Annotated in this window: 52 protein-coding genes and 2 tRNA genes (1 of these 54 running past the window's edge); 30 read left to right on the top strand and 24 right to left on the bottom strand. The window is 70.4% G+C overall.

Going from position 1 to position 56408, the window contains the following annotated elements; all coding sequences use genetic code 11:
- Positions 1 to 487: the 5' portion of an ABC transporter permease gene (locus tag DI269_RS25590; RefSeq protein WP_112141306.1), read on the bottom strand. Its footprint begins 185 nt before the window's first position; the window shows 487 of its 672 coding nt (coding positions 1-487); it begins with the start codon at positions 485 to 487; its stop codon lies off the left edge, out of view.
- A 2-nt stretch (positions 488 to 489) separates the two neighbouring features.
- On the bottom strand, positions 490 to 1311 hold the full coding sequence (locus DI269_RS25585; protein ID WP_112141304.1) for an ABC transporter ATP-binding protein: 822 nt from the start codon (positions 1309 to 1311) through the stop codon (positions 490 to 492).
- A gap of 244 nt (positions 1312 to 1555) precedes the next feature.
- On the opposite strand from DI269_RS25585, the gene DI269_RS25580 reads away from it, so the two are divergent.
- The 3 genes from DI269_RS25580 (at position 1556) to DI269_RS25570 (ending at position 5093) form a co-directional block, all read left to right on the top strand.
- Positions 1556 to 2908, top strand: coding sequence for a dihydrolipoyl dehydrogenase family protein (locus tag DI269_RS25580; protein WP_112141302.1), 1353 nt, complete (start codon positions 1556 to 1558; stop codon positions 2906 to 2908).
- Positions 2909 to 3004: 96 nt separating this feature from the next.
- A complete protein-coding gene (locus DI269_RS25575) occupies positions 3005 to 3931 on the top strand; it encodes a LysR family transcriptional regulator (RefSeq protein ID WP_157975207.1) in 927 nt (308 codons plus the stop codon).
- A gap of 76 nt (positions 3932 to 4007) precedes the next feature.
- On the top strand, positions 4008 to 5093 hold the full coding sequence (locus tag DI269_RS25570; RefSeq protein WP_112141298.1) for an epoxide hydrolase family protein: 1086 nt from the start codon (positions 4008 to 4010) through the stop codon (positions 5091 to 5093).
- Between the two features lie 56 nt (positions 5094 to 5149).
- Here the strand turns inward: DI269_RS25570 and DI269_RS25565 are convergent, their stop codons facing one another.
- From DI269_RS25565 to DI269_RS25555, 3 genes are all read right to left on the bottom strand, one after another.
- Positions 5150 to 6733: a TROVE domain-containing protein gene (locus DI269_RS25565; RefSeq protein WP_112141296.1), complete on the bottom strand. Its 1584-nt coding sequence runs from the start codon at positions 6731 to 6733 to the stop codon at positions 5150 to 5152.
- 601 nt (positions 6734 to 7334) lie between these two features.
- On the bottom strand, positions 7335 to 7925 hold the full coding sequence (locus tag DI269_RS25560; protein WP_112141294.1) for a hypothetical protein: 591 nt from the start codon (positions 7923 to 7925) through the stop codon (positions 7335 to 7337).
- Between the two features lie 221 nt (positions 7926 to 8146).
- Complete coding sequence (locus tag DI269_RS25555; RefSeq protein WP_112141292.1) at positions 8147 to 8401, bottom strand: phage holin family protein; 255 nt, start codon at positions 8399 to 8401, stop codon at positions 8147 to 8149.
- 107 nt (positions 8402 to 8508) lie between these two features.
- Between DI269_RS25555 and DI269_RS25550 the strand changes: the two genes are divergently transcribed.
- Positions 8509 to 8781 carry a hypothetical protein gene (locus tag DI269_RS25550; RefSeq protein ID WP_112141290.1) on the top strand — a complete coding sequence of 91 codons (273 nt, stop codon included), beginning with the start codon at positions 8509 to 8511 and terminating at the stop codon, positions 8779 to 8781.
- A 54-nt stretch (positions 8782 to 8835) separates the two neighbouring features.
- Here the strand turns inward: DI269_RS25550 and DI269_RS25545 are convergent.
- Positions 8836 to 8908, bottom strand: a tRNA-Asn gene (locus DI269_RS25545).
- A gap of 224 nt (positions 8909 to 9132) precedes the next feature.
- Here DI269_RS25545 and DI269_RS25540 point away from each other — a divergent pair.
- Positions 9133 to 9465 carry a YtxH domain-containing protein gene (locus DI269_RS25540; RefSeq protein ID WP_112141288.1) on the top strand — a complete coding sequence of 111 codons (333 nt, stop codon included), beginning with the start codon at positions 9133 to 9135 and terminating at the stop codon, positions 9463 to 9465.
- 77 nt (positions 9466 to 9542) lie between these two features.
- On the opposite strand, the gene DI269_RS25535 is transcribed toward DI269_RS25540, so the two are convergent.
- Together DI269_RS25535 and DI269_RS25530 are read right to left on the bottom strand one after the other, a co-directional pair.
- A complete protein-coding gene (locus DI269_RS25535; RefSeq protein ID WP_112141286.1) occupies positions 9543 to 12014 on the bottom strand; it encodes a glycoside hydrolase family 3 C-terminal domain-containing protein in 2472 nt (823 codons plus the stop codon).
- A 41-nt stretch (positions 12015 to 12055) separates the two neighbouring features.
- Positions 12056 to 13300 carry an MFS transporter gene (locus tag DI269_RS25530; protein WP_112141284.1) on the bottom strand — a complete coding sequence of 415 codons (1245 nt, stop codon included), beginning with the start codon at positions 13298 to 13300 and terminating at the stop codon, positions 12056 to 12058.
- A 150-nt stretch (positions 13301 to 13450) separates the two neighbouring features.
- Between DI269_RS25530 and DI269_RS25525 the strand changes: the two genes are divergently transcribed.
- The 4 genes from DI269_RS25525 to DI269_RS25510 all read left to right on the top strand — a co-directional run bounded on the left by DI269_RS25525 (position 13451) and on the right by DI269_RS25510 (position 17163).
- Positions 13451 to 14056 (top strand): TetR/AcrR family transcriptional regulator, encoded by a 606-nt coding sequence (locus DI269_RS25525; RefSeq protein ID WP_112141282.1) that lies wholly within the window; start codon positions 13451 to 13453, stop codon positions 14054 to 14056.
- Positions 14053 to 14943 carry a putative RNA methyltransferase gene (locus tag DI269_RS25520; protein WP_112141279.1) on the top strand — a complete coding sequence of 297 codons (891 nt, stop codon included), beginning with the start codon at positions 14053 to 14055 and terminating at the stop codon, positions 14941 to 14943. Before DI269_RS25525 ends, DI269_RS25520 begins: the two co-directional genes overlap by 4 nt.
- Positions 14944 to 15090: 147 nt before the next feature.
- A complete protein-coding gene (locus tag DI269_RS25515; protein ID WP_112141277.1) occupies positions 15091 to 15927 on the top strand; it encodes a glutaminyl-peptide cyclotransferase in 837 nt (278 codons plus the stop codon).
- A 66-nt stretch (positions 15928 to 15993) separates the two neighbouring features.
- Positions 15994 to 17163 (top strand): hypothetical protein, encoded by a 1170-nt coding sequence (locus tag DI269_RS25510; protein ID WP_112141275.1) that lies wholly within the window; start codon positions 15994 to 15996, stop codon positions 17161 to 17163.
- A 48-nt stretch (positions 17164 to 17211) separates the two neighbouring features.
- Here DI269_RS25510 and DI269_RS25505 read toward each other — a convergent pair whose 3' ends face one another.
- On the bottom strand, positions 17212 to 18144 hold the full coding sequence (locus DI269_RS25505; RefSeq protein WP_112141273.1) for a carbohydrate kinase family protein: 933 nt from the start codon (positions 18142 to 18144) through the stop codon (positions 17212 to 17214).
- Between the two features lie 61 nt (positions 18145 to 18205).
- Entirely contained in the window at positions 18206 to 19312 is a 1107-nt protein-coding gene (locus tag DI269_RS25500; RefSeq protein ID WP_112141271.1) for a hypothetical protein, read from the bottom strand.
- A gap of 270 nt (positions 19313 to 19582) precedes the next feature.
- Between DI269_RS25500 and DI269_RS25495 the strand changes: the two genes are divergently transcribed.
- Complete coding sequence (locus DI269_RS25495; RefSeq protein ID WP_112141269.1) at positions 19583 to 20842, top strand: ABC transporter substrate-binding protein; 1260 nt, start codon at positions 19583 to 19585, stop codon at positions 20840 to 20842.
- A gap of 72 nt (positions 20843 to 20914) precedes the next feature.
- Here DI269_RS25495 and DI269_RS25490 read toward each other — a convergent pair whose 3' ends face one another.
- From DI269_RS25490 to DI269_RS25475, 4 genes are read right to left on the bottom strand one after another with little or no spacing between them, the layout of a single operon-like run.
- Positions 20915 to 21748, bottom strand: a complete 834-nt coding sequence (locus DI269_RS25490) for an ABC transporter ATP-binding protein (RefSeq protein ID WP_112141267.1) — start codon at positions 21746 to 21748, stop codon at positions 20915 to 20917.
- 8 nt (positions 21749 to 21756) lie between these two features.
- On the bottom strand, positions 21757 to 22617 hold the full coding sequence (locus tag DI269_RS25485) for an ABC transporter ATP-binding protein (RefSeq protein WP_112141265.1): 861 nt from the start codon (positions 22615 to 22617) through the stop codon (positions 21757 to 21759).
- Positions 22607 to 23650: a branched-chain amino acid ABC transporter permease gene (locus DI269_RS25480; protein WP_112141263.1), complete on the bottom strand. Its 1044-nt coding sequence runs from the start codon at positions 23648 to 23650 to the stop codon at positions 22607 to 22609. The genes DI269_RS25485 and DI269_RS25480 overlap by 11 nt, the downstream gene beginning before the upstream one ends.
- An 11-nt stretch (positions 23651 to 23661) precedes the next feature.
- Complete coding sequence (locus DI269_RS25475; RefSeq protein WP_198667746.1) at positions 23662 to 24996, bottom strand: branched-chain amino acid ABC transporter permease; 1335 nt, start codon at positions 24994 to 24996, stop codon at positions 23662 to 23664.
- 380 nt (positions 24997 to 25376) lie between these two features.
- Here DI269_RS25475 and DI269_RS25470 point away from each other — a divergent pair.
- The 5 genes from DI269_RS25470 to DI269_RS25450 all read left to right on the top strand — a co-directional run bounded on the left by DI269_RS25470 (position 25377) and on the right by DI269_RS25450 (position 28692).
- A tRNA-Ile gene (locus tag DI269_RS25470) sits at positions 25377 to 25450 on the top strand.
- Between the two features lie 131 nt (positions 25451 to 25581).
- Complete coding sequence (locus DI269_RS25465) at positions 25582 to 26808, top strand: hypothetical protein (RefSeq protein WP_157975206.1); 1227 nt, start codon at positions 25582 to 25584, stop codon at positions 26806 to 26808.
- Complete coding sequence (locus DI269_RS25460) at positions 26808 to 27977, top strand: hypothetical protein (protein WP_112141258.1); 1170 nt, start codon at positions 26808 to 26810, stop codon at positions 27975 to 27977. The genes DI269_RS25465 and DI269_RS25460 overlap by 1 nt, the downstream gene beginning before the upstream one ends.
- Before the next feature lie 29 nt (positions 27978 to 28006).
- Complete coding sequence (locus DI269_RS25455; RefSeq protein ID WP_112141256.1) at positions 28007 to 28297, top strand: YbaB/EbfC family nucleoid-associated protein; 291 nt, start codon at positions 28007 to 28009, stop codon at positions 28295 to 28297.
- On the top strand, positions 28294 to 28692 hold the full coding sequence (locus tag DI269_RS25450) for a YbaB/EbfC family nucleoid-associated protein (RefSeq protein WP_112141254.1): 399 nt from the start codon (positions 28294 to 28296) through the stop codon (positions 28690 to 28692). Before DI269_RS25455 ends, DI269_RS25450 begins: the two co-directional genes overlap by 4 nt.
- On the opposite strand, the gene DI269_RS25445 is transcribed toward DI269_RS25450, so the two are convergent.
- A complete protein-coding gene (locus DI269_RS25445; RefSeq protein ID WP_112141252.1) occupies positions 28671 to 29135 on the bottom strand; it encodes a GNAT family N-acetyltransferase in 465 nt (154 codons plus the stop codon). The two genes, DI269_RS25450 and DI269_RS25445, sit on opposite strands and share 22 nt — an antisense overlap.
- Positions 29136 to 29186: 51 nt before the next feature.
- Positions 29187 to 29918, bottom strand: a complete 732-nt coding sequence (locus DI269_RS25440; RefSeq protein ID WP_112141249.1) for an SDR family oxidoreductase — start codon at positions 29916 to 29918, stop codon at positions 29187 to 29189.
- Positions 29919 to 30020: 102 nt separating this feature from the next.
- On the opposite strand from DI269_RS25440, the gene DI269_RS25435 reads away from it, so the two are divergent.
- Positions 30021 to 30860, top strand: coding sequence for a helix-turn-helix transcriptional regulator (locus tag DI269_RS25435; RefSeq protein ID WP_112141247.1), 840 nt, complete (start codon positions 30021 to 30023; stop codon positions 30858 to 30860).
- A gap of 186 nt (positions 30861 to 31046) precedes the next feature.
- Positions 31047 to 32237 (top strand): MFS transporter, encoded by a 1191-nt coding sequence (locus DI269_RS25430; protein WP_112141245.1) that lies wholly within the window; start codon positions 31047 to 31049, stop codon positions 32235 to 32237.
- Between the two features lie 53 nt (positions 32238 to 32290).
- Here DI269_RS25430 and DI269_RS25425 read toward each other — a convergent pair whose 3' ends face one another.
- Positions 32291 to 33271 carry a zinc-binding dehydrogenase gene (locus tag DI269_RS25425; protein ID WP_112141243.1) on the bottom strand — a complete coding sequence of 327 codons (981 nt, stop codon included), beginning with the start codon at positions 33269 to 33271 and terminating at the stop codon, positions 32291 to 32293.
- Between the two features lie 83 nt (positions 33272 to 33354).
- The gene (locus DI269_RS25420) at positions 33355 to 36969 is read right to left on the bottom strand and encodes an AfsR/SARP family transcriptional regulator (protein ID WP_157975205.1); all 3615 of its coding nucleotides are present in this window, start codon (positions 36967 to 36969) and stop codon (positions 33355 to 33357) included.
- A gap of 232 nt (positions 36970 to 37201) precedes the next feature.
- Between DI269_RS25420 and DI269_RS25415 the strand changes: the two genes are divergently transcribed.
- The gene (locus DI269_RS25415) at positions 37202 to 38017 is read left to right on the top strand and encodes a putative hydro-lyase (protein WP_112141239.1); all 816 of its coding nucleotides are present in this window, start codon (positions 37202 to 37204) and stop codon (positions 38015 to 38017) included.
- A 12-nt stretch (positions 38018 to 38029) separates the two neighbouring features.
- Here DI269_RS25415 and DI269_RS25410 read toward each other — a convergent pair whose 3' ends face one another.
- Positions 38030 to 38704 carry a winged helix-turn-helix transcriptional regulator gene (locus DI269_RS25410; RefSeq protein ID WP_112141237.1) on the bottom strand — a complete coding sequence of 225 codons (675 nt, stop codon included), beginning with the start codon at positions 38702 to 38704 and terminating at the stop codon, positions 38030 to 38032.
- Between the two features lie 209 nt (positions 38705 to 38913).
- Here DI269_RS25410 and DI269_RS25405 point away from each other — a divergent pair, with 209 nt between their 5' ends.
- From DI269_RS25405 to DI269_RS25395, 3 genes are all read left to right on the top strand, one after another.
- The gene (locus DI269_RS25405) at positions 38914 to 39525 is read left to right on the top strand and encodes a carbonic anhydrase (protein WP_157975204.1); all 612 of its coding nucleotides are present in this window, start codon (positions 38914 to 38916) and stop codon (positions 39523 to 39525) included.
- Positions 39526 to 39551: 26 nt separating this feature from the next.
- Entirely contained in the window at positions 39552 to 39842 is a 291-nt protein-coding gene (locus tag DI269_RS25400; protein ID WP_112141233.1) for a 4a-hydroxytetrahydrobiopterin dehydratase, read from the top strand.
- A 93-nt stretch (positions 39843 to 39935) separates the two neighbouring features.
- The gene (locus tag DI269_RS25395; protein ID WP_112141231.1) at positions 39936 to 40280 is read left to right on the top strand and encodes a DUF1707 domain-containing protein; all 345 of its coding nucleotides are present in this window, start codon (positions 39936 to 39938) and stop codon (positions 40278 to 40280) included.
- 65 nt (positions 40281 to 40345) lie between these two features.
- On the opposite strand, the gene DI269_RS25390 is transcribed toward DI269_RS25395, so the two are convergent.
- On the bottom strand, positions 40346 to 41599 hold the full coding sequence (locus DI269_RS25390; protein ID WP_112141230.1) for a pyridoxal phosphate-dependent aminotransferase: 1254 nt from the start codon (positions 41597 to 41599) through the stop codon (positions 40346 to 40348).
- Between the two features lie 102 nt (positions 41600 to 41701).
- On the opposite strand from DI269_RS25390, the gene DI269_RS25385 reads away from it, so the two are divergent.
- Positions 41702 to 42622: a LysR family transcriptional regulator gene (locus tag DI269_RS25385; protein WP_112141228.1), complete on the top strand. Its 921-nt coding sequence runs from the start codon at positions 41702 to 41704 to the stop codon at positions 42620 to 42622.
- Positions 42623 to 42784: 162 nt separating this feature from the next.
- Here DI269_RS25385 and DI269_RS25380 read toward each other — a convergent pair whose 3' ends face one another.
- Entirely contained in the window at positions 42785 to 44050 is a 1266-nt protein-coding gene (locus DI269_RS25380; protein ID WP_112141226.1) for a YibE/F family protein, read from the bottom strand.
- Positions 44051 to 44189: 139 nt separating this feature from the next.
- Positions 44190 to 44972, bottom strand: a complete 783-nt coding sequence (locus DI269_RS25375) for a maleylpyruvate isomerase family mycothiol-dependent enzyme (RefSeq protein ID WP_112141224.1) — start codon at positions 44970 to 44972, stop codon at positions 44190 to 44192.
- 159 nt (positions 44973 to 45131) lie between these two features.
- Here DI269_RS25375 and DI269_RS25370 point away from each other — a divergent pair, with 159 nt between their 5' ends.
- Positions 45132 to 45701 carry a thiamine phosphate synthase gene (locus DI269_RS25370; RefSeq protein ID WP_112141221.1) on the top strand — a complete coding sequence of 190 codons (570 nt, stop codon included), beginning with the start codon at positions 45132 to 45134 and terminating at the stop codon, positions 45699 to 45701.
- Here the strand turns inward: DI269_RS25370 and DI269_RS25365 are convergent.
- A complete protein-coding gene (locus DI269_RS25365) occupies positions 45698 to 47044 on the bottom strand; it encodes a GH1 family beta-glucosidase (protein ID WP_112141219.1) in 1347 nt (448 codons plus the stop codon). The two genes, DI269_RS25370 and DI269_RS25365, sit on opposite strands and share 4 nt — an antisense overlap.
- 334 nt (positions 47045 to 47378) lie before the next feature.
- On the opposite strand from DI269_RS25365, the gene DI269_RS25360 reads away from it, so the two are divergent.
- The 3 genes from DI269_RS25360 to DI269_RS25350 all read left to right on the top strand — a co-directional run bounded on the left by DI269_RS25360 (position 47379) and on the right by DI269_RS25350 (position 50718).
- Positions 47379 to 48710: an ABC transporter substrate-binding protein gene (locus DI269_RS25360; RefSeq protein ID WP_112141217.1), complete on the top strand. Its 1332-nt coding sequence runs from the start codon at positions 47379 to 47381 to the stop codon at positions 48708 to 48710.
- An 86-nt stretch (positions 48711 to 48796) separates the two neighbouring features.
- Positions 48797 to 49774 carry a carbohydrate ABC transporter permease gene (locus tag DI269_RS25355; protein ID WP_112141215.1) on the top strand — a complete coding sequence of 326 codons (978 nt, stop codon included), beginning with the start codon at positions 48797 to 48799 and terminating at the stop codon, positions 49772 to 49774.
- Positions 49771 to 50718 carry a carbohydrate ABC transporter permease gene (locus DI269_RS25350; protein ID WP_112141213.1) on the top strand — a complete coding sequence of 316 codons (948 nt, stop codon included), beginning with the start codon at positions 49771 to 49773 and terminating at the stop codon, positions 50716 to 50718. The genes DI269_RS25355 and DI269_RS25350 overlap by 4 nt, the downstream gene beginning before the upstream one ends.
- Positions 50719 to 50763: 45 nt before the next feature.
- Here the strand turns inward: DI269_RS25350 and DI269_RS25345 are convergent, their stop codons facing one another.
- On the bottom strand, positions 50764 to 51870 hold the full coding sequence (locus tag DI269_RS25345; protein WP_112141211.1) for a phospholipase D-like domain-containing protein: 1107 nt from the start codon (positions 51868 to 51870) through the stop codon (positions 50764 to 50766).
- Positions 51871 to 52103: 233 nt separating this feature from the next.
- Here DI269_RS25345 and DI269_RS25340 point away from each other — a divergent pair, with 233 nt between their 5' ends.
- From DI269_RS25340 to DI269_RS25325, 4 genes are all read left to right on the top strand, one after another.
- Positions 52104 to 52343 (top strand): hypothetical protein, encoded by a 240-nt coding sequence (locus tag DI269_RS25340; RefSeq protein ID WP_112141209.1) that lies wholly within the window; start codon positions 52104 to 52106, stop codon positions 52341 to 52343.
- A 77-nt stretch (positions 52344 to 52420) separates the two neighbouring features.
- Positions 52421 to 53350, top strand: coding sequence for a bifunctional riboflavin kinase/FAD synthetase (locus DI269_RS25335; protein ID WP_112141310.1), 930 nt, complete (start codon positions 52421 to 52423; stop codon positions 53348 to 53350).
- A 120-nt stretch (positions 53351 to 53470) separates the two neighbouring features.
- The gene (gene rpsO, locus DI269_RS25330; protein ID WP_112141206.1) at positions 53471 to 53746 is read left to right on the top strand and encodes a 30S ribosomal protein S15; all 276 of its coding nucleotides are present in this window, start codon (positions 53471 to 53473) and stop codon (positions 53744 to 53746) included.
- 333 nt (positions 53747 to 54079) lie between these two features.
- Positions 54080 to 56408, top strand: a 2329-nt coding sequence (locus DI269_RS25325; protein WP_112141204.1) for a polyribonucleotide nucleotidyltransferase, incomplete at its 3' end; no start/stop codon positions are given.

Here is a 56408-nt window from a genome sequence, read left to right as displayed (position 1 = left end):
GGTTCGTGACGCCCACGAGGATGCCCACGGTCGCCAGCGAGATCGTGCTGACTGCGGTCACCCGCAGGCCCGCGAGGATCACCGGCCCGGCCAGCGGCAGGTCCACGGCCCAGAACCGGCGCCCGTCCCCGTACCCGACCGCGGTCGCGGACCGGCGCACCGCCGGGTCGACCGAGTCGAGGCCGTCGGTGACGGCGCGGACCATGATCGCGATCGCGTAGATCGTCAAGGCGATCACCAGGTTCGTCTCGCTGGTGGCCGGATAGCCCGCGACCACCGGCAGGATCATGAGCAGCGCGAGCGACGGGATCGTGTACAGCAGCCCGGTCACGGTGATGACCCAGCCGCGCAGGAGCCGGTACCGCCACGCGACCCAGCCCAGCGGCAGCGACAGCAGGAACCCGGCGACGATCGCGATGACGCTCTGCCGCAGGTGGTCGAGCGCCAGGGTCCCGATCAGGTCGAGGTTCGCGGACACCCACTCCATGCTCAGGCCCCGTCTTCCACGAGGACGCCCTGCGTGCGGCCCTCCGCGTCGACCAGGACCGGGCCGTGCGGCGTCTGCTTGACGCGCAGCGCGCGCTTGCCGCGCTCGGCGCCGATGAACGCCGCCACGAAGTCGTCGGCGGGGTTCTCGGTGATCTCGCTGGGGCTGCCGGTCTGGAGCCGCTGCGCGCCCGCGGCGAGGATCGCGACCTGGTCGCCGAGGAGGAACGCCTCGTCGATATCGTGGGTCACGAACACCACGGTCTTGTCGAGGTCGCGCTGCAACCGGATCAGCTCGGTCTGGAGCTCGGCGCGCACGATCGGGTCGACGGCCCCGAACGGCTCGTCCATGAGCAGGATGTTCGGGTCGGAGGCGAGCCCGCGGGCGACGCCCACGCGCTGCTGCTGCCCGCCGGAGAGCTGGCTGGGGTACCGGTCAGCCATCGACGCGTCGAGCCCGACGACGTCCATGAGCTCCAGTGCCCGCGCCTTTGCGGCCCTTCGGGTCTCGCCGTTGAGGCGCGGGACGGTGGCGATGTTCTCGGCGACCGTGAAGTGCGGCATGAGGCCGCTGTTCTGCATGACGTAGCCGATGCTGCGCCGCAGCGCGACCGCCTGCTTGGCGGCGACGTCCTCGCCGTCGATCTCGACGGTGCCGGAGGTCGGCTCGACCATCCGGTTGATCATGCGCAGCAGCGTGGTCTTGCCGCAACCCGACGACCCGACGAACACGGTGGTCTTGCGCGAGGGGATGACCAGGTCGAACGAGTCGACGGCCACCGTCCCGTCAGGGAATCGCTTGGTGACGTTGCGGAACTCGATCATCGGGCCCCTCCGGGTGCTCGGACTGCGCGGGACCGCGGCCGTCGAGCGCACCTCACCCCGGCCGACCGGGCCTGCGCCCGGGATCGGGCCCCGGGCGCTCACGCGACAATACCCGACCTGTACGACATCCGAACCTTCTCGACGACACCGGTTTCCCCGCGCGGATCCGCTCGGTGCGACCGCGGCCCCCGCGCCCCGCTTCGGCGGTATCGTTGGCGCCGAACACGGGCGAGAGGGGTCGGACATGCCGGAGCAAGTGGACGTCGTCGTGGTGGGCATGGGCCCCGGAGGCGAGTCGGCCGCGGCCGAGCTCGCCCGCGCCGGACTCGCCGTCGTCGGCGTCGAGCGCCGCCTCGTCGGCGGCGAATGCCCCTACTACGGGTGCATCCCCACGAAGATGATCGTCCGCGCCTCCGACGCGATCGCCGAGGCCCGCCGCGTGCCCGCCCTCGGCGGGACCGCCGACGTCGCCCCCGACTTCGCGACCGTCGCGCAGCGCATCCGCGGCGAGGCCACCGACGACTGGAACGACCAGGTCGCCGCCGACCGCTTCACCGACGCCGGCGGGCGCCTCGTCCGCGGCGAGGCCGTCATCACCGGCCCCGGCGCGATCCGTGTCGGTGAGCAGGAGTTCGCGGTCGCGAAGGCGATCATCCTCAACTCCGGCACCGAACCGGCCGTCCCCCCGATCCCCGGCCTCGCCGACACCCCCTACTGGACGAACCGCGACGCCGTAGCCGCGACCGAGGCCCCCGAGTCGCTGATCGTCCTCGGCGGCGGCGCGATCGGTGCCGAACTGGCCCAGGCGTTCTCGCGCTTCGGCACCAAGGTCACCGTGTTCGAGGCCGCCGAGCGCCTCCTCGCGCTCGAAGAGCCCGAGTCCGGCGAACTCGTCGCGAAGGTCTTCCGCGAGGAGGGCATCGCCGTCCACACCGGCGCGGCCGTCGGGTCCGTCGCCCACGACGGGGACCGCTTCGCCGTCACCGCGGGCACCGTGACCGTTGAGGCCGACCGCCTCCTGGTCGCCACCGGCCGCCGCCCGAACATCCGGGGCCTCGGCCTGGAGGCCGTCGGCGTGGACGCGAGCGGCCGCTCCCTCGACGCCGACGAGCACCTGCGCCTGACCGACGGCGTCTACGCGATCGGCGACATCGTCGGCCGCGGCGCGTTCACGCACATGTCGATGTACCAGGCGAAGATCGTCACCGACCACGTCCTCGGCAACGAGAACGCGGGCGCCGAGTACCACGCCGTGCCGCGCGTGACCTTCACCGACCCCGAGGTCGGCGCCGTCGGCGTCACCGAGCAGCAGGCCCGCGACCAGGGCCTCGCCGTCGCGACCTCGATCTCCGAGATCCCGAACTCCTCGCGCGGCTGGATCCACAAGACCGGCAACGAGGGCTTCATCAAGCTCGTCGCCGACTCGGGGCGCGGCATCCTCGTGGGCGCCACCTCCGCGGGCCCCACCGGCGGCGAAGTCCTCTCGATGCTCACGCTCGCAGTCCACGAGCGGATCCCGATCTCCAGCCTGCGCCGGATGATCTACGCCTACCCGACGTTCCACCGCGCCGTGGAGGACGCCCTCTCGCGCCTCTGACCCCGCCGCCGAACCCGAACGCCGCCGCTGATCCGGCGGCGTTCGGTTGTGTTCGGGAAGCGCGCGGACCGGTCCGGGCGCGGGCACACTGTCGGCGTGAACCTTGAGATGCGAGAGATCGAAGCGTTCCTGACGGTCGCCGAGGAGCTGCATTTCGGTCGCGCCGCCGAGCGCCTCGCCCTGTCCACCTCCAGGGTCAGCGCCCTCATCCGCACCCTCGAACGCCGCGCCGGGGCCGCCCTGTTCGAGCGCACCAGCCGCACCGTGCGCCTCACCCGCGCCGGCGAGCACCTGTTCGCCGAGTTCCGCGCCGCGTACGTGCGGATCGAACGGGCGCTCGCCGAAGTCCGCGACGCCGCCGACCCCGCCGGGAAGGTCATCCGCGTCGGCTTCGCGACCACCCTGCCCGAGAAGGTCCCGCAGGCCCTGGTGCAGGCCTTCGAGCACGCCTACCCGCAGGCGCGCGTCGTCCAGTACGCCGCCCCGACCACCGACCTCTTCCGCTGGCTCGAAGGCGACCGGCCCACCTGGCAGGTTGACGTGTTCGCCACCTGGATGCCCGTCGAGGACTCGCCCGAGCCCGACCTCGCGATCGGCCCCGTCGTCCAGCGCGTGCGCCGCGCCGTCATGCTCGGCGTCGACCACCCGCTCGCCGAACGCGCCGTCGTCGACATCGAGGACCTCGCCGACCACGAGGTCGTCTACCCCCAACTGCCGCAGTGGTACGGCGCCGCCTGGACCCCGCAGACCACGCCCGCCGGGCGCGAGATCCGGCTGCGCCGCGTCACCGCCGAGTACATCGAGGACGTGCTCCGCCTCGTCGCCGAGCAGCAGCTCGCGCACCTCACGTTCATGTCGCTCCTGGACTCCTACCACCGGCCCGGCGTCGTCGTCCTCCCGCTCATCGGCCTGCCGCCGATGCCGGTGCGCCTGGTGTGGCCCCGCTCCTCCCGCAACCCCCTCGTGCAGGCGTTCGCCGACGTCGCCGCCGAGCACAGCCGCGGCGCGGGCTGGACCGTCTAGATCGTGTTGCGAGGCAACACGCGCGTCCTGCGATTCGCCCTTGTTCCGACCCCTGACCTGCGGCATCGTAAGAGCCATGAGCAACGAGCACCGCATCGAACGGTTCACCGTCGACATCGCCGACGCCGACCTGAAGGACCTCCAGGAGCGCCTCGCGCGGGTCCGCTACGCCGACCAGATCCCCGGCCCCTACGGCGTCAGCACCGAGCGGGTCAAGCACCTCGTCGAGTACTGGCGGGACGGTTACGACTGGCGCGCATGGGAAGAGCGCCTCAACGCGCACCCCCAGTTCACCACCGGGATCGACGGGCAGAACGTCCACTTCGTCCATGCCCGCTCCGAGCGCGAGGACGCCTTCCCGCTCATCCTCACCCACGGCTGGCCCGGCTCGGTCGTCGAATTCCTCGACGTCGTCGAACCCCTCACCGCCGCCGGGTTCCATCTCGTCATCCCCTCGATTCCCGGCTTCGGCTTCTCCGGCCCGACCACCGAGCCCGGTTGGGACAACCAGCGCATCGCCCGCGCCTGGGCCGAGCTGATGGCCCGCCTCGGCTACACCCGCTACGGCGCGGTCGGCAACGACGCCGGGTCGATGATCTCCCCGGAGGTCGGCCGCACCGACCCCGAGCACGTCGCGGGCGTCCACGTCACCCAGGTGTTCTCCTTCCCCAGCGGCGACCCCGCCGAGTTCGAGGGCCTCGCCCCCGAGGACTTCGCGACCCTGGAGACCCTCGACCACTTCATGAAGCACAAGTCCGCGTTCAACACCCTGCACTCCCAGCAGCCGCAGACCCTCGCGCACGCCCTCGCCGACTCGCCCGTCGGGCTCCTCGGCTGGAACGCCCAGCTCCTCGACGAGACCGTCGACGACGACTTCGTCCTCACCAACGTCGCCGTCTACTGGTTCACCGGCACCGCCGGGTCCTCCACACGCCTCTACTACGAGAACGCCCAGGCCGAGGCCCCGACCGCCCCCACCACCGTCCCGCTCGCCCTCGCCGGCGCCTCCGGCGACTTCCACGGCATCCGCAACTTCGCCCAGCGCGACCACGCCGACATCCGCTCCTGGAACATCTACGACCAGGACTCCCACTACCTCCACCACGCCGCCCCGACCGAACTCGCCGCCGACATCGCCGCCTTCTTCAACGGCCTCCGCTGACGACCGAAGCAGGGCCGGTCGAATCCGACCGGCCCTGCTGTGCGCATGCGGCGGCCTCAGAAGGGCCAGTCGGCGTTGCGCCCCGCCTCCAAGAGGCCGACCATTGCGAACGCCGCGTCGGTGAGGCCGCCGAAGGTGTGGCGGGTCCGCGTGCCGGAGGGCGCGTGGCCCATCCGGTACCCGGCGAGGTTCCAGGTGTAGACCATCCGGTGCTCGGGAACCGCGGCGGTGACGTCGAGGGCGCCGCCGGCGTGAGCCTGCTCGTCCGTCAGGATCACGACCCGGTCCTGGCCCGCGTAGTGGCGGCGGACCGCGACCTCGGTGTCGGTGCCGCCGCCGATGAAGAACCCGTCGGACCTCCACCGGTCGACCGACTTCAGCAGCGACTCGCCCTTCCTCGGCGGGAACACCATGGTGCCCTCGTGCCCGCGCCAGCCGTTCGAGAAGGACACCACGTCGGCGGCCTCGCAGCGCCGCGCCAGCGCGAGTCCGAACACGGTGGCGGCGTCCCATCGCATCAGCGACCCGTCGCGGGAGAAACGGGAGTTCATCGACCCCGACGTGTCGACCAGGATCAGCGTCCGGCCGCTCAGCTCGGGGAGGCTCGCGAGCGAGTGGTCGAGCGCCTGTCCCAAGGCGTGGCCCCAACGCAGCGACGGCGCGGCCCGGTAGGCCGAGAGGAACCGCATCGGCAGCTGCCGGGACCGCGCGACCTCGCTGGGATCGGCGAGCTTCGCGGCCACTGCGGCGGCGACCTCGTCCGGGACGTCGGCCTCGTCGAAGTTCCGGAGGTTGCGCAGCAGCGCCATGTACCCCATCGTCGGGACCAGCGCCGCCCACAGCCTGCCCTTGTCTATCCGGGGACCGGCCAGCGAGAGCGCGTCTTCCCAGGTCATTCCCGCCTCGCGCAACCGGTCCGTATCGAGCATCGCCTCCGGGCGGTCGCGGGCCTCGGCCCGCAGCGACCGGTCGGCGAGGATCGTCCGGAGGCTGTCGGGTACGGACTCGTCGCGTCCGTACCGGCGGTCCAAGATGTGCTGGAACAGGTCGCTCTGCCTGTTGGTCGCCGCGGCGGCGTGGACGAGGTTGAGGACGTCGCCGAACCGGTAGCCCTTCGAAGCGGTGTCGTACTTGAGGACCGACCGCTCGTTGTAGAGCCGGACGGCGGCGTCGGCGATGCCGCGCTTGACGGGCTTCGGGACGGCGCGGCCGTATGCGGAGGTCCAGTAGGCGAGCGCCTCGCCGGGCTCGTCGGCCCGCTGGAGCACCGATGCGACGATCTGCCGGCCGCCGGGGACGCCGTGCTCGGCCATCGCCTTGGCGGCTTCGAGTCCGCCGACGAGCGCCGCTGACCGCAGGTTTGCACCGGTCCGCAGCCATGCGAGGAACCTGGCGGTCCAGTCGGCGTTCTCGACCGCGACGGCCCGCACGAGCTCGGCGAATCGGTTGTCGCGGCCGTCGGCGGTCTCGTAGAAGGTCTGCTCGCCGACCATGTTGGTGACGGCGAGTAGGAACAGCTCCGACTTGGCGTCGCGGGCGTATCCGGGGGCGCCTTGAGCGGTGCGGCCCGAGGGGGCGGGCTCGCTGCTGACGGGCGATGCCAACGCGGGCTTGGTCTTCGGCTTGTTGAACTTGGGCACGGGGGTCCTTCCGACGGGAACGAGACGGAAGAGCGAGCGCCCGAGATCAAGTCGGCGCGGGAGCACGTCTGCTCTAGGCCGCTGAGCTAACCGCCCGTGTGGGCGGTCCGGGATTCGAACCCGGGTCTTCCACTGAAAAGGTGAAGGAACCCGCACCTGCGCACCGGGCGCTCGTTGTCCACGTCTTGCCTCCCAGAGCGCCGGCCGAAAAGGAGCCGTATCCGGAGCGGCGCGCCCGAGGTCGGAGACGGCGGCGGGACGCTGTCTGGTGCTCGATCCGATCGAGCTGCACCGCGCTTGCGCGCGATGACGGGAGTCGAACCCGCAACCTCCAGATCCGAAGGAACCCACCGCCTGCGCACCGGGCGCACCGCATTCCGGAATTGGCTCCCCCGAGACCAGACCGCCTGCGGGAAATCAAAGCGAATGAAGGAACCGCAGACTGCGCACCGGGAGATGCGTTCCTCAATGTACAGGGCCCCAACGCATCCGCGCGACCGAGAATTCGCCTGCCGATGGAACCGGTCGGTCGGTGCGGGGGTCTGTGCGGTACCTGGGACCTTCGGTCCCGGGTACGACTGCGGCGCTCCCGCGCCGCCTTCTACTGTTTGACCCAGTCCCCGCAGCCGTCGGTCTGGAAGTCCCAGCCCTCTTCCAACGTCACTGTCGGGTTCCCTCCTCCAGGAAGGTCGTTGTCGACGATATCCGAGCCATTAGATCCGGTTTCGAGGGTCGCCCAGTAGCAGTCGGAACTGACATTCGTGGCCCGGTAGGTGCCCGGTTCGACGTCCACGCCGACGGTCCAGACTCCGTCGGTGATCGTGTCCGCGGCTGCCGCCGCCTCCGCCCCGTAGAGCTCGTCCTCCCAGGCCTGCAGTTCCGCCTCCCAGATCGCCGCGTCGATTTCGCGCTGGCTCACCGCTCCTTCTCGCTGGAGCAGTTCGAAATGCTCCTCCTCGGCAGGGTCGACGGTGACGGTCTCCGTGACCGTCACGGTTTCAGGCGTCGAGATCGCGACCGCGCCGACCGCCCCGGCGCCGATCGCGCCGCCGGCGACCGCAGTGGCGATCGGAATCGCCCAGACCGGCAGAAGACGTTTCAGCCTCGCCGCGGGTGCAGGTGTGGGTTCGGATTCGGCGGGAGCGTCCTCCCGGGTCTCACTGTTCGGTTCCGTCTCGGGTTCGGTGCTCATGAGGGATGGCCTTTCGTGCGGTGCGGTCCGGTGCGCATGGGGACGATGGCCGGGACATCGCCCAGGCCTTCGTGTTCGTCGGCTTCATGCGAGCTCGGGTGGTGAATGCCGGCTACACGCGACGGCGAGTGGACCCGTTGCGGATCGCTCGTCATGCCACCCGTACGAGTGATGGCCGAGGGCGCATCGAAGCGATCGGGACCCTCAGGGACCGCCGGCTGTCAGGGTGCATTCCCCTCAGACCGGCGGCCCTGCCGCCAGGTCTCCATGAGCTGCATCCCCTGCAGGTTGATGATGACCCCCAGCGCGAACATGAGCCCCGCGCCGGGCAGCGCCGCGACGAACGCGAACCCGTAGGTCCCGAAGCTCGCGAAGATCCCCACCAGCAGGGTCAGCACCCCGATGGCGAACATCCAACCGGCGGTTCTCCCCGCCCGGTTGACCGCCTTCTCTATCTCAGTGTCGAAGTCCCTCATCGACTCAGCGTATGGACTCCCGCTCGCGCACGGAGTCCGCCGAACGCGCGGTCGTTCCAGCCGTTCGTGTGCTTTCTCGACACGGCGGATCCGCCTACCGTCGGTGGATGGAGAACAAACGACCCCTCGACAACCCCCTGCTCACCGGAATGGTCACGACCGGCGCCTGTGCGCTCGGACTCGGCGTGATCATCTGGCTCGCCACCACCGACTTCGACTCCAGCGCCATGTACGGCGGGGTGGACGTTTCCAACCCCGCGGGCCAGTTCGTCGGCGCCTCGATCGCGGGCTTCGGTCTGATGCTCCTTGCTCTCGGCTGGACCGCAGCCGTGATCTGCCGCCAGATCCGCGACACAACCGCCGCCTCCGAGGAGCGCTGATCGAGAGAGGAAAGCCAAAAGGCCGGTCGAATACGACCGGCCTTTCTGTATCTGCTCCCCAACTTGGACTCGAACCAAGAACCTGCCGATTAACAGTCGGCTGCTCTGCCAATTGAGCTATTGGGGAAGGTGTTCTGCCGTGCGGCGAACCGGATACGAGATTACAGGAGCGGTGGGGGCGGGTGCCACCGGGGTGGGTGTGGCGTGGGCCCCGGGCGGGTGGATTCGGGGGGTGCGTTTCGCGCTTGGTCCGGCGGGGCACTCCTGAATGCGGCAGAATGGCCGCTGTGTGCGGGGACGCACAGTCGACGAGGCAGCGTCCGGCCCGAGGGTCGGCCGGGGGAGGCAAACATGCGGAAGTGGTATCTCGTAGCCGGGTTCGCGGTCGGGTACATCCTGGGGGCGAAGGCCGGCCGGGAGCGTTACGACCAGATCGTGGACTACACGCGCCGGGTGACCGGCAACGACAAGGTCCAGCAGGTCGCGTCGTCGGTCCGCAACCAGGCGGGCAAGGCGGTGAACGCGGCGCAGGACAAGATCAAGGACACGAAGTTCGGCGAGATCATCGAGAACTTCACGACCAGCGCCGACGAGCCTCCGAAGGCCGAGCCCTGGGACTCCGCCGGGGTCACGACCCCCGCCCGGAGCGACCGCGCCATCCGCGAGGACTCGCCCGGGTTCTGAATACCTTGAGCACGTGAAGAGGGCCGGGGTCCCAAGCCCCCGGCCCTCTCTTTTTCCTATCCCTCAATCGGTCAGGCCTACTTGACGACGGCGCTCAATCCGAGGTCCGCCACGTTCCTTCCGGCCTTCGCCGTCCACACGCCTTCGACGCGCTGCCATGCGTGCTTCTCCTCGTTCCAGTACTGGAACGAGCGCTCTTCGAGCTCGATCACCACTTCGACCTCCTCGCCCGGCCCTGCCTCGATCGCGGCGAAGCCCGCGAGGCGGGTCTGCTCGATGCCTCCCGGGATTTCGACGGACTCGTCGGGGGAGAGGTAGAGCTGGACCACTTCGCGGCCCTTTACCGCGCCTTGGTTTTTGACCTTCACCTTGGCCGAATTGCCCTCGATTTCGAGGGACTTGTACTCCCACTCGGTATAGGAGAGGCCGTGGCCGAACCAGAAGGCCGGTTCAGTCGTGCCGCGCTGCTGCCAGGCGCGGTAGCCGATGAAGACGCCCTCGTCGTAGTGGAGTTCTCCCTCGGGAGTGGGGACGACCTGGGTCACGGGTGCGTCCGCGAGGGTCTTCGGCCAGGTCGTCGTCAGGCGGCCGCCGGGTTCGGCGCCCAGGAGGACCTCGGCGAGGGCGTTGCCGCCCTCCTGGCCGGGGAACCAGGTGAGGAGGATGCCGGCGACGGAGTCGGCCCAGGGCATCTCGACCGGGGAGCCGGTGTTGACGACGACGATCGTGTTCGGGTTGGCGGCGGCGACGGCTGCGACGAGTTCGTCCTGGCGGCCGGGTAGGCGCAGGTCGGTGCGGTCGAAGCCCTCGGATTCGGTGAGGGCCGTGGTGGAGACGACGACGATGGCGATCTCGGCGTCGCGGGCGGCGGCGACCGCGGATTCGATCAGCGCTTCTTCATCGGGCCGCGGCTCGGTGTGCATGAGCCCGAACAGGACCGAGGGCGGGAACCCGGGCGGGAAGTCGAACGGCGCGAACTCGTGGCGCAGCTCCAGGGTCTGCCCCTCGACGAGGTCGAGGCGGATCCGCTCCACACCGGGCCCGAAGAACGCCTCGAACGGGTCGTCGCCGGTGAACTCCTGGTCCTGGTCGAACACGGTCTCGCCGTCGATGACGAGCTTGTGGTGCCCGAAGCCGCGGGTGCCGAAGACGTGCTCGCCGGTCTTGGCCGCGGTGTAGCGGCCTTCGAGGAGCGCGAAGCCGAACTCGTCGGCGGTGAGGCCGCCGGGCACGTACCCCATCCACTTGACGTCGCCGTTCGCGAGCGGCTCGGCCGGGAGCGCGGTGCCGTCCTTCTTGACGGGCCGCGCGGTCAGCTCGAAGCCGCGGCCCGCGGCCTGGATCTGCTCGAACAGGTCGACGCCCTGCTCGTAGACGACGCGGTCGCCGAGCTTGGCGCGCAGGCCGTCGAGCGGGGAGACCACGCGCGGCGGGAACACGGTGGCGGAGCCGCCGCCGAGGATCCGGGCCTCGTCGGCGGCCGGGCCGATGAGGGCCAGGCGGTGGATGACGTCGGGGTGGAGCGGCAGGATCGTGGTCTCGTCGCCGGCGGGGACGTCGTTCTTGGCGAGGACGAAGGACCGGCGGGCGATCTCGCGCAGGAGCGCGTCGGGGTCCTCGATCGCCTCGATGCGGCCGGTGACCGCGGCTTCGACGCCGTCGAGGGCGCCGACGCGGGCGGCGAGCTTGAGGATGCGGCGCACGTTCGCGTCCACGGCTTCCTCGGTGGTGCGGCCCTCGCGGACGGCGTCGACGAGCTGCTTGCCGAACACGGTGAGCGGGCCGGGCATCGCCAGGTCGAGGCCGGCCTCGACGTCCTCGACGGTGTGGCGCGCGGCGCCCCAGTCGGAGACGTTGAACCCGTCGAAGCCGAACTCCTCGCGCAGGACGTCCATGAGCTCCTTGTGCGCGGTCATGGTGGTGCCGTTGACCGTGTTGTACGCGGTCATGACGCCCCACGGGTTGACCGCGGCGGCGACCATCTCGAAGGGCCGCAGGTACAGCTCGCGCAGGGCGCGCTCGCCGATGACGTTGTCGACGGTGAACCGGTCGGTCTCGGCGTCGTTGGCGACGTAGTGCTTCATGGTGGTGCCGACGCCGTGCTCCTGGACGCCCGCGACGTACGCCTCGGCGATGCGCCCGGTCAGGTACGGGTCCTCGCTGAACGCCTCGAAGTGGCGCCCGCCGAGCGGGGACCGGTGCAGGTTGATCGTCGGCGCGAGGAGCACGTCGACGTCCTTGCGGCGGGCCTCGGCCGCCAGCAGGTTCCCGATGCGCCGCACCAGGGCCGGGTCCCACGACGCGGCCTGGGCGGTGGGGCTCGGCAGGGCCAGGGACGGGTCGGCGGCGGTCCAGAAGCGCCCGCGCACGCCGATGGGCCCGTCGGAGACGGTCATCGACCGCAGGCCCGCGTCGGGGGCGGCGAGGGTCCGCCACATGTCGATGCCGGCCAGCAGGTCGGCCTTGGTCTCCAGGTCCAGCTTCGCGAGCGCGGCCTCGACGGCCTCGTCGTAGCCGGGCCCGTCGGCGGGGACGGTCCATTCGGTCATGGTCCAGCCCTTCCTTTCTCTCGGTTTCCTTCGCAGGGGCGTCACCGTACGCTCTTCACCCGGCTCACGGCGGCCACCGCGGCGAGCGCGAAGCCGGAGCAGATGAGGAAGAGCAGCGTGTAGTCGCTGTCGCCCGCGGCGACCAGGGCGGCGGCGAGGGGCGGGAGGATCGCCAGTGGCGCGCCGTTGGCGAGGTTGGCGACGCCGAGGTCCTTCGCGGGGGCGTCGCGGTCGGGGAGGGTCTGGAAGACGAGGACGCCGTCCATGGCGCCGAACAGGCCGCCCGCGAGGGTGATGAACGCCTGGCCGGCGAGGATCTGCGGCAGGCCGTCGGCGAAGGCCATGACGACCAGCCCGGTCGCGGCGAGGAGCCCGGCTGCGACGACGAAGGGGCGGCGGCGCCCGATGCGGTCGGAGACCCACCCGGTGGTGAGGGCGACGGCGGTCTGGACGCTGAAGTTCGCGGTGAAGACCAGGCCGACGACGGCCGCGGCCTCGGCGGCGGAGAGGCCGAGCCGGGCGGCGAGGTAGAAGACCATGTAGCTGGAGGGCGCGGCGAGCCCGGCGGTGAAGCAGAACTTCGTCAGCCACACCCACCCGAACTGGCGGTGGCGGCGCGGGTCGAACCCGAACGTCCCGACGAACTCCTTGAGCGAGAACGGCTTCCGGGGCGCGTCCACTGGCGGGTCGTGGAGGGTGAGCACGAAGGCGCCGGTGCACACGAGGACGAGGGCGCACGGGAGCAGGAACATGACGGTGGTGTCCTGCGTGATCGCGGCGATCAGCGAGCCGGTGAGGAACCCGCCGGTGATCGCGGCCCCGAAGGCGCCGGAGACGCGGCCCTGGTCCTTCGCGGGGACCAGTTCGGGGACGGTCGCCATGGTCGCGGCGAGCGCGGCGTTGAACCCGGCCTGGGCGAGGAGCCAGCCGAGGACGAGGGTCCACACGTGCGGGGTGAGCGCGATGACGGCGGTCCCGGCAACCCCTGCGAGCGCGCCGAGCGCGATCCAGGGGCGGCGGCGCCCGAAGCGCGAGCGGGTGCGGTCGGACAGGCGCCCCCACAGGGGGTTCCCGAACATGCCGACGAGGACGCCGGTGGTCAGGACCAGGGAGTACACGCCTTCGTAGTCGTCGCCGGCGATCTGGGGGACGCGGATGGCGAGGGTGAGGATGCCGGGGGTGAGGAGCGCGGTCCACAGGCTCCAGTTGGAGAGGGCCGCGCTGAGGACGAAGCCGCGGGGCGCGGTGAGCGCGGGGGCGGCCGCGGGGTCCGGGTCGAGCGCCATCGCTCGGGCTCCTCTGCATGACAAGGGGGGACGAGGGGGAGTACCAAGGAGTCTGCCACGTTCGCCGAGTGACCGGTAGTGCTTGTTACCGAATCGTGATTACCTATGCTGGGGGCCCATCGAGACCGAGTCCAGAATCGGGGCGCGCCCATGACGAACCCGCCGAGGCCGCACGGCGTCCGCCACGGCGCCCGCGGGCAGGCCCGCCGCGAGGAGATCGTCCGGGCCGCCATGGAGGTCATCGCCGAGCGCGGCTACCGGGGCGCGAGCCTCGCCGCCGTCGCCGAGAAAGTGGGCCTGACGCAGCAGGGCCTCCTCCACTACTTCCCGTCCAAAGAGGACCTCTTGATCGCGGTGCTCACCATGCGCGACGAGTGGGACTCCGGCGAGCGCGTCATCGGCGAGGACCCCATGACGATCAGCCAGGCCATCGGCGTCGTCGAGGCCAACTCGCACCGGGCCGCGATCGTGCGGACCTTCTCGGCGCTGCTGGGCGAGTCCGTCACCGAGGACCACCCGGCCGGCCCGTACTTCCGGGAGCGCTACCGGCTGGTGCGCCGCGACATGGCGATCACGCTGCGCGGCCAGTGGGGTGACCGGCTCCCTTCCGGGATCACCCCGGAGGAGGCCGCGCCGCTGCTGGTCGCGATCATGGACGGTCTCCAGTTCCAGTGGCTCCACGAACCCGAAAGCGTCGACATGCCCGCGTCCTTCCGCGCCTTCCTCCGCCTCATCGACCCCGAGGCCGGAGCGTGACGCTGCCCGCGCTCGGCGCGCTCGCCTGCCCCAACTGCGGCCAGGGCCTCGACCAGGCCGACCGCCGCCTGTCCTGCCCGGACGGCCACTCCTTCGACCTCGCCAAGCAGGGCTACGCGCCGCTGCTCGCGCCCGGCTCGAACGCGACCACCGGCGACACCGCCGACCAGGTCGCCGCCCGCGAGGAGTTCCTCTCCTCCGGCGCCTACGACCCGCTGCTCGCGGCGGTCGCGGCCGCCTCGGTCACCGACGCCCCCGGCGTCATCATCGAACCGGGCTGCGGCACCGGCCACTACCTCGCCGCGGCCCTAGCCAAAGACGCTGGGCGCGAAGGCATCGGCCTCGACACCTCGAAGTACGCGCTGCGCCGCTGCGCCAAGCGCGTGGTCTTCGAAGAGCAGGGTCCCGGGGACGACGAACCGCGGCGAGCCGCCGGAACTCAGATGCGACTCGCCGCGGTGCTCGCCGACGCGTGGAATCGACTCCCTGTACGCGACGGCGCCGCCGCCGCGGTGCTGAACGTCTTCGCCCCCCGCAACGCCGACGAGATCGCACGCGTCCTCCACCCAAGAGGCGCTCTGGTGGTCCTGACCCCCCGGCTGGACCACCTCCGCGAACTCGTCGACGCCTTGGACTTGCTGAGCGTCGACCCCGCTAAACCGCAGCGGACCGCCGACCAGCTCAGCTCGGTGTTCGAGGCCGAGCGGACCGACGAGATCTCCTATTCGATCGGCCTCGGACACGAGGCCGTACGTCTGCTCGTGGGGATGGGGCCGAGCGCCCGCCACCACGGCGCGGCCGAGCTGGACGCGGCCGTGGCCGCCCTGCCCGAGCGCGTCGACGTGACCGTCTCGGCGACCGTCACCCGCTGGCTCAAGAAGAGCTGAGAGCGGCCTGCGAGCCGGCCCCTCCTGAGCCGCGGGTTTCGGTCTCCCCCCGATGCGCGGCAAACGCTTCGATTCACCTCTTGTCCTCGTTTGCCATGACCGATACGGTACGAGGCATCACCCCTGAAGCACCTGGAGACGAGTTCAATGTTCGATGAGAAGCGGGCGGCCCGGCACGGCCTCGCCCTCACGGCGGCGGGACTCCTCGCGCTGGCCGGATGCAGCACAGGCGATGCGGCTGCGGAGGAGAGCGACCGCGTGATCCCCGAGCCTGACGGGAACCTGAACGCCACGGTCGAGGTCGTCGAGACCTACGACCACGACCCCGGCTCCTTCACGCAGGGCCTCGAACTCGGCGAGCACCCCGAGTTCGGCACGGTCCTCTACGAGAGCGCCGGCCTCTACGGCGAATCCGACATACGCATCATCGACCCTGAGACGGGTGAAGTGCTCGCCTCCCAAGACCTCCCCGCCGAGGACTTCGCCGAAGGCCTCACCCTCACTGACGACGCCATCTGGCAGATCACCTGGCAGGAGCACCGCGCCTACAAGCGCGACCTCGTCACCCTCGACATCATCGAGACCGTCGAATACGAGGGCGAGGGCTGGGGCATCTGCTACGACGGCGAGCGACTCGTCATGAGCGACGGCTCCGCCACCCTGACCTTCCGCGACCCGGTCACCTTCGAGGAGACCGGCACGGTCGACGTCGAGAACGAGGGCGGCGAGCCCGTCTTCTCCATCAACGAGCTCGAATGCAGCAACGGAACGGTGTGGGCGAACATCTGGCAGACCGACCAGATCATCGGGATTGATCCCGAGTCGGGCGTGGTCGAAGCCCAAGTAGACGCATCGGGTCTGCTCACCGACGAGGAAGCCGCAGGTGCCGACGTCCTCAACGGCATTGCGAAAGCCGAGGAAGACCACACCTTCTACATCACCGGCAAGCAGTGGCCGAAGCTGTTCCTGGTGCGCTTCGTCTGAGCACAGTGCGCAGACGGTGACAATCCAGTGATTGCGCCGCTGGTCCGGGTGGGCCATGATGACCTCATGGCCATCACCCCCCTTGACCGATTGCTGGAGTACAAGATGCACCTCTTGGCCGACTCCCGGCAGCCCCGCGTCTTCGCCGCCTGGTGGCAGGACCTGACCACCGCCGCGTTCTCGGCGTGGTTCATCGGCGGGCTGATCCTCGACGTCAACGCCCACGCCCGCGACTGGGCCGAGTCCTTCTTCACCTGGTGGCACCTGGCCTTCTACACCGGCTTCGCCGCCACCGCGGCCTGGATCGTGTGGATCCTCGTGCGCGCCCACCGCGCCGAGGGCCGCACCGGCATGGCCGCCGTCCCGCACGGCTACGGGCCCGCGCTGATCGGCATCCCGCTGTTCCTCGTCTCCGGCATCGTCGACATGATCTGGCACGAGCTGCTCGGCATCGAGACGAACCTCGACATCTTCTTCAGCCCCTCGCACCTCGGCCTCGCCGCCGGAGGCGTCCTCATCACCCTCGCCCCCTGGCTGTCGGCCTGGCGCCGCGAGACCCTCCGGGTCGAACCCGAGCCGATCCCCATCGAAGCGCGCCTCGCCGCGCCCGCGCTCTCGCTCGGTTTCCTGGTCGCGAGCCTCGTGCTCTTCCTGAACTACCTGGTGCCGTTCACCAAGACGCCCTTCGAGACCGGCATCGGCCTCGAAGGCCGCTTCGGCTTCGACTCGGGTCCCGTGGCGGGCATGGTCTTCACGACCGTCCTCGTCCTCGCGCTGGCGGTGTTCACGACCGGCCGGTTCCGGCTGCCGCTCGGGTTCTTCACCGTCGTGTTCGCGTACCCGTGCATCATGGCCGGGGCGTTCACCGGCTTCGAGAACGGCGCGTACGTGTGGGTGTTCCTCCTCGCTGGCGCCTGGCTCGACTTCCTCGTCTGGCTCATCCGCCCCGAGCTGCGCCGCCGCCGCGACCTGCTCGTCCTCGCCGGGGCCTGGTCGATCCCGGTGTGGGCCGCGTACATGATCGCCACCGGCGCGCACGCCGGGAACTGGCCGGTCGCCGAGATCGGCCTCGGCGCGCCCGTCGTGGCCGCGGTCGCGGGGGCCCTGTTCATGCTGGTGGTCCAGCCCGAGCACCGCGACGCGGTCCGGCCGACCCCGGCCGAGCCCTCCCCGTTCGACGACGTCATCGCCCGCGCCAAGGCCATGACCGCCAACCGCGGGAACGAACCGCAGTAGACGCGACACGGCCGCCGACCACAAGGTCGGCGGCCGTTCCATGTCCGCTTACTTCTTCAGGGCCGCAAGGCTCTCGGCCATCAGCTCCGCCGAGATCAGCGCCGTGCTCGTGCCCTTCGTGCGGCACGCGTACGCGCCCGCGACCCGGCCCGCGTCGAGCGCCTCCGCGAGATCCGCGCCCCGCCCGCGGGCCCACAGCAGGCCCGACACGAACGCGTCGCCCGCGCCGTTGGAGTCCACCGGCGCCCACGACGCCCACTCCTCGGCGACCGCGCCGAGCTCGGCGACCGGGTCGATCGCCCGGTACCGCTCCAGCGAGCCGCCCCGTTCGAGGACGTACCCGCCGTCCTCACCGTCCGTCGCGATGACGACCGCGGCCCGGCCGTTGTCGACGATCCAGCGCATCGCCTTCTCCGGGTCGCCGCCCAGGCGCGCCGCCGAGAGGGTCACCAGGTCCGCGCGGCGCGCGAAGTCCTTCTGGTGCTCGGCCTCGCCGTCCCAGCCGTGCAGGTCGGTCGAGACCGTCACGCCCTCGGGGATCGCGGTGAGCACGTCCCGGGTGTGGTTGGGGATCGACACGTGCACGTGCTTCGCCTCGGCCACATGGGGTCCGAAGAACGCCTCGGGCATCCGCAGGTCGGCGGCGTGGCGGTAGTCGTAGAAGGAGTAGCGCCGCCCGCCGGCGTCGACGAGGTTCACCGACCGCGAGGTCCCGTTCGGGGAGATCAGGTACCGGAAGTCCAGGCCGTGCTCCTCGTAGTGGCGGCGCACCAGCGCGCCCTGCTCGTCGTCGCCGATGTAGTCGATGAACCGCGTGGCCAGGCCCAGGTGCAGGCACCCGAGGGCGACTCCGTTCCCGGTGTGCGCCACGTAGTCGAGGATCGGCTCCACGCCGAGCGAGTCGCCCTCGCCGATCGCGATCTCGGGGACCCGCACGATCGTGTCGACGCCGACGCCGCCGACGACCAGGATGTCGAGCATGTACTTGCTCCCTCTGAAAGAGTTTGCGGAATGAGCTGGAATCTATTGCGAGAGCGTCAGTCTAGCGGGCTTCCACCACGCCGCGCCGGATCGCATAGGCCAGCGTCGCCGCCGCCAGGGCCGGGCCCCAAATGTAGAACGGGAAGCCCCACACCAGTTCGAGGGCGTCCTGGCGGATAGCCAGGGCCACGAACGGGAGCGACGTGAACGTGAACAGCGCGGCCACCGCCGTCGCGGGGACGATCGCGAGCTTCGGCGGGACCGGGCGGCCCTTGACCACCGGCATCCAGAACGGCCAGCGCGTGCCCCACCGGTAGGTCATGCCCAGGCACAGGAGGCCGCCGCCGAGGGCCGCGAAGCCCAGGCACAGGCCCCACGCGCGGATGGCGGGGTCGATCTGCGACGAGTCGATCGGGCCGCCCAGCCACGCCCACGGGGTCAGCCACGTCAGGCGGGTGAGCCCGTAGGGGAGCGCGCAGGCAAACGCGATCCAGCTCGCGGCCCGGCCCCACCGGGCGGCCCGCTCGGGGGCGAGCCACGCGGGGGCGCTTCGGCCGTCGCGGCCGTTCAGGATGAGGCTCAAGGCGAGTGCGGCCCAGATGAAGCCGCCGGCGACGACCCAGACCTGGACGAGCATGTAGACGCCGATCTCGGCGAAGCGGCCGCCGAGCATCCGCAGGAACTCCCCGACGGCGCCGTAGTCGACGACGCCGGTGAGGCCGAGGACCGCCAGGAGGGCGGCGACCGCGGCGGCGGCGACGATTCGCCCGACCGCGCCGCGGGCGAGCAGGACCGGGGCCGCGGCGACCGCGAGCGGCAGGGCGAACGCGCACAGGTATCCGGCGAAGGCGATCGGCGAGGTGGTGCTCAGGAGCATCCCGAAGACCACCGCGTAGGCGGCCGCGACGGGCCACAGGGCGGGCCTGGCGCGGGCGGCGAGGAGGCCGAGGACGCCGGCGGCGATGAGCGCGGCGGGCGCGGTCCAGGCGGGGACGGCGTCGGGGAGGGGAAACGTGGGTTCGTACAGCTCGTGGGTGAAGGGGCCGCCGGCCGGGTCGAGGAGCTGCCAGAGGCCGATCGGGATCGCGGTGAGCGACCACAGGAACGCCGCGATGACGGCGGCGCGCCCGGTGCGCTTGCGGGGCTGGGTGACGGGTTCCGTTGTCATGCCTTCAGCCTCGCCGTCCCGCGGCTCCGGTTCCTCCCGCGCGGGGGCGAACCGCCTCCCCCGTGCGGGGGAGTTCCGCGACCGCCCGGAAACCTCCGATTGCCTTCCCGGAAAAGCGGTTGCAACAAGGTCACGGTGCCATCACAAACAGGAACGGGTGTGGTCACGGTGTCTGCCACAGGCCCCTTCACTGCCATAGGCTGTAACTCGGATCACGTCAACCTCCATGTCCACGTGCGGATCCATCTCGAACACTCACTAGGAGAAACAATGGCTCGCTTTCCCCGAGCACTGCTCGCCGTAGCCACCGTCGGTGTCACCGCGTTTTCGCTGGTCGCCTGCGGTTCTGACGACGACGACGGCGCGACCGGTGGCGCATGTACCGAGAGCGAGGACGGCCTGAAGGTCGGCACGATCCTGCCGCAGACCGGCTCCCTCGCCTTCCTCGGCCCGCCCGAGTTCGCCGGCGTCGACCTCGCCATCGAGGAGATCAACGAGGCCGGCGGCGTGCTCGGCAGCTGCGCCGAGGTCTTCCACGAGGACTCCGGCGACACCTCGACCGACATCGCCACCCAGGCCGCCGACGCCCTCATCGCGCAGGGCGTGCACGCCGTCATCGGCGCGGCCTCCTCGGGCGTCTCCTTCCAGTTCATCGACAAGCTCTACGAAGAGGGCATCGTCCAGGTGTCGCCGGCGAACACGTCGCCCGACTTCACCACCTACGAGCGCGGCGACTACTACTTCCGCACCGCGCCCTCGGACGTCCTCCAGGGCCGCGTCCTCGCCGACACGATCATCCAGGACGGCCACGAGAAGATCGCGATCCTCGCGCTCCAGGACGCCTACGGCACCGGCCTGGCCGACTCGGTCGAGCAGAACTTCACCGAGTTCGGCGGCGAAGTCGTCGAGAAGCTCATCTACGACCCGACCGCGACCGAGTTCTCGGCCGAGGTCAGCGCAGTCGCCGAGTCCGGCGCCGACGCGATCGTCCTGATCACGTTCAACGAGATCGTGAACCTGGGCCCGGCCCTCGCCGAAGGCGGGCTGAGCACGCAGGAGGTTCCCTGGTACTTCGTGGACGGCAACCTCGCAGACTACTCGGAGACCTTCGACCCGGGCTTCCTGGAGGGCGCCAAGGGCACCTTCCCGGGCGCCGACACCGCGGGCATCCAGGAGCGCCTCCTCGGCGTGAACCCGGACCTGACCGACTTCACGTACGGTCCCGAGTCCTATGACGCCACCTCGCTCGTCGCGCTCGCCGCGATCGCGGGCGACAGCATCGACTCCGAGGTCATCAAGGACAACCTGGTCGACGTCTCCGGCGGCGGCACCGAGTGCACCGGTTTCACCGAGTGCTACGAGCTGCTGGCCGAGGACAACACGGCGGATATCAACTACCAGGGCTACTCCGGCCCGATCGAGTTCTCGGCGGAGGGCGACGTCACGGCCGCGACGATCGGCATCTACCAGTACCTGGCCGACAACACCTACGAGAACCTCGAGTACCGCTTCGGCGAGCTGGAGGAGTAGTTCTCAACGCGCACAAAGGGAGAGCCCCCCGGGACCACAGGACCCGGGGGGCTCTCCCCTTTGCGTGTGCTGCTAGCTCGCGCGCCCGAGGGTGCCGAGGTACAGCTCGACGACCTTCGGGTCGTCGATCAGGCCCGCGCCGGGACCGGTGTAGGCGCTGCGGCCCTGGTCCAGCACGTACCCGCGGTCGCAGATCTGGAGGCACCGCCGCGCGTTCTGCTCGACCATGACCACCGTGACGCCGGTCTGGTTGATCTGCTTCGTGTTGAAGAAGACCTCGTCCTGCATCGCGGGGGACAGGCCCGCCGACGGCTCGTCCAGCAGCAGCACCGACGGCTCCATCATGAGCGCCCGGCCCATCGCCACCATCTGCCGCTCGCCGCCCGAGAGCGACCCGGCCCGCTGCGTGCGCCGGTCCCCGAGCACCGGGAACAGGTCCGTCACGAACCCGAACCGCTCCCGGAACGCCTTCGGCCGCAGGAACACCCCCATTTCGAGGTTCTCCTCGACGGTGAGCGCCGCGAACACGTTGTTCGTCTGCGGCACGAACCCGACCCCCAGCGGCACCAGCTGGTGCGCCTTGCGGTTCGTGATGTCCTCCCCGCGCAGGGTCACCTTCCCGGTGGTGATGCCCACCAGGCCGAACATGGCCTTGAGCAGCGTCGACTTCCCGGCCCCGTTGGGGCCGATGATGCCGACGAGCTCGCCCTCGTTCGCGTACAGGTCCGTCCCGTTCAGGATCGACACGCCCGGGATGTACCCGGCGGTGACCTCGTCGGCGCGCAGCAGCGCGTCCCCCGAGGCCGCCAGGTGCCCCTCGCGGCTGCATACCTCGGTGTCCGACTCAAGGCTCTCGTCGATGGGGGCACCCGTCGGAGCGATGCCCTCGATCTCGTTGTCGCTCATGTCGTCTCCTAATGCTGTGCCGCGTCGTGGTGGGCGCCCAGGTACGCGTCGATGACCCGCTGGTCCGCCGAGATCTGGTCCGGCGTCCCCTCGGTGATCAGCTGCCCGGCCGCCATGACGGCCACCCAGTCCGCGATCTCGTGGACCATGTCCATGTCGTGCTCCACGAACAGGACGGTCATGCCGTCCTCGCGCAGGTCCTTGATGTGCTCCAGCAGCGACTGCTTCAGCGCCGGGTTCACCCCGGCCATCGGCTCGTCGAGCATGATCATCTTCGGCTCCAGCATGAGCGCCCGCGCCATCTCCAAGAGCTTGCGCTGGCCGCCGGAGAGCTCCCCGGCGTAGTGCTCGCGCTTCTCGATGAGCTTGAACCGCTCCAGCAGCGCCAGGGCGCGCTCCTGGTTCTCGGCCTCCTGCTTCTTCCAGAGCCCGGGGAACAGCCCCGCCCACATGCGCTCGCCGACCTGGTCGGCGGCGCCGATGAGCATGTTGTCGAGGACGGTCATGCGGGTGAGCGCCTTGGTCAGCTGGAACGTGCGGACCATGCCCGCCCGCGCCACCTGGTAGGAGCGCATCCGGTCGGCGCGGCGCCCGTCGAATTCCCACGAGCCCTTGCTGGGCCGGTCGAACCCGGTGAGCAGGTTGAAGAACGTCGTCTTCCCCGCCCCGTTCGGGCCGATGAGCGCGGTGATGGTGCCCCGCTGGATCTCGACGTGCTCGACGTCGACGGCCACGAGGCCGCCGAACGCCCGGCGCACGCCGGTCGCCGACAGGATCGCGTCCTGCTTCGGGGCGCCCGGCTCGGGCGGCACCCCGGCCAGCGCCGCGCCCGCGGCGGTCTTCCCCGCCTTCGTCTCCTTATCGGACATCGAACAACAGCTCCTTCTTGTTGCCGATAAGCCCCTGCGGCCGGAAGATCAGCAGCAGGACCATGCCCAGGCCCAGCAGGAGGAACACCAGCGGGCCCACCTGCGTCGAGTCGAGGACGCTCGGGGGGATGACGTCGGCGCGGATCGCCTGGCTCAGCCCCTGCGACAGGATGTTGTAGAGGAACCAGAACAGCGCCGCGCCGAGCACGGGCCCGAAGATCCGGGCCGCGCCGCCGAGGATGAGGACCACGTAGAAGTAGAACGTGAAGTCCGTGGTGAACGTGTCCGGCTGGACGTTCGCGCGGCTGAGCGCGAACAGGAAGCCCGCAACCGCGCCGATGATGCCGCCCAGGACCAGCGCCTGCATCTTGAACGCGAAGACGTTCTTGCCGAGGCTGCGCACGGCCTCCTCGTCCTCGCGGATGCCCTTGAGGACGCGGCCCCACGGGCTGTGGATGAGCAGCGCCATGATCCCGGTGAAGAACAGCACCAGCGCCCAGCCCACCACCATGATCCACGTGTCGCGGTAGGAGTACTGGAGCTCGAAGATCCCGAAGTCCACGGCCAGGCGGCCGCTGTCCATCGACACGAACAGGAGCGTCCAGGTCGACTCGCGGTCCCAGGGGATCAGCGCGAAGAACGGCTCCGAGAAGCCGCGCATGCCGTCCGAGCCGCCGGTGGTGTCGGCCCAGACCGTGGCGCGGGCGAGCCGCCGCACGATCTCGGCCGCCGCGATCGTCACGATCGCGAGGTAGTCGGCCCGCAGGCGCAGCGTCGGGATGCCCAGCAGCAGCGCCATGACGCACGCCGCCCCGAGCCCGATGACCACGGCCCACCAGAACGGCAGGCCCCAGGCGACGACGCCGAGGGCCAGGCCGTACGCGCCCATGGCGGCGAACGCCGCCTGCCCGAAGTTGAGCAGGCCCGTGTACCCGAACTGGAGGTTCAGGCCGATCGCGCCGAGGGCGTACACGAGCATCGTCGGCCCGATGGCCTGCGTCAGCGCCTGGCTGAATACGAATTGCCAATCCATCGCGTGGCCTCCTAACCGATTCGCTCGCGGCGGCCCAGGATGCCCTGGGGCCTGGTGAGCATGATGATGATGAGGACGGCCAGCGCGCCGACGTACTTCAGCTCGGGCGCGACCACGAGCGTGGACAGCTGCACGAACACGCCGATGAGCATGGCGCCGACGAACGCGCCGAAGGCGGTGCCGAGACCGCCGAGGACGACCGCGGCGAACACGAGCAGCAGCAGGTGCTGGCCCATGTCGAACTTGACGCCGTCGCTGATCGACAGGAACACGCCGGACATGGCCGCGAGCGCGCCGCCCATCGTCCACACCAGGCGGACGACCTTGTTGACGTCGATGCCGGTGGAGGCCGCGAGCGACGGGTTGTCGGCCACGGCGCGGGTCGCCTTGCCGAGCCTGGTGTACATCATGGCGACGCCGACGAGGATGCAGACCGCGAGGGCGATGAGGCCGGTGACGACCTCCTTCGGGGTGACCACGAGCCAGCCGAAGTCCCAGGGCGTCTGGCCCACGTAGTCGGAGTAGCGCAGGCGCTCGCCGCCGATGAAGAACAGCGTCGCGTTGCGGATGAGCAGGGCCACGCCGATCGAGATGATCATCATCGAGACCAGGCCGGTCCCCCTGCGGCGCAGCGGGGACCACAGGCCCCAGTCCTGGGCCCAGCCGAAGGCCGCGCCGAGGAGCACCGCCGCGATGGCGGCGACCCACACGGGCAGGCCGAGCGTGACGTTGAACAGCAGCGCCATGACGCCGCCGAAGGTGACCAGGTCGCCGTGGGCGAAGTTGGTGAGCCCGGTGGTGCCGAACACCATCGACAGGCCGACCGCCGCGAGGGCGATCATGAGGCCGAAGTGCAGGCCGGAGACCAGGAGGGTGACGGCGCGGGTCGCCCCGCCCTCGCCTTGGACCTCGCTGACCTCGTCGGCGGCCGCGTCGTCCGCGGCTTCGTCCTCGGTCTCCTCGGAGGTCGCTTCGGTGGGATCGTCGCTCGCGCCGTCGGTGGGCGTCCCGCCCCCGGGAGCCTCTTCGGCGGTGCAGCCGTCGGTCTGGGTGTCGAGCGGGAACAGGGCCGCGCGGTCGGAGGTGACGTGGACTTCCAGCTGCGGCTTGCAGTTGCGGACGACCAGACCCTCGGGCAGGGTCGACTCGTCCAGGCTGACGATGTAGTCGCCTTCGGTTTCGAGCGGGACGGCCCAGGTGCCGTCGTCGCCGGTGGTCACGGTGGCGATCTCCGTGCCGGCCGTGTCGGTCACGGTGATGGACACGCCCGCTACGGGCTGCTCCTGCTGGTCGTCGAGTGTGCCGTGGACGCCGAGCGCCTCCTGCGCGCTCGCGTTGCTGCTCACCCCCAGACACAGCAATAGGCCGGCCAGCGCAGCCGACAGCAGCATCAATGCTCGTCTCAATGGGCCCCCTCGGGAGGTTTCGGGCGTCGGAACCCGCCGCGTGCAACGTTCGAGAAACACGAAACGGCGGGAGTGAGTCGGATCTTAAAGAGACCTGGCTAACAACAGCACCTGTCGTTATAGAACCGTTGCAAATGTGGCGCGAATGTTACCGCGGCGCCGCCAGGGCCCCCGCAGTCGTGCCACGCGGCCGTTTCGGTCTGATTCGGCACCAGTGAACACTGCGTGGCGGTTCGCCCCTCCACCGCACCCCCGCAACAGCGCGTCGGTGCCCTGGGGCCACCGCGCGGATACTGGGTGTGAGAGGATATTGCCCGCTCGGGGCAGTAGCTCAGCTGGTTAGAGCAGGGGACTCATAATCCCTGGGTCGCGGGTTCAAGTCCTGCCTGCCCTACGACCGATGCGATTCAGAGGCCCCGCGCCGGCGCGGGGCCCTCCGCGTGTTCGCACCACTTCCCGGCATTGCCGGAATCCGTTATGGTCGGAATCCGCACCAGTCCCTCCGACCTCCCGGGAGCAGCCCCGATGGCGAACGACTCCGACATCACCAATGACGAGAAGCCCGGCGAGGACGGGTTCTGGAAGAAGGCCGGCGGCGCCGTCCCCGGCGTCAAGCAGGTCCTCAACAGCGCCGACGTCATCAACAAGGCCATCGAGGACGAGGAGGTCTCCGCGGGGAACGCGGCGGTCACGGTCGGCGCGGACATCGCCAGCCTCGCCCTGGAGGGCTACGCGGCGTACAAGAACCCGCTCGGGATGCTCGTCAACGTCGGCCTCGACTTCGTGCTCGCCCTGTTCGAGCCCGCGAACAAGCTCATCACCTGGCTCTCGGGCGACCCGAACCAGATGCAGGACCTCCAGGAGCGGTGGCGCCAGTTCAAGACCACCCTCATCTCGCTGCAGGAGGACGTCGACGCGGCCTGGCAGGACGCGCTGAAGACCTCCGACTCGCCGACGACCACCGCCGCCAAGGACAAGGTCAACGGGATGGCCGCGGCGCTCGGCGGCATCGCCGCCGCGATCTCGCACATCGAGTCGCACATCGGCATGGCGCAGATGCTGTCGAAGGCGGTCTTCGAGCTCGTCAAGGCCCTCCTGTCGGCGCTCATCGAGCAGGTCATCATCTACGGCCTCATGGCCCTCGCCCTGGCGTGGACCTCGGCCGGCAGCTCGATCACGACGTTCCTGATGTGGGCGACCCGCCAGACCGCGATCGACACCGCGACCATGTTCCTGCGGGTCCACCTGGCGAACTTCACCGGCCAGCAGCTCGCGCACATCGGCACCGAGATCCTCTCCTCGACGTTCCGGCAGTCCTCCTCGGAGATGCTCCAGTGGGCCGGCGGGATCATCTCGAACTGGGCCGGCGGCACCCAGAGCACCGGCGCGCCCGGCCGCGGCAACTCCACGCCGACCTCCTCGGACCCCTCGGGCGACATGATGACGTACACGAGCGTCGACCCCGACGAGTTCGACGGCGTCGCCGACAAGCTCAAGGGCCTCCAGGGGAACGCCGACTCGCTCTCGCAGGCGGTCAACGGCGACACCGAGACCGACTTCTTCACGTGGGGCCTGGCCTGCCGGGGCTGGCTGGAGGGCTACAACACGCAGCGCGCGGAGCTCGCCGGCGACGTCGCCCTCATCTCGCCCGCCCTCGAAGGGAACGCGACGCGCTTCACCGAGGTCGCCACCGCCTACCGCGAGACCGACATCCAGGCCGGCGAGGACATCAAGGTCGCCGGGGGCAAGTAGTGCAGGGCTTCGACCGCAAGGCCATCCCGCGGGACCTCGACGCGTCCTACAAGCGCGGCACCGGCGTCTACGCCGACGCGCTGGGCCGGCCCCTGCGCTCGAAGCCCCTGCTCCACCGCGACGCCGCCGTCGAGGTGATTCCCTCGCCGTATGCGGTGTCGACGACCCGTCCGGTCGCTCCCGAGGGGTCGGGCGTGCTCGAACTCGTCCTGGACGCGGCCGCGACCATGCCGGTCGCGGCCGTCGACGGGACCCCGGTCGCGGTCGGCGACGGCACCGTCTTCGTGGTGCTGCCAGCCGGGCCGCACGCGGTCGACGTGCAGAGCGGCACCGCGTCCAGCCCGGTCGTGGTCCGGATCGAGGACGGCGCGACCGTGGCGCTCGTATGGCGCGAGGAGGCCGACCGGCTCACCGTCAGGTTCGGGCCCGAGGTCGTGGACGCGATGCCGCCTGCTTCGCGGGTGTACCTGTACGAGTGGGCGGTCTTCACGGTGATCATCTGCGGGCTGCCATTCGGGGCCGTGAACGCCTTCAGCCTCGACTCCACCGGCAGCCGGATCGTCCTCATCGCGCTCGCGGTCCTCATTATCGGGCTGATCCCGTTGGCGCCCTGGCGAAAGCGCGAACGCGCCCGCCTCGCCGCGCTCCGCCTCGAACGCCAGGGCCCGGCCCAGTCGCCGCCCGTCCGCTACCCGTGGGACGGCCCCGACGTCGCCGACCGGCCCGCACTCGTCGGCGACCGGCCCGCGTCCCTCCCGGCGTTCGCCCCCGGCCACGGCGCACTCCTGCTGCGTGCCAAGGCCCACAGGCACCTGTGGAAGGACGGCGACGGCGTCGTCGTCCGCGACCCGGAACTCGCGGGCCTGCGCACCGAGCCGCCACGCGTCCGCATCGACGGCTTCGAACAGCCGGCGACCTGGGGCAACTGGTGGTACCCGCTGCGCCCCGGTGAGCACACCGTCGAGTTCGAGGCCGAAGGCGCGGTCGAACGCCTCGAATTCACCGTCGCGGAAGGCGAAGCGGCAGCGGTGCAAGCGGAAGCCCACGTGCGCGCCCACCGCGAAGCGGACGCGATCGTGCGAGGCGACACGAGATTGCACCTCGCGCACGAAGAATTCCGTCCCGAGTGGATGGACGACCCCGCGAAGCGGCTCGCGTACTGGAACTGACCCCCGGTCCTGAAGGAAGGAGAGCCGTCATGCACGGCGACATACACAGCAAACTGGCCGAGGCCCAGCGGCTCGCGGCCGAGACCGAGGTCGAGGCGGTGTCCGAGGACGGCTCTGTCCGCGTCGTGGCCGGCCCCGGCGGCGACGTCAGGATGATCGACCTGCGGATGAACGCGTTCGAGCTCAGCGGCCTCGAACTCGGCGAGATCACCACCGCGACCGTCAAGGCCGCCACCGACGAGGCCGACCGCGAACTGTCCGAGGCGATCCGGCGGACCCTCACCGACGTGTTCGACGCCGAGCGCGAGGAGAACCAGTGAGCGACCAGCAGCGGCCCACGCCCGACCAGATCATGGCCGAGTTCGAGCGCATGCGCTCCGAAGCCGAGGCCACCCTCAAGAAATACGAGGAGGTCAGCGCCGAACTCGGCGCCGACTCCATCGAGGTCATCTCGGAGGACGGCCTCCTCAGCGTCAAGCTCGACGCCAACGGCAAGGTCGACGAGATCCGCATCAACGAGGCCGCCATGCGCTTCCGCCACGCCCTCGGCCCCGCCACCGTGGCCCTCATCCGCCGCGCCCGCGAGGCCTACGCCCTCAAGACCGCCGAAATGGCCCGCCGCCTCATAGGCGACAAGATCGACGTCGACGCCGTCCTCAGCCAGTACCTCCCCAAGGACGGCCAGGGCCCCGGTCAGACGCCCTTCTCCAGGTAGACCAGCTCCACCCCCGGAAGCCCTGGGGCCCTGCGGAACTCGCTGTACCCGCACCGCTTGTAGAGCCGCAGCTGATGCTCGCTCTTCATCCCGGTGAACAGCTCGAACCGCCCGACCCCCGGCCCGGCGGTCGCCTCAAGCGCCGAGATCAGTCGCGCCCCGAGCCCCTGCCGCTGCATGTCCGGAGCCACCGCGAACCGCCCCAACAGCAACGTCCCACCCTCGACCCGGGCCCTGCCGGCCGCCACGATCCGCCCCCCGACGACCCCCTTCAACACGGTCGCCGCCGCAACCGCGGCGGCGACCTCCTCCAACGTCTCGGTCAGCGGCGGCAGAAACGGCTCCCCGTACAACTGCGCCTCAGCGACATACGCCGCCCGCTGCAACGTCAAAACCTCGCCCGCATCCTCGATGCCGGCCCTACTGAAAACAGGAACGCCCATGAGGCGGAGCCTAAGCCAGGCCCCGCCCCCAGAACAACGCGAATTCCACCGCTACCAGGGGACCGTGGTGTCCTCGTGGTATTCGAGGCCCTCTTGGAAGAAGCCTCCGTTGGGGCCGTCTTCGGAGAGGAGGGCGAGGTCGATGGCGACTTTGGCGGAGAGGGCGGGGTCGCGCCAGCCCTGGTTGTGGTTGAGGTCGGTCTTGGTGTAGCCGGGGGTCATGGCGTTGATCTTGAGGGGGCCGTCCTTGAACTCCTTGGAGTAGGAGACCGTGAGCATGTTGAGGGCCGACTTGGAGGCGCCGTAGGCGCCGCCCTGCATCTTGGCGAACTCATGGTCGCCGGTCATGAAGGTGAGGGAGCCGACCTCGCTGGAGACGTTCACGACTCGCGGAGCCGCCGACTTGCGGAGGGTCGGGAGGAAGGCGTTGGTCACCGCGATCACGCCGATTACGTTGGTCTCGAAGACCTTTCGTGCGGTGGCGACCGTGAGTTCGCTCGTGTTCCAGCCGCCGTCGGCGAGGGCGATGCCCGCGTTGTTCACCAGGATGTCCAGTGATTTCACCTGGGCGACTGCTTCGGCGATTGACGCCTCGTCCGTGACGTCGAGTTGGACGAATTCTGCTTCCAGTCCTTCTGCCTGGAGCTTCTCCACGGCCTCCCGGCCCCGGTCTTCGGAGCGAGCCGCCGCATACACCTTCACGCCCTTCTGGGCCAGGCCCTTGGCGATCTCGTAGCCGATTCCCTTGTTCGCGCCCGTGACGAGCGCCGTCTTCTGTTCCATGACCCGAGCGTGCGCCCGATCCTGGGACCTGCAAAGAGCACTCTTTATGGTGGTACATCCGGTACCTGGTTCCGGAACCCGAACCGGGGGAGGATGGGAGCCATGGACCGCCAGCAGCTCGCCGATTTCCTCCGCACCCGCCGCGCCGCGATCACGCCTGAAGGCGTGGGGCTGCCGAGCGGGCCGCGCAGGCGGACGCCCGGCCTGCGGCGGCAGGAAGTGGCGCAGTTGGCCGGGATATCGGTCGAGTACTACATCCGGCTGGAGCAGGCGCGGGGGCCGAAGCCTTCTCGGCAGGTCCTCGGGGCCTTGGCGCGGGCTCTCGTGCTTGACCACGATGAGCGGGCGCATCTCTTTCACCTCGTCGACGAGCTGCCTGAAGGCGATTCCAGCCGCGAGGTCCCCGCGGCGGTCCGGAACCTCCTGGCGGGGCTCGATGATTTTCCCGCGTACGCCATGGACGCCTGCTACGACATGATCGCCTGGAACGACATGGCCGAGCGCCTCATGGGCTACCTCTCCGCCCTCACTTCCGAGCAGCGGAACATCCTGCGCACCAACTTCTCTGGCCCGGGCGTCGCCGAGCGGCTGGCTGATCCGTCGATCCGGAGGTTCCTGGCCGACAGCGTCTCCGACCTGCGCGCCTCCTACGCCCGCAACCCGCAGGACCGCAAGCTCAAGGCGCTGGTGGACGAGCTGCTGCGGACCAGTCCCGAGTTCGGGGAGCTGTGGGCGAACCACCGCGTCGCCGTCCGCAGGGCCCAGACGAAGCGGGTCGTGCACCCCGAAGTGGGCCCGCTGGAGTTCGACTGCCAGGTCCTTGACGTCCCCGGGACCGGGCTCCGGCTCGTGGTCTATGTGCCGCAACCGGACTCGCCCACCGCCGAAGCGTTCAGGAGATTGGCGGGCGTCACTTCCGAAACCCCCGCGTCGCCCGCGTAACCCGGCGGCGACGGACATCACGCCGAGTTTTCACCTCAAGGACTTTTACTCGTGCGGCGAGTGTTATTACGCTTGGACACGGAGGCAAGCGCCTCCCCGTTATGACAGCGACCGGTACGGCAAGGAAGCAGCCGGTGACAGCCTCAGCGTTCTCACCCTCCTTCTCATCCCACCGGAGCTGCTCTCATGCGCATGCCTCTCTTCGCCATGTCCATCGGCGCGTTCGGCATCGGCACCGCCGAGTTCGCGATCATGGGCATCCTGCCCCAGGTCGCCGCCTCCCAGGGCGTCTCGCTCGCCCAAGCCGGCCTCGCCGTCTCCGCCTACGCGGTCGGCGTCGTCCTCGGCGCGCCCCTGCTCACCGTCGCCACCACCCGCGTCCCCCGCAAGCCCCTGCTGATCGGCCTGATGCTCGCCTTCGCCGCCGCGAACATCGCCACGGCGCTCGCGCCCGACTTCGGGTTCCTGCTCGGCTCCCGGTTCATCGCGGGCCTGCCGCACGGCGCGTTCTTCGGCGCGGCGGCCGTCGTCGGCGCCAGCCTCGTCTCCTTCGACCGCCGCGCCCGCGCGATCTCCGGGATCATGTCCGGCCTCACCGTCGCCACGATCATCGGCGTCCCGGTGAGCGCCCTGGTCATCGGCCAGATCTCGTGGCGCTGGATCTTCGCGGCCGTCGCCGCCCTCGGCCTGGTCGCCGCCGCCGCCATCTGGGCCACCGTCCCCGACACCCGCGGCGTCATCGTCCCGACCAAGGCGAGCGACGAGATCCGCGCCGTCCGCAACAAGCGCGTCCTGCTCCCGCTGATCACCGGCGCGGTCGGCTTCGGCGGCATGTTCGCCGCCTACACCTACCTGACGCCGATCCTCGAAGACGTCACCGGCATGAACGCCCTCGCCATCGCGATCACCCTCGCGGTCTTCGGCATCGGCCTCACCCTCGGCAACGTCCTTGGTGGCCACATCGCCGACAAGGCCCCGATCCCGGGCCTGTTCGCCGCGTTCACGACCATCGCGACCGTGCTCCTGGCGATGTACTTCACCATGTCCAACCCGGTCCTCGCGGTCGCCGGCGTCCTGCTCATGGCCACCTCGTCGTCGCTGGTCGGCCCGATCATGCAGCGGCTGCTCCTCGACGGCGCCCACGAGGCCCCGTCCCTGGCGTCCTCGCTGCACCACGCGGCCTTCAACCTCGCCAACGCCAACGGCGCCTGGCTCGGCGGCCTCGCGCTCACGCTCGGCCTGAGCCTGACCGCGCCGATCCTCGTCGGCGTCGGCCTGGCGCTGGCGGGCCTGGTGCTCTCGGTCCCGCTGGCCCGCGCGCACGCCGAGGCCGCGGTCCCGGACATCGCGCCCGCCGAACTGGTCACCGCCTCTTAAGAGGCAGACGCGCAAGGCCCCGCGGAACCATTCCGCGGGGCCTTCCGCGTCCCTCAGGGGACGAGGACCACCTTGCCTGTCGTGCCCCGGTTCTCCAGGGCGCGATGGGCTTCGGCGGCCTCGGCCAGCTTGAACGTGTGCACGGCCGGGCGCAGCCGCCCGGCCGCGAGCTCGGCGAGCGAGCGCTCTTCGAGGGCTCGCAGGCCGCCGAACTTGGCGAGGAGCTTCGGCCCGAGCGCGCCGGTGACCGACAGGCCGCGGCCCACGATCTCCTCCACGTTGGCTTCGGTCGCCTTCCCGGCCGACCAGCCGAAGACGACCATGCGAGCGCCGAAGCCGAGCCGCTCGAAGGCCGCCCGGCCGACCGCGCCGCCGACCGAGTCGAAGAACAGGGTCGCCTCGCGGCCGTCCAGGGCCCGGTCGAGCACGTCGGTCCAGTCGGCGGCCTTGTAGTCGATCGCGGCGTCGGCGCCGTTCGCGGCGACCTGCCGCACCTTGTCGGCGCCGCCGGCCAGGCCGATCACGTACGCGCCGGCGTTCTTCGCGGCCTGCACCAGGAGCGTCCCGAGCCCGCCCGCGGCGGCGGGCACGATCACGACGTCGTCGGCGGCCACGGGCCCGACCGAGAGGGTGAGCAGCGCGGTCCGGCCGGTCCCGATCATCGCGACGGCCTCGCCGAAGTCGACGCCCTCGGGGATCTCGTGCACCGACTCGACCTCGCGCACGGTCTTCTCGGCGTACCCCTGCGAGCCGAAGCCCAGGTGCGCCACGACCCGCTTGCCGATCCACGACGGGTCCACGCCCTCGCCGACGGCGTCGACGATCCCGGCGGCCTCGCGCCCGGGGATCGTCGGAAGCTCCGGCAGCGGGTACGGGCTGTCCTTGGCGCCGTTGCGGAACGTGGTGTCGAGCAGGTGGACGCCCGCCGCCCGGTTGTCGATGCGGACCTGGCCGGGGCCGGGCTCGGGGTCGGCGACCTCCTCGTACACGAGGACCTCCGGACCGCCGAACTCGTGGTGTCGGATGGCGTGCATAGCGTCCTTCTCTCCATGTCGGTGGGTGTGCGGCAACTGTATTGACCCTCCGACTGGCACCGCATCCGTCGACCGACTGGCGCTCAATCCCGCCGGTGGCGGCCCTTCGGGTCGGACTCCTCGGTCAGGAGCAGCGGGTTGATGCCGCACGCGCGCAGCACGCCGCCGATGTCCCCGGGCAGGTCGACGCCGGTCCAGTGCTCCTGGAGCAGCGCCTTCTCCTCGGGCGTGAGAATGCGCTGCGTGATCCGGTTGGCGTGCTTGACGATGAGGATCGAGTCGACCTGGATCACGGCCTCCTGCTCGTACCGCAGCGACTCGATGAGCCGCGACACCGCCTCGATCAGGTTCCGGTCGACCTGCCCGCTCTGCGGCCCGGCGCCCACGGACGCGTCGACGGCCGCGGCCAGCTCCACGGCGTGCGACTGGCGGTGGTTCGCCCACGCCACCAGGCGGAACCGCTGGAAGAACGAGCCGAACCGCGGCGGGTCGATCTCGGTGATCTCCATCCCGAGCGCTTCGAGGACCCGCCGGTACGCGGCGAGCGCCTCTTCGCGGCGGCCGCCGTCGCCGAGGAAGACCACGCCGTCGGCGTGCCCGTCGCCTCGGGGTGCCGGGCCCCGGTACTCCGCGGCCGGCCCGTGCTCGCGCGGCGCCTCGCGCTGGAACGCTCGGGTCCCGATCGGCCGCGGGTCCAGGTTCAGCGCGCTGTACAGCGCCCCCGCCTGGGCCCGGTGCGCCTCGGCCTCCTCGGCGTCGCCGGCCGCGGCGTAGGCGTCGGCGAGCGCGTTCAGGCTGCGGGCCTGGCGGAGCGGGTCGGGCATGGCCGCGAACACGTCGACCGCCTGGCGCCCGTACTTGACGGCGGCGCGCATCCGCCCGTCGGCGGCGAACAGCCGGCACAGCACGCGGGCCTTGACCGCGAGGGTCTCGGAGGTCTCGTACCGGCCCAGCCCTTCCACTTTCACGAGGGCGTCGCGGGCGGCGTCGAACTGGCCGGTCTCCAGGTACAGCTCGGCGAGCGCGTACGTGTACAGCAGCTGGTGGCGCCAGCTTGAGACCTGCTCGACGAGTTCGAGCCCGCGCAGCAGCGCGGCCTCGGCGCGCGGCAGGTCGCCGTCGGCGCTGTGGACGGCGGACTGGCGGAAGTACAGGCGCGCCCGGTAGTACTTCGACGGGTGGCCGCGGAGCATCTCGCCGATCTCGCGGCACAGCTCGTCGGCGGCGGAGATGCGCCCGAGGTCGACGTACAGGCCGGTGAGGGTCAGCAGCGGGTAGACGGTGGTCGGGCCTTCGGGCGAGGTCGCGTCGAGTTCGCGGGCCTTGAGCAGCAGGGCCTCGGCTTCGGCGAAGATCCCCATGTGCCGCAGAACCGTGCCGAGCGAGGTGAGGACCTCGACCTGGACGTAGCGCTTGCCGGACTGCTCGGCGGCGACGACGGCTTCGCGCAGGATCGAGACGGCCTCGCGGTACCGGCCGAGCTGGATCAGTGTGGTCGCGAGGTCGTTGCGGGCCTTGCCCGTGGCGTCGCCGTGCGGGGTGCGGCGCAGGTTCTCCAGGGTCTTCTCGGCGAAGGTCTTCGACTGGTGCATCTCGCCGGAGGCGAACGCGACGGCGTCGGCGAGCGCATACGCGCGCACCGCGTCCATCGGCTCGGCCGACCCGGTCCCGGACTCGATGGCGACCTGGGCGACCTTCGCGAGTTCGGGCAGCTCGTAGAGGGTGTCGGTGCTCTCCTCGCGGTATCCGGCGTCGGCGAAGGCGACGAGGCGGGTGAGCAGGCGCGAGACCGTGGGGTGCCCGTTCCATTCGAGGAACGTCGCGATGATGTTGCGGTACTCGTCGACCGGGAGCCGCGAGGTGCCCTTGGCGTACCACTCGACGACCTGCTCGCGCAGGCTCTGGAGCACGGCCGGGTCGAACGCGGCTTCCGCTTTCTGGCGGGCGTATTCGCGGACAAGGTCGTGGAACCGGTACCGGCCCGGCCGGAACTCCTCGATCCGGTGGGCCGCAACGAGGTTCGCGAGGATGCGTTCGGCGGTGGCGGGCTCCCACGTGACGAGCGCGCAGGCGAGCCCCTTGGAGAAGTCGGTCCCCGGCAGGCACGCGAGGTTGAGGTACAGCAGCTCCTCCTCGGGTTCGAGGGCCTGGTAGGACAGGTCGAAGGCGGCGGCGACGGTCATCGTCGGGTCGCCTTCGACGGCGAGGTGCGCGAGCCGGTCGCGGCCTTCGAGGGCGGTGGCGGTCTCGGCGAGGGAGAGGTGCTGGCCGTCGAGGTTGGTGCCGACGATGCGCAGTGCCAGCGGCAGGCCCGCGCACAGCTGCGCGATCTTCTGCGCCGCTTGGGGTTCGCCCGCGACGCGTTCGGCGCCGATGAGGCTTTCGAGGAGCCGCACGGACTCGTCGCCGTCCAGGGTGCCAACGGTGACCTGCCGGACGTCCCGCAGCGCCGCGAGATCAGGCAGGCGCGAGCGACTCGTCACGACCGCGACGCACCCGGCGGTCGCGGGCAGGAGCGGGAGGACCTGCTGGGAGTTGCGGGCGTTGTCGAGGATGACGAGGGTCTGCGTGTCGGCCAGGCGCGAGCGCAGCAGCGCCGACGCCTCGTCCGCGTCGGAAGGAATCGCTTCGGTCGGCATCCCTAGGGCGCGAAGGAAACCGGCGAGCGCGTCGAGCGGCGTCAGGGGCGCGGCGCGGTCGAATCCGCGCAGGTTCACGTACAGCTGCCCGTCGGGGAACCGCTCCCGCACGCGGTGCGCCCAGTGCAGCGCGAGCGTCGTCTTCCCCGACCCGCCGATCCCCGAGAGCACCGCGACCTGAGGGCCCGGCCCCAGGAGCGCGTCGAGTGCCTTGAGCTGCCCTGACCGGCCGGTGAAGTGCACGCTGTCGGCCGGCAGCTGCGCCGGTGCGGGCAAGCGTCGGCGTCCCGCGGTCGGCACCGCCTTCGCCGGGGCCTGAAGCCCCGGATCGTCACGCAGGATCGCGGTGTGGAGTTCCTTGAGGCGCAGCCCGGGGTCGATGCCGAGCTCGTCTGCGAGCTGGCGGCGGATCGCCTCGTACGCGTCGAGCGCCTCGGCGGGCCGGTCCTCCTGGTACAGCGCGGTCATGAGCAGTTCGGCGGCGTGCTGGCGGTACGGGTGGCGCTCCAGGACCTGCCGCAGGTCCGCGACGACCGAGACGCCGGTCCCCAGTTCGAGTTCGAGCTCGGCCCGCGCCTCTTCGGCCGCCGCGCGCTCCTCGTCCCAGCGCAGCGCCCCGGCCTCGATGACACGCCCCGTCAGCCCAGCCAGCGCCGGGCCCCGCCACAGGTCGAGGGCCTCGCGCAGACTCGTCAGGGCCGCTTCGGGTTCGCGGGCCGCGACCTGCTCGCGGGCGATGCGGGCGGCCCGCTGGAACCGGAGCGCGTCGAGCTTCTCGGGCCGCACGCGCAGCCGGTAGCCGTCGCCGACGGTCTCCAGCTCGCTCGTCCCGGCCCGCAGCAGCAGGCCGCGCGCGGTGGCGACGGTGTTCTGGATCTGCCGCTTCGCGGTCGCGGGCGGGTCCTCGCCCCACACCGCGTCGACCAGGCGGTGCAGCGGGACCACGTTGCCGGGTTCCAGGAGCAGCACGGCGAAGAGCCTGGGCAGGGTCCGTCCGGGGAGCGGGACGGGAAGGCCGTCCCATGCCAGTTGCAGCGGGCCGAGGATGCCGAAGTCCAAGGGCGCCACCTCCCGGGGAGCCGAGGTGCGGCCGCTCGAAATTAGCGGTTCTCTCCAGTCTATGGGCATTTCTTGATCATTTGGGAACGCTCGCAAGGCGAATCGCTCAGTGAACAAGCGGTTGCGATCAGTTGCCGCTCCTGCGTCCGCATCCTGCTCGTGAAGGACTCGTGAACCCGTTGACACGCCTTTGTCGGAGTCTCGACACATCGAACTATTTCGAGGAGGAGCGATGTTCACGAGACAGCGTCCCGAGGCGCAGACGAGCCCACGCGAGGCCCGCGCCCGGTTCCGGGACGGACTGGTGGCCCACACCAGCGGCTGGTCGCACGGCTTCGTGCAGGCCAACCTGGTGAGCGTGCCGCGCCGAGACGCGATCAGTCTGCGCCGCTTCGCGGTGCGCAACCCCCGCGCCTGCCCCCTGCTGGACGTCGTCGCGGCGGGGGAGTACTGGACCGACCTGGCCGTCGGCGCCGACCTGCGCCGCGACCTCCCGGCCTACCAGGTGTGGAGCCGCGGCGAACTGGTCGCCCAGCCGAACCACGTCGTCGACTACTGGGGCCGCGACCTGGTGACCCTCCTGACGGGCTGCTCGTTCACGTTCGAGCCCTTCCTGGAGCGCGCCGGCATCCCCCTGCGCCACCTGGAGCAGGGCGTCAACGTCCCCATGTACCGCACCAACCGCAAAGCCCTGGGCGCCAGGCGCTTCCGCGGCCCCGTCGTGGTCTCCATGCGGCCGGTCCCCGCGGACCTGGTCGACCTCGCCGCCGGCGTCACCATGGACCTGCCGCACGCCCACGGCGCGCCCGTCCAGGTCGGCGACCCCGCGTCGATCGGCATCCGCGACCTCGCCCGCCCCGACTTCGGCGACCCCGTGCGCCTCCACGACGGCGACGTCCCCGTGTTCTGGGCCTGCGGCGTCACCCTCCAGGAGGCCGTCGTGAAAGCCAAGCTGCCCTTCGCGATCACGCACGCGCCCGGGCACATGCTCATCACCGACCGCCGCGCCAAACCGGGCGGCACCGGCGAGATCAGGATCCTCCGATGAGCGGCGGGACGGTCACACCGCGCCCGCCGAAGCCGAGGCCGCAGCCGGCTCCGGGAGGCGGAACATTCCCAAAAACCGTTCCGCCATCGCCTGATCGCCCTGGACAGTGACGCGCCCGGCGTGCATCGACACGTCGAGGCTGCGCCCGCCCAGGGTCAGGCGCTTCAGGGTCTCCGCATCGGTGCGGATGACCGCGTGCGGATGCTCGGGCCGGCCGGGCGCGAGGATCAGCTGCGCGTCGATGATCTCCGCGATGAACGGCCGGTCCCCGACCCACAGCTCGAACGCCGCGTCGAAGCCCTGCGCCGCCTGCGGCATGAACAGGCTCCGCATCGACAGGATCAAGGCGTCGGCCCCCATCGGCGCGTCGAGGGGGATCGCCGCCGACCTCGCGCCCCACCGCAGCAGCAGCACGATCGCCCCTTCGAGCTCCCGGCCCCACTCGGTCAGCTCGTACACCTTCGACGCGGCCGGCGGCGGCAGCCGCCGCTTCCCGATCACCCCGGCCTGCTCCAGCTCCCGCAGCCGCTGCGACAGCACGTTCGCGCTCGCGCCGTGCAGGCCCGAGCGCAGATCGGTGAACCGCTTGGGCCCCAGCAGGAGCTCGCGGACGATGAGGAGCGACCAGCGCTCGCCGACGAGGTCGAGCGCGTGGGCCGCGGGGCAGCCTTCGCCATAGGTGCGCACCGGTGGCCTCCAGAATCCTGCGGGGGACGAACCCGCAGGTGAATCGCAATGCGGTAGTTCCCGTTCATCCTATGGTCCCGTTCCGCGAGCGACAAGTCCTGGTAAATGACCTGAAGATCTCGGAACGGTAACGTGAGGTCGGTAAAAGGTGCGTGACAGTCCGCCCGTCGCGCTTGCGGACCTGCGGATCGTGCGGCACCATTCAGGGCGTGCCAGAACTGACCGCCTCCTCGCTCATGGAGCACCACGAAGCCGCCAAGACGCTCGTCGCTCTCCTCGAAGGCAACGGCCGGTTCGTCGCCGGCGAGCCCCGCTACAAGCGCGACGTCGTCGCCGCGCGCCAGCACGCCCTCGGCCAGAAGCCGACCGCCGCCGTCTTCACCTGCATCGACTCCCGCGTCACCGCCGAGTCCGTGTTCGACTGCGACTTCGGCCAGCTCCTGGTCGTGCGCACCGCCGGGCACGTGCCCGACCGCGCCGCCGTCGGCTCCCTCGAATTCGCGGCCGCCGAACTCGGCGTCTCCCTCGTCGTCGTCCTCGGCCACGAGCGCTGCGGCGCCATCAACGCCGCCCTCCACGCCGTCGAGGACGACACCCACGACCCGCGCACCGACTACCTCGTCGAGCAGCTCTGGCAGCCCGCCTCCCAGGCCCTCGCCGAGACCCCCGAAGGCGAGGACGCCGCCCCCAAGGCCCTGCGCCTCCAGGTCCGCCGCACCGTCGCCGACCTCGGCCGCCGCGAGAACCTCGACGGCGTCCTCGTCGTCGGCGCCGTCTACGACCTCGACACCGGCGAAGTGAAGCTCATCGAGGAGAACTGACCGCCTCCGGCTGTCACAATCGAATCATGAGCGACCAACCCTTGACCGGGGCCGAGATCGAACTCGCCCTCTCCGACCTGCCCGGCTGGACCCACGAGCGCGACCACCTGGTCGGCACCTGGACCTTCGACGGCCACCTCCAGGCCCTCGCCGCCGCCACCGGCGTCGGCCTGCTCTCCGAGCGCCGCAACCACCACGCCGACCTGACGATCAACTACGACAAGCTCACCGTCTCGGTCACCACGCACTCCGCCGGCAGCAAGGTCTCCGCCAAGGACACCGACCTCGCCGCCGCCGTCAGCGCACTCCTCGACTGACCTGGAGTACGGTCCCTCCCGCACTGGACGCCAATGTGTACGAACGGTGCGGGCGGGGAACCCTCCCGGGGCACACGACCCCGGGAGCACGCCATGGACGCGTTCACCATCCGCCCCACCAGGGCCCACCGCCGCATGGCCCTCTACCGGCTCGGCCGCGCCCGCAAACGCGGCGCCATCGACGACGACGAGTACCGCCTCCGCCGCCAGCTCGCCAAGCGCGCCGAGACCCTCGCCGACCTGCAAGCGCTGCTCGATGACGAGGCCGCCGACTACGAGCAGGGCCACGACCACTGGCGCTACGGGCGCTGGCGCGGACCCGTGCGCGAGGGACACGAACTGGAGATCCAGCGCTTCGTGGGCTTCGCGATCGTCGGCCTCGTCATCGTCGCGGTCGCCGCCGTCGCGTACGGCGTGATCGCGGTCTGGACCTCGTGAATCGACACGGGTGAATCGAACCGGGCAGCGCTGCCGCATCGGCCTCGGCAGCGCCGCCCGGCGTCCTACTCAGGCGCGGTGAGCGCCTGAAGCTTCTCCTTGAGGCCGTCGAGGGCCTCGCTGATCCACGGCATCTCCACCGGCTGGCGCGACACGAGGGCCGCGAGGCGCTCGGAGTCGTTCTCGCCGTAGATCCCGGTGACCGCGACGCGGACCGTCAATCGCTCGGGGTCGTCGCCGAACGCGCTGCCGGGCAGGACCACGACCCCGAAGCGCTCCAAGAGGACCCGAGCCAGGTCCGCACTCGTGGCGATGCCCCAGTGCGCCGCGAGCGAATCGCGCAGCGGCTCGAAGTCCGGCCACACGTAGAACCCGCCCTGCGGCGGCAGCACCTCGCACCCGGCCTCGGAGAACGCCTCGGCGACGGCGTTCGCGACCGACCCGTGCAGGCGCCGCGCCAGCGCCACCCGCTCGACCAGCTCCTGCGGGTCCGACCACGCGTACGCGGCGGCGTGCTGCATCGGCATCGGCGTGGAGGACCACAGCTCGGACGCGGTGCCGCGCACCGATTCGCGCAGCCGCTCGCCCAGCGGGGAGTCGGGGAAGCGCGCCGCGCCGACCCGCCAGCCGCCGAGCGCGTAGTTCTTCGACAGGGACGTGGTCGTCACGGTCCGCTCCGGCGCCCACGCGGCGGGGGAGGGGAACGTGCCGGGCTCGAACACGAGGTCGCGGTAGATCTCGTCGGCGGCGATGATGAGGTCGAGCTCGCGCGCGGCCTCGCACAGGGCCTTGACCGACTGCTCGGAGGCGAGCCGCCCGGTCGGGTTGTCGGGGAGGGTCACGATCACGATCCGCGGGTCGCGCCCGGCTCGGCGGGCCTCGCGCACGGCCGCGTCCATGGCGTCGGCGTCCGGAACGCCCCCTTCGCCTTCGGGGACCGGGACGCGGATCGGGTCGCGGCCGAGGAGCTGCGACTGGGCCGCGTACGACACCCACGCGGGCTTGGGGAGGACCACGTCGCCCCCGGCGGCGTGGAGGAGCGCGAACAGCAGCGGCTTGGAGCCGGGCCCGAGGAGGACCTGCTCGGCGCCGGTGGGGATCGCGCGCCGCGTCCAGTACCCCGCGGCGGCCTCGCGGGCCGCGTCGATCCCGGCCACGGGCCCGTACGAGATCTGCCCGGCGGCCTGCGTCAGGCGCTGCCTCAGCAAGGGGTGCACGGGGATTCCGGCCTCGCCGAACCCGAGTGCGAGCACCTCCTCGCCGGCGGCGCGCCGCTCGGCGATGGCTTCGTTGGCGGCGAGGGTGGCGGAGACGGTCACAGAGGACTCCTCGGTGGAATGTCGTATGGACGGTCCCCACCCTCCTCTGCGCAAAGCATCATCGCAAGTATTTCTACCTGTTGCCGAGGATAAGATTTCCTTATGCTCGATGTTCGCCGCCTGCGGCTCCTCTACGAGTTCGCCGCCCAGGGATCGATATCCGCCACTGCCGTGGCCACCGGCCAGACCGCCTCCGCGGTCTCACAGCAGTTGGCCGCCTTGGAGAAGGACACCGGCGTCGCCCTCCTCGAACGCACCGCCCGCTCGGCTCAGCTGACCGACGCCGGCCGCCGCCTAGTGGAGCACACGGCGCTGATCTTGGAGGCGATCGACGCCGCCGAGACCGACCTCGCCGCCGAGTCCGCCGAACCGAGGGGGCGGGTCACGCTCACCGCGTTCCCCACGGTCGCCGTGGCCCTCGCGGGCCCGATCGTGCGCCGCCTGCGCCGCCACCCGGAGCTCCAGATGGTCCTGCGCCAGCAGCACACGGTCTCGGAGTCGCTCGCGCGCGTGCGCTCGGGCGAGATCGACCTGGCGCTCATCGACGACTGGTCGGGCCAGCGCCGCCCGGCCATGGTGGGGCCCTTGACGTTCCATCATCTGGTGAAGGACCCGCTCGTCGCGGTCCTGCCCGCGAAGCACCCCCTGGCCGCCAAGGAGGTCGTGTCCGCGCACGAACTCGCGGGGGAGTCCTGGATCGCCTCACCCGGCGGCGAGCCCTCCCGCACCGCGCTCGACCGCCTGTGGCGCGCCGAGGGCATCTCCGCCCCGGTCTCGGAGTTCGAGGGACTCGACACGATCCTCACCCTGGTCGCCAAGGGCCTTGGTGTGACGGTCGCCCCGTGGATGGCGGCGGCCGAACGCCGTGACGTCGCCGTCCGCGCCATCAGCGAGGAGCTGCCCGGCCGCGACGTCTACGTAGTCCACCGCACGGCCTCAACCGGCCGCCCCGCGGTGATGACGGTTCTTCAAGCACTCCACCAGGCCGCACGAAAACTCATGACCGCCGCCGAGCGGTTCTGACGAATGTCGTACCCCCGCGTCACCCTCGTACCGGGGGCCCGGCGATCGACACCCCCGACCTCGTGACCCGGTTGCCGCGACCGCGACCGCAATGTCGGACCCCCGAGGCACCGTTGAAGCCGGGGGCGGCCGAGTCGCGACACACCCGGCCGCGGGGCGCGGCTACAGGTGCGAAGGCGGATACGGCGACTCCTCCGAGTCCCACCCACCTTCCCCGGCCTTCGGCCGGGGCCGCTTCGGCTCCTTCTCCTTCGGTTCCTTGGGGCCCTTCGGCTTCGGCTGCCAGCGCACCAGGTACGCCGCCAGCCACGTCGTGATCGGCACCGCCGCTATCAACCCGAGCGTGCCCGCCACCGACCGCACGATCTCCGTCGCGATCGTCTGGCTCGTGAGCACCTGCTCCAGCGGCCGGTTCGCCGCCGCGATGAGCACCAGCAGCGGCAAAGAAGCACCCGCATACGCGAGCACCAGCGTGTTCACCACCGACGTCAGGTGGTCGCGCCCGACCCGCATCCCCGACTTGTACAGCCGCGCGTGCCCCCACTTCGGGTTCGCCTTCGCGACCTCGTCCACCGTCGCGGCCTGCGAGACCGTCACGTCGTCGATCACGCCGAGCGAACCGATCAGGATGCCCGCCAGCAGCAGCCCGGACATGTCGATCGGGTACTGGAGCGCCAGGTTCGTCGTGTTCTCGTCGAGCACCCCGTTCAGCTCCGCGACCTGCACCGCCGCCTCCGCGAGCAGCACCGTCAGCACCAGCGACGCGAGCGTCCCGAGCACCGCCACCGTCGTCGTCCGGTTCCACCCGTGCGACAGGTACAGCGACAGGAGCATGATCGCGGCCGCGCCCACGATCGCGACCATCACCGGCGACGACCCGTCCAGGACCGCCGGCACCATGAACAGCAGCACGACCGCGAACGTCAGCCCCAGGCTCACCAGCGACCGCAGGCCCTTCCACCGCCCGAACGCCACCACCGCCAGCGCGAACGCGATCACCAGCGCCCACAGCGCGCCCGCCCGGTCGTGGTCGATGATGTGGAACTGCTGGCCCGACACCGCGTCGGGCGTGTAGATGAGGATGACGTCGTCCCCGGCCGCGACTTCGGGCGCGCCCGGCCCGCTCGGGATGTCGACGACGACCTCCTCCCCGGTCTGGTCGCCGCTCGTCAGCCGCACGACCACGTCGCCGCACACCGTGAGGACCTCGGCCTCGTCCGCGGTGCACTCGGTCTCGGCCACGGCGATGACCCGGCCGTCGACCTCGGTCCCGTACTCGTCGGTCTGCGCGTCCTCGACCCCCTGCGGCCACAGCAGGACCAGCCCCAGGATCGTGGCGACCGCGGCCGGGACCAGGATCCACAGCGCGGCGCGGGGGACGGCGTCGTTCGGGGCGGAGTGACTGTGCTTCGGATGGACCTCGTTCACGTCCGAGAGCTTACGGTCCCGGCACCGCCCGGACGCGCAGCAGCGCGCCCGGAACGGCCACAGCGGACAATCGCCGCGAATCCGTCCCGGTCACCTGCGTGATCGCTCTGTAGCGCTCCAGTCGCTATGCGTCAGTGTTTCAAACGTCTACGGGATCGACCCACCGGACAGCGGAGTAATTGCGCCACAAGTGGAGCAGTGCCGGGTCTCCGTGAACGGCGAGGTCGTCGAACGGCAGCCGGTTCCACAGCGCCAGGTACAGCAGCTCCACCGGGCCCTCGATGACGCAGTGCGGGGATTCGACCTCGCTGAACGTCACGAGCGGGCCCGTGTCGGTGGGGTGCACGTACCAGTCGCCGCGCCCCGGCGGCAGATCGGTGGCGTGGATGTGGAGCACTGACGGCCGCAGCGCCCGCACCCTGCTCGACGGGCGGCCGTGGAACCCCAGCAGCAGCTCGTCGATGCCGTCGGCCGCGAAGTCGCGGCCGACCGGTGATATCTCGTCGCCTCGCGCCTGTTCGGCGTCGACGCGGTGAATGGTCGTCTCGTGGGCCTGTCTGCGGACCCAGAAGCGGCGTGAGGACTGGGCAGGGAACACCTGCCAGCACTGGAGGTCGTCGGGGGCGGACTCCAGCACGGCGGCGAGCCGCAGGAGCCCCTCCCTGACCCAGTCGACCAGCAGGTCGTCATGGGGCGTGGGCCCCACGATCCGCTGGAAGTCCTGTTTGCGGGGATCGTAGGGCAGGGCTCCGCCCACGATCGCCGCCGCCCAGCGATGGACGGTCCCGATATGGGTCAAGAGATCCTTGACGATCCACCCCGGGCAGGTGGGCACGAGCGCGTTCAGTGCGAGTTCCCCACCAGCGACAGCGATCCGCTCCCCTTCGGTCCGCAGCACGTTGATTTGATCGCCGATGTTCATCCCCTGAAGTTTCGCACCTGTGTCGTGAATTACGCAAGTTCAAGCCGTTGACCGATACAGAAGCGTTAAACCGGTCGAGCAGCGGCGAGTCGGACGCAAGTCGACTCCCTGAACACGGGGAACACACGTTCGACCCCTGACGGGGCGTAGGTTCGGGGGATGCAGCACCGGCTCATCGTCGTCACCGACCGGCACGGGTGCCCGCGCCCGCTGGTCGACCAGGTCGCGCTCGCGCTGCGCGGCGGACCGTTCGCACTCGTCCTGCGCGACAAGGACCTTCCGTGGGAGGAGCGGCACCGGCTCGCCGCCGAGATCGGGATGGTCGTGGCTGAATACGGGGGCGTCCTCATCGTGGCCGACCCCGAAGGCCCGGTCACGGCGGCGCACCTGTCGTCCAAATACGCCGTGCCCGATCCGCGGCCCGTGCTCGTCGGCCGCTCCGTCCACGCGGGCGAGCTGATCGATCCCGGCCTGGACTACTGCACGTATTCACCCGTGTGGGCCACCGACTCGAAGCCGGGCTACGGCCCGGCGATCGGGCCCGCCGCACTGGCTGACGTGTGCGCGGCGAGCCCGGTCCCGGTGTACGCGCTCGGCGGCGTGAACGGGCCCGACCGGGCCCTCGCCGCGCGGGAGGCGGGCGCGGCGGGGGTCGCGGTCATGGGCATGGTCATGCGGGCCGAGGACCCGGAGCACGAGATCCGCGCGCTCCGGGGCGCACTCGTCTAGCGGTCGAGGCCGTTCGCGGCGATGACCTTGGAGTAGAACTTCGCGCTCGCCTTGGGCGTGCGCTTCTGGGTCGCGTAGTCGACGTGGACGATGCCGAACCGCTTGTCGTAGCCGAAGGCCCACTCGAAGTTGTCCATGAGCGACCAGGCGGTGTAGCCGCGGACGTCGGCGCCGGCCTCGATCGCGTCGTGGACGGCGGCGATGTGCGAGCGCAGGTAGGCGACGCGCTCGACGTCGTCCACCTCGCCGTCCTCGCCCGGCCCGGTCGGGTAGGCCGCGCCGTTCTCGGTGACCATGGTGGCCACGCCGTAGTCCTTGTGGATCCGCAGCAGCAGGTCGGTCAGGCCGGTCGCGTCGATCGCCCAGCCCATGTCGGTGAACTCCAGGCCCTCGGGCGTGTAGGTCTCGACGCCGACCGTGCCGGGGCCGACCGGGCTCTCGGGCTCGCCGGCCTTGGCGCGCACCCAGGTCGGGCTGTAGTAGTTGACGCCGAGCAGGTCGATCGGCTGGTTGATCTGCGCGAGGTCGCCCTCCTGCACGAAGGACCAGTCGGTGTGGTGCGCGGTCCGCTCGATGACGTCGGCGGGGTACTCGCCGCGCAGGATCGGGTCGAAGAAGACGCGGTTGGCGATGCCGTCGACGGTGCGCACGGCCTCCTCCTCGCCGCGGACCTGGGTCGGGTTGAGCACGATCGACACCTGGTCGGCGCCGGCCGCGCGCAGCGCCTGCACGGCGAGGCCGTGGCCGAGGTTGAGGTGGTGGACGGCCGCGAGCGCCGCCGCAGGCTCGGTGCGCCCGGGCGCGTGGTGGCCGTTGCCGTAGCCGAGGTACGCCGCGCACCACGGCTCGTTCAGGGTCCACCAGGTGTGGACGCGGTCGGCCAGGCGGGCGCCGATGATCGCGGCGTACTCGCCGAACCGCTCGGCGGTCTCGCGCTCGGGCCAGCCGCCGCGGTCTTCGAGCGACTGCGGCAGGTCCCAGTGGTACAGCGTCGGCATCGGCTTGATCCCGGCCGCGACCAGCGTGTCCACCAGGCGGTCGTAGAAGTCGAGGCCGGCGGGGTTGGCCGGGCCCGAGCCGTCGGGCTGGATGCGGGGCCACGCGATCGAGAACCGGTAGGTGTCGACGCCGAGCGAGGCCATGAGCGCCACGTCGTCCTCGACCCGGTGGTAGTGGTCGCACGCCACGGCGCCGGACTGGCCGCGCCAGGTCTTGCCCGGCGTCGCCGAGAACACGTCCCAGATGGACGGGCCCCGGCCGCCCTCGTTCGCCGCCCCCTCGATCTGGTAGGAAGCCGTCGCGGTCCCCCACAGGAATCCCCCGGGGAAGGTCAGCTGCGTCATCGGATGGCACCTTTCTCCGCCGCGCGCCGGGGTGTCGGCACTGTGCGGCGTGGCTGGAAACGAGTTGCCGGGCGCTGGAATGATACGTCATTGGTATCGCTCCCATCGACCGGGTAGGGACAGATATCGATCCAATCGCACCCGGTAACGATTCGGCAATGCACACTTGACAATCAGTGTTACCCAGAGCACCATTGCCAGCGTCGCCCCAACGGCGGGTGAGGCAGTCCCTACCTGGGGTGGAAGTAGTGAGAGCGCTTCCCAGAAAGGTCGGGACAGGGAGGCAGTCGGACTCGCCGGGCGCACGAGAATCTGCGAAGAGAGGGAAACCCCGATGAGCAAGACCCGACGAATCTCCTGCCTAGCGGCTGCCGCCAGTGCCATCGCGCTCGCCGCGGCGGCGTGCGGAGCACCTGAGGAAGAAGAGAACGACCGCGGCGCCGTGCCCGACGACGCCACCGACTGCGCCAACTACGAGCAGTACGGCGACCTGGAGGGCGAGACCGTCACCGTGCTCGGCTCCATCCGCGACGCCGAGGCCGACGAGATGACCGAGGCCTGGGAGTACTTCCAGTCCTGCACCGGCGCCACCGTCGAGTACGAGGGCACCGGCGAGTTCGAGTCCGACATGGCCGTCCGCGTCGACGGCGGCAACGCTCCCGACATCGCGCTGTTCCCGCAGCCCGGCCTCATGTCCAACTTCACGGACACGCTGGTCCCCGCCTCGGAGGAGCTCACCGCGCTCACCACCGAGGGCTGGACCGAGGACTGGGTCAACTACGGCACCATCGACGGCACGCTGTACGCCGCGCCGCACTCCTCGAACGCCAAGTCCTTCATCTGGTACTCGCCGACCTTCTTCGCCGAGAACGGCTACGAGGTCCCGGCGACCTGGGACGAGCTCATCGCCCTGTCCGACCAGATCGCCGCCGACGGCGTGACCCCGTGGTGCGCCGGCTTCGAGTCCGGCGGCGCCACCGGCTGGCCGGGCACCGACTGGATCGAGGACATCGTCCTGCGCGAGAGCACCGACGTGTACGACCAGTGGGTCAGCCACGAGATCCCGTTCAACGACCCGCAGATCGTCGCGGCGATCGACAAGGCCGGCACGGTGCTCCAGAACGAGGAGTACATCTACGGCGGCACCGACACGATCAGCGCCACCGCCTTCCAGGAGGCCGGCTTCCCGATCACCGAAGGCGGGTGCGCGTTCATGCGCCAGGCGTCCTTCTACGGCGCCATGTGGCCGGCGGGCACCAACGTCGCCGAGGACGGCGACGTGTTCGCGTTCCGCTTCCCGGAGACCAACGCGGGCGACAACACCATGCTCGTCGGCGGCGAGTTCGTGGCCGCGTTCTCCGACTCCGAGGCCACCGACGCGTTCCGCCAGTTCCTGGCCTCCGAGCTCTACCACAACGCCCGTCTCCAGACCGGCCCGTGGAGCACCGCCCGCCTGGGCGTGGACCCGGCGAACGCCACCACGCCGATCAACGTGTTCGCGACCGAGATCCTGACCGACCCGGCCGTCACCGTCCGCTTCGACGGCTCGGACCTCATGCCCGGCGCGGTCGGCGCGTCCTCCTTCTGGACCGGCATCATCCAGTGGGTCGACGGCGACAAGACCTCGCAGCAGATGGCCGACGACATCGAGGCGTCCTGGCCGTAGACGGCCCGTGCGACTGAACGAGAAGCCGAGCGGGGTCCACCGGCCCCGCTCGGCCCATTGCCCGGACACAACTGGAGCCGCTCGACGTGAACATCTCCGCTTACCTCGACCGATTCGGCCTGCTCGCCGTCGGCCTGGTCGCCTTCGCGGCGGTCCTCCTGGCCCTCTACGGCCTCGCCGAACTCGCCTCGCGACGCGACCGCAACCGAGCGGTCGCCTTCGTCTTCCTCGCCCCGGCCGTGCTCTTCCTGGTCGTCGGCCTGGTCTACCCGGCCGTCCGCACGGTCGTCATGTCGTTCTACGACGCGAAGTCCGAGAACTTCGTCGGATTCGACAACTACGTCTGGGCCGTCTCCGATCCCGACGCCCTCCAGATCCTCGTCAACACCGCGCTGTGGATCGTCATCGTCCCGCTGGTGTCGACCGCCCTCGGCCTGCTCTACGCCGTCCTCATCGACGGCCGCGCCGGCGAGAGGGTCTACAAGGCGCTGGTCTTCCTCCCGATGGGCATCTCCTTCGTGGGCGCCTCGATCATCTGGAAGTTCGTCTACCAGTACAACGGCGCCGGCGGGGAGCAGATCGGCCTGCTCAACCAGGTCGTCGTCTGGCTCGGCGGCTCGCCGGTCAACTGGCTCAACGAGTCCCCGTGGAACAACCTCCTGCTCATGGTCGTCCTCGTGTGGATCGAGGTCGGCTTCGCGACCGTGGTCCTGTCGGCCTCGCTCAAGGGCGTTCCGACCGAGATCGTCGAGGCCGCCCGCATCGACGGCGCCAGCCCGGCGGAGATCTTCTGGAACGTGACGGTTCCGTCGATCCGCTCGGCGATCATCGTCGTGGCCGTGACCGTCTTCATCGCCACGCTGAAGCTGTTCGACATCGTGCGCGCCATGACCCAGGGCCACCACGGCACTGACGTGCTCGCCCACAACATGGTCGAGCAGGCGTTCCGCCTCTTCGAGCGCGGCCGCGGCGCCACCCTCGCCGTCCTGCTGTTCCTGCTCGTCGTCCCCGTCGTCATCTACCAGGTGCGGAACATGCGCCGCCAGGAACTGGAGACCCGATGAGCACCCGCACTGCCGACCAGGCCGCCCGCATCGGCGAGACCCGCGGCGAGCGGCTGCGGCGCGTGCTCTCCAGCCGCGCCGCCAGCGTCGTCGCGATCGTCATCGCGGCACTGTGGACGATCCCGACGCTGGGGCTCTTCGTCTCCTCGCTCCGGCCCGACGAGGACATCCGCACCACCGGCTGGTGGAACTTCTTCGCCGACCCGGGCTCGGTCTCGCTCTACAACTACAACTACGTCCTCTACTCGGACTCCCAGGGCGGCGGGCTGATCATCAACCTGATCAACACCGTCGTCATCACCATCCCGGGCGTGGTCGTCCCCGTCGCGTTCGCCGCGATGGCCGCCTACGCGCTGTCCTGGATCAAGTTCCGCGGCCGCAACCTCCTGTACGTGGGCATCTTCGCCCTCCAGGTGGTGCCGCTCCAGATGGCCCTGATCCCGCTGCTGTCGATCTTCAGCTCCGGCCTGCACATCGGCGGGGTGACGCTCATCCCGGCCTGGGACCTCGAAGGGGTGAACACGCTCATCCAGGTGTGGATCGCCCACTCGATCTTCGGCCTGCCGTTGGCGATCTTCCTGCTGCACAACTTCATGCGGGAGCTCCCCGGCGACGTCATGGAGGCCGCCCGCATCGACGGCGCCAGCCACTCGCAGATCTTCCGCAAGGTGGTCCTGCCGCTGGTGACGCCGGCGATCGCGTCGATCGCGATCTTCCAGTTCCTGTGGGTGTGGAACGACTTCCTGGTCGGCCGCACCTTCGCGCCCGGCGAGGCGACCCGGCCGCTCACGGCCGTCCTCGGCGACATGGCCGGCACGTGGGGCTTTGGCTGGACGCGGCTCCCGGCCGCGGCCTTCATCGCCATCATCGTGCCCCTCGTGGTGTTCCTGCTGCTCCAGCGCTACTTCGTGCGCGGGCTGCTCGCGGGCTCCGTCAAGGGCTGACGAACATGTAAATGCGGGGAGGGGCCTCGGCCCCTCCCCGCTTCGCTATCTGGCGCCCTGCCACAGCTGCTGGAAGAAGTCCGCGTACAGGTCCGCCACGGCCTGGTTCGACACCCGCAGCAGGTTGTCGTCGGCGTGCTTCATCGCGTTGCCCTGGAGGTTGTGCGTCCCCGTCCACACCACCGCGCGGTGCGTGCCGTTGAAGTACGCCTCCGCGACGATGAACTTGTTCCGGTGGTCGTCGTGGACGCGCACGTTCGATCCCCCGAGCCTGTCCTCCAGCCACCCCGGGTCGCTCGTGTCGGCGTCGAGGACCACGACCCGCACCTGGCAGCCGAGCCCCTGGATCCGGTCGAGCTCGGACCGCACCGCGGGCCGGTTCGACTGGAAGTTCGCGTGCCCCACCAGGACCCGGTCGCTGTCGCCGCACTTGGTGATCTCGGCGAGCTGCTCGGCCACCGGGTCGGGCCCGCGCGGGAACACCCACGCCCGCGCCAGGTCCGAGGTCGTCGACTTGTTCTTGTCGGTCCACCCGTCCCAGGTCTGGGCGTACAGCCGGTTCCAGTACGACGTGTAGAAGTCGAACAGGCCCTGGTCGCCGTGGACGCCGAGCAGGTTGTTCGCCTGCGTCGTGTGCGAGCGCACGAAGCTCAGGCTGGTGACGAACACCTTCGGCTCGCCGTCCTTCTCGATGAGGAAGAACCGGTTGTGGTCGGGGCCCTTGCGCGTCCCGTCCGCGTTCGGCAGGCAGCCGCCCTTGCACTGCTTCACCTTGATCCCGGCGGCCTTGAACTTGTTGATAACCGGGTTGTTCGCCGAGGGGTTGGAGCTGAGCTGCCCGAGGACGGCCCGCACGTCCGCGCCGCGCTTCTTGGCGTTCACCATCGCGTCGGCCAGCTGCCCCACCGGCTTGTCGAGCGACCACTGGTACACGGCCGCCCGCACCGTGTCGCCCTGCCCGGTCGCGTCGATCTGGCGCACCAGCTCGTTGATGATCGTCGTGTCCTTGACGGTGCCCCCCGGGTCGGCGAGGCACACGGTGTAGTCGCCCGTCCGGGTGCACCCGGACGCCGCCGCCGAGGCGGGCGAAGGGACGGCGGCGGCCATCAGCAAGGCGCCGGCAGCGGCCAGCGCGAGGAGTTTGCGGTTCATGCCAGGGCTCCCATCGATCGGACCTGGACATGAAGATGTCACGTCTTACGTGACGAGGGGAGACTTCTGTCGGCTATAGGACGTACGGCGAGGTAGGGCGGTCACGGCCGTGTAATTTCCACCAGGGCGAAATCGCGTTGTTGTCAGGCGGATTCCTGGAAACGTCGGTCGGATAGCCGACGATCTCTCGACAATTGAAGGAGCAACCCGGAACTCGTCGTCAGGAGAAAGCCATGAGCTCGTACGCGGCAAGTGAACTTCCAGAGGAGTTCCGCCACACGCTCACCGAGCAGGCGATCCAGGAGCCCGACCACGGTGAGCCCCAGGTCCTCGCGGAGGACCAGCCCCGCCAGCCCGAGCTCGCGGGCAACGCCTGGCTCCTGCTGGGCATCCTGCTGCTGGTCGCCGTCGGCGTCCTGATGCTGCTGATCTTCGCGTCGGGCGGCAACGCCGACTCGTCGATGATGCTCTAGGTGAACCGCTAGCGAGAGTGCTCACTGCGGTCGCGTCCGGATGGCCGTCGCCTTCCGGCAGTGAGAAGATCGTCCACGTGGAAACCTGGCGTGGAATAGACGCGACTCCCGAGGGCTGGCCCGCTTCCGTCGTGGCCATCGGCGTGTTCGACGGCGTGCACCGCGGCCACGCCGCGCTCGTCCGCACGGCCGCCAAGGCCGCCGCCGAGCGCGAGGCCCGCTGCGTCGTCGTCACCTTCGACCCGCACCCGACCGCCGTGGTCGCACCGCACGCGGTCCCGGCGCGGCTCGCCTCCGTCGAACGCCGCATCGAGCTGCTCAGCGCGCTCGGCGTCGACGCCGTGTGCGTGCTGCCGTTCACCAAGGAGCTCTCGAAGCTCAGCCCCGACTACTTCGTGCGCCACGTCCTCGTCGGCGCCCTGCACGCCAAGGCCGTGGTCGTGGGGGAGAACTTCCGCTTCGGCCACAAGGCCGCCGGCGACGTCGCGAAGCTGGCCGAGCTCGGCGCCGAGTTCGGCTTCGAGGTCCTCCCGCAGGCCCTCACCGCCGACGACGAGGCGTATTCGTCGACGCGCGTGCGCCGGCTCATCGCCGAGGGCGACGTGGCCGCCGCGGCCGAGGTCCTCGGCCGCGACTTCGGCGTCGAGGGCACCGTGGTCCACGGCGCCGGGCGCGGCGGGACGGCCCTGGGCTTCCCGACCGCGAATCTCGATGTCGCCGAGGGCACCGCGATCCCCGCCGACGGCGTCTACGCCGGCTGGTTCTACCGCGACTCCCTGCGCCACCCGGCCGCGATCAGCGTCGGGACCAACCCGACCTTCGAGGGCTCGGCGCGCACCGTCGAGGCGTACCTCCTCGACTTCGACGGCGACCTCTACGGCGAGCACGTGCGCCTCGACTTCACCGCCCGCCTGCGGGGCCAGGTCGCCTTCGACGGCCTGGAGCCGCTCATCAAGCAGATCGAGACGGACGTCGCAGACACCCGCCGGGCCTTGGAGCTGGACTAACGCTCCTGTACCCTGGTCGAGAATTCACAACTTGCGAATTCGCGAGTTGCAATTTCACTTTCTGACCAGCCTGCACGACACCGCGGACTGGCCGTACATCAAATGAAAGGGTGTTCGAACATGGCGCTCGACGCTGTTAAGAAGGCCGAGATCATCAAGGAGTTCGCGCTCACCGAAGGCGACTCCGGCTCGACCGACGTGCAGGTGGCGATCCTGACCCACCGCATCAAGGAGCTCACCGCCCACGCCCAGGAGCACAAGCACGACCACCACTCGACCCGTGGTCTGCTCCTCCTGGTCGGCAAGCGCAAGCGCCTCCTCAAGTACCTGAAGAAGGAAGACATCACGCGCTACCGCGCGCTCATCGAGCGTCTCGGCATCCGCGACAACGTCTGATCTCAGTGACTTCCGAAGGGAGCGTCCCGCACGGGGCGCTCCCTTCGTCGCGCCCGCCTTCCGCGCCCGCTCGGGACGCGTTAACCCGCCTCACTTTCGCTTCGCCGCTGCCGCCGCGTCGGCCGGGTAACGTAGGGTGGGCGTTGAGCATCAAAGCTCCACCGCAGCGCCTCGTGCGAGGCGCGGCGCGGCCCGCCTGAGACCGCACCGGTCCTCGGTAGTGGCATCCGGATCGCTCCTCTAGGCAGGGGCAGGACTCCGAGTGCTTCGATCGAAGACCGGAAAGCGTGGCGGGAGACGCGCTTCCGAACTACACAAGGAGATCGACACTCTATGTCCGATAACGACCGGACACCCGAGGCGTTCAACCTCGGGGATCACCACGCCACCGCCGTCATCGACAACGGCGAATTCGGCACCCGCAAGATCGTCTTCAGCACCGGCCGCCTGGCGAAGCTCGCCCAGGGCTCGGCGATCGTGCAGATGGACGACACCGTCGTCCTCTCGACCACCTCGGCCTCGAAGAACCCGAAGGACCACTTCGACTTCTTCCCGCTGACGGTCGACATCGAGGAGCGGATGTACGCCGCGGGCCGCATCCCCGGCTCGTTCTTCCGCCGCGAAGGCCGCCCCTCTGAGAACGCCATCCTCATCTGCCGCCTCATCGACCGCGGCCTGCGCCCGTCCTTCGTGTCGGGCCTGCGCAACGAGGTCCAGGTCATCGGCACGATCCTCTCGGTCGACGCCAAGGACGAGTACGACGTGGTCGCCATGAACGGCGCCTCCATGTCCACCCAGCTCGCCGGGCTGCCGTTCTCGGGCCCGCTGGGCTCGACCCGCGTCGTCCTCATCGACGGCACCTGGGTCGCGTTCCCGACCCTGGAGCAGATCGAGAAGGCCACGTTCGACATGGTCGTCACCGGCCGGGTCCTCGACTCGGGCGACGTCGCGATCATGATGGTCGAGGCCGAGGCCACCGACAACACCCTCAACCTCATCGCCTCGGGCGGCACCAAGCCGACCGAGGAGGTCGTGGCCGAGGGCCTGGAGGCCGTCAAGCCCGTCATCGCCGAGCTGGTGCGCGCCCAGGCCGAACTGGCCGCCGTCGCCGCCAAGCCCGTCGCGGACTACCCGCGCTTCCTCGACTACCAGGACGACGCGTACGCCGCCGTCGAGGCCGCGGTCTCCGCGGAGCTCGACCAGGCGCTCCAGATCGCCGACAAGACCGACCGCCAGGACGAGCTCGACCGCGTCAAGTCGGTCATGCTCGAAAAGCTCGGCGCCGACTTCGAGGGCCGCGAGGGCGAGCTGTCCGCTTCGCTGCGCTCCCTCACCAAGAAGCTGGTCCGCAAGCGGGTCATCAACGAGGGCGTCCGCATCGACGGCCGCCTGCCCGCGTACATCCGCCCGCTGGGCGCGGAGGCCGGCATCCTGCCGCGCGTCCACGGCTCGGCCCTGTTCGAGCGCGGCGAGACCCAGATCATGGGCGTCACCACGCTGAACATGCTGCGCATGGAACAGGCCATCGACACGCTGTCGCCGGTCAGCAAGAAGCGCTACATGCACAACTACAACTTCCCGCCGTACTCGACCGGTGAGACCGGCCGCGTGGGCTCGCCCAAGCGCCGCGAGATCGGCCACGGCGCGCTCGCCGAGCGGGCGCTCGTGCCGGTGCTGCCGAGCCGCGAGGAGTTCCCGTACGCGATCCGCCAGGTCTCCGAGGCGCTGGCGTCGAACGGCTCGACCTCGATGGGCTCGGTCTGCGCGTCCACGATGTCGCTCATGAACGCGGGCGTCCCGATCAAGGCGCCCGTCGCGGGCATCGCGATGGGCCTCATCTCCGAGGAGACCGAGGAGGGCACCAAGTACGTGACCCTCACCGACATCCTCGGCGCCGAGGACGCCTACGGCGACATGGACTTCAAGGTCGCCGGCACCGCCGAGTTCGTGACGGCCCTCCAGCTGGACACGAAGCTCGACGGCCTGCCGTCGGACGTGCTGGCGCAGGCGCTCCAGCAGGCGAACGACGCCCGCCACGCGATCCTCGACGTCATGCTCGACGCGATCTCCGAGCCGGGTGAGCTGGCGGCGACCGCGCCGCGGATCACCACGCTGAAGATCCCGGTCGACAAGATCGGCGCGATCATCGGCCCGAAGGGCCAGACGATCAACCAGATCCAGGACGACACGGGCGCGGACATCACGGTCGAGGACGACGGCACGATCTACGTGTCGGCGGAGAACGGTGAGGCCGCGCAGGCCGCCGTCGAGACCATCAACGCGATCGCGAACCCGACCCTCCCGAACGTGGGGGACCGGTTCCTGGGCACGGTCGTCAAGACCACCGACTTCGGCGCGTTCATCTCGCTGACGCCGGGCCGCGACGGCCTGCTGCACATCTCGAAGGTGGGCGACGGCAAGCGCGTCGAGCGCGTCGAGGACGTGCTCAACGTCGGCGACAAGATCGAGGTCGAGATCGGCGACATCGACAACCGCGGGAAGATCTACCTCGACAAGGTCTACCCGGAGGGCCAGGAGCCCGAGGGCTACAAGAAGGGCCGCCCGGCCGAGCGCAAGGAGTCCCGCGGCGAGCGGGGCGACCGCGGCGACCGCGGGCCCCGTCGCGACCGCGAGCGCTCCGGCGAGCGCGGTGGCGGCGAGC

This window comes from Glycomyces dulcitolivorans (genome assembly GCF_003265355.1).
In the GTDB taxonomy this organism is placed as follows: Bacteria; Actinomycetota; Actinomycetes; order Mycobacteriales; family Micromonosporaceae; genus Glycomyces; species Glycomyces dulcitolivorans.
Note: the sequence above shows the minus strand (reverse complement) of the source record. Positions and strands in the feature narration are given on the sequence as shown.

Excerpts from the sequence above, each read along its gene's own strand:
- DI269_RS25455 (WP_112141256.1), top strand. The coding sequence starts at position 28,007 with ATGCACGGCGACATACACAGCAAACTGGCCGAGGCCCAGCGGCTCGCG.
- DI269_RS25385 (WP_112141228.1), top strand. The coding sequence starts at position 41,702 with ATGCTCGATGTTCGCCGCCTGCGGCTCCTCTACGAGTTCGCCGCCCAG.
- DI269_RS25465 (WP_157975206.1), top strand. The coding sequence starts at position 25,582 with ATGGCGAACGACTCCGACATCACCAATGACGAGAAGCCCGGCGAGGAC.
- DI269_RS25525 (WP_112141282.1), top strand. The coding sequence starts at position 13,451 with ATGACGAACCCGCCGAGGCCGCACGGCGTCCGCCACGGCGCCCGCGGG.
- DI269_RS25555 (WP_112141292.1), bottom strand. The coding sequence starts at position 8,401 with ATGAGGGACTTCGACACTGAGATAGAGAAGGCGGTCAACCGGGCGGGG.
- DI269_RS25350 (WP_112141213.1), top strand. The coding sequence starts at position 49,771 with ATGAGCACCCGCACTGCCGACCAGGCCGCCCGCATCGGCGAGACCCGC.
- DI269_RS25430 (WP_112141245.1), top strand. The coding sequence starts at position 31,047 with ATGCGCATGCCTCTCTTCGCCATGTCCATCGGCGCGTTCGGCATCGGC.
- DI269_RS25340 (WP_112141209.1), top strand. The coding sequence starts at position 52,104 with ATGAGCTCGTACGCGGCAAGTGAACTTCCAGAGGAGTTCCGCCACACG.
- DI269_RS25495 (WP_112141269.1), top strand. The coding sequence starts at position 19,583 with ATGGCTCGCTTTCCCCGAGCACTGCTCGCCGTAGCCACCGTCGGTGTC.
- DI269_RS25510 (WP_112141275.1), top strand. The coding sequence starts at position 15,994 with ATGGCCATCACCCCCCTTGACCGATTGCTGGAGTACAAGATGCACCTC.
- DI269_RS25560 (WP_112141294.1), bottom strand. The coding sequence starts at position 7,925 with ATGAGCACCGAACCCGAGACGGAACCGAACAGTGAGACCCGGGAGGAC.
- DI269_RS25580 (WP_112141302.1), top strand. The coding sequence starts at position 1,556 with ATGCCGGAGCAAGTGGACGTCGTCGTGGTGGGCATGGGCCCCGGAGGC.
- DI269_RS25530 (WP_112141284.1), bottom strand. The coding sequence starts at position 13,300 with ATGGCGCTCGACCCGGACCCCGCGGCCGCCCCCGCGCTCACCGCGCCC.
- DI269_RS25400 (WP_112141233.1), top strand. The coding sequence starts at position 39,552 with ATGAGCGACCAACCCTTGACCGGGGCCGAGATCGAACTCGCCCTCTCC.
- DI269_RS25365 (WP_112141219.1), bottom strand. The coding sequence starts at position 47,044 with ATGACGCAGCTGACCTTCCCCGGGGGATTCCTGTGGGGGACCGCGACG.
- DI269_RS25440 (WP_112141249.1), bottom strand. The coding sequence starts at position 29,918 with ATGGAACAGAAGACGGCGCTCGTCACGGGCGCGAACAAGGGAATCGGC.
- DI269_RS25570 (WP_112141298.1), top strand. The coding sequence starts at position 4,008 with ATGAGCAACGAGCACCGCATCGAACGGTTCACCGTCGACATCGCCGAC.
- DI269_RS25490 (WP_112141267.1), bottom strand. The coding sequence starts at position 21,748 with ATGAGCGACAACGAGATCGAGGGCATCGCTCCGACGGGTGCCCCCATC.
- DI269_RS25435 (WP_112141247.1), top strand. The coding sequence starts at position 30,021 with ATGGACCGCCAGCAGCTCGCCGATTTCCTCCGCACCCGCCGCGCCGCG.
- DI269_RS25540 (WP_112141288.1), top strand. The coding sequence starts at position 9,133 with ATGCGGAAGTGGTATCTCGTAGCCGGGTTCGCGGTCGGGTACATCCTG.
- DI269_RS25445 (WP_112141252.1), bottom strand. The coding sequence starts at position 29,135 with ATGGGCGTTCCTGTTTTCAGTAGGGCCGGCATCGAGGATGCGGGCGAG.
- DI269_RS25360 (WP_112141217.1), top strand. The coding sequence starts at position 47,379 with ATGAGCAAGACCCGACGAATCTCCTGCCTAGCGGCTGCCGCCAGTGCC.
- DI269_RS25585 (WP_112141304.1), bottom strand. The coding sequence starts at position 1,311 with ATGATCGAGTTCCGCAACGTCACCAAGCGATTCCCTGACGGGACGGTG.
- DI269_RS25515 (WP_112141277.1), top strand. The coding sequence starts at position 15,091 with ATGTTCGATGAGAAGCGGGCGGCCCGGCACGGCCTCGCCCTCACGGCG.
- rpsO (WP_112141206.1), top strand. The coding sequence starts at position 53,471 with ATGGCGCTCGACGCTGTTAAGAAGGCCGAGATCATCAAGGAGTTCGCG.
- DI269_RS25370 (WP_112141221.1), top strand. The coding sequence starts at position 45,132 with ATGCAGCACCGGCTCATCGTCGTCACCGACCGGCACGGGTGCCCGCGC.
- DI269_RS25550 (WP_112141290.1), top strand. The coding sequence starts at position 8,509 with ATGGAGAACAAACGACCCCTCGACAACCCCCTGCTCACCGGAATGGTC.
- DI269_RS25415 (WP_112141239.1), top strand. The coding sequence starts at position 37,202 with ATGTTCACGAGACAGCGTCCCGAGGCGCAGACGAGCCCACGCGAGGCC.
- DI269_RS25395 (WP_112141231.1), top strand. The coding sequence starts at position 39,936 with ATGGACGCGTTCACCATCCGCCCCACCAGGGCCCACCGCCGCATGGCC.
- DI269_RS25345 (WP_112141211.1), bottom strand. The coding sequence starts at position 51,870 with ATGAACCGCAAACTCCTCGCGCTGGCCGCTGCCGGCGCCTTGCTGATG.
- DI269_RS25425 (WP_112141243.1), bottom strand. The coding sequence starts at position 33,271 with ATGCACGCCATCCGACACCACGAGTTCGGCGGTCCGGAGGTCCTCGTG.
- DI269_RS25535 (WP_112141286.1), bottom strand. The coding sequence starts at position 12,014 with ATGACCGAATGGACCGTCCCCGCCGACGGGCCCGGCTACGACGAGGCC.
- DI269_RS25375 (WP_112141224.1), bottom strand. The coding sequence starts at position 44,972 with ATGAACATCGGCGATCAAATCAACGTGCTGCGGACCGAAGGGGAGCGG.
- DI269_RS25500 (WP_112141271.1), bottom strand. The coding sequence starts at position 19,312 with ATGACAACGGAACCCGTCACCCAGCCCCGCAAGCGCACCGGGCGCGCC.
- DI269_RS25480 (WP_112141263.1), bottom strand. The coding sequence starts at position 23,650 with ATGGATTGGCAATTCGTATTCAGCCAGGCGCTGACGCAGGCCATCGGG.
- DI269_RS25485 (WP_112141265.1), bottom strand. The coding sequence starts at position 22,617 with ATGTCCGATAAGGAGACGAAGGCGGGGAAGACCGCCGCGGGCGCGGCG.
- DI269_RS25505 (WP_112141273.1), bottom strand. The coding sequence starts at position 18,144 with ATGCTCGACATCCTGGTCGTCGGCGGCGTCGGCGTCGACACGATCGTG.